38 protein-coding genes (1 of these 38 running past the window's edge) are annotated in these 43,672 nt (G+C 62.0%); 21 read left to right on the top strand and 17 right to left on the bottom strand.

Translation table 11 applies throughout. The annotated features are described in order from the left end of the window. The 7 genes from K1X71_07640 to K1X71_07610 form a co-directional block, all read right to left on the bottom strand. A partial coding sequence (locus K1X71_07640) for a class II aldolase/adducin family protein (protein MBX7073007.1) occupies nt 1-694 on the bottom strand: 694 nt, incomplete at its 3' end. 77 nt (nt 695-771) lie between these two features. Then, on the bottom strand, nt 772-1,089 hold the full coding sequence (locus K1X71_07635) for a EutN/CcmL family microcompartment protein (protein MBX7073006.1): 318 nt from the start codon (nt 1,087-1,089) through the stop codon (nt 772-774). A 13-nt stretch (nt 1,090-1,102) separates the two neighbouring features. Beyond that, nucleotides 1,103-2,287 carry an acetate/propionate family kinase gene (locus tag K1X71_07630; protein MBX7073005.1) on the bottom strand — a complete coding sequence of 395 codons (1,185 nt, stop codon included), beginning with the start codon at nt 2,285-2,287 and terminating at the stop codon, nt 1,103-1,105. Nucleotides 2,288-2,320: 33 nt separating this feature from the next. Continuing rightward, nucleotides 2,321-2,590, bottom strand: a complete 270-nt coding sequence (locus tag K1X71_07625; protein ID MBX7073004.1) for a BMC domain-containing protein — start codon at nt 2,588-2,590, stop codon at nt 2,321-2,323. A gap of 63 nt (nt 2,591-2,653) precedes the next feature. Beyond that, nucleotides 2,654-2,959, bottom strand: coding sequence for a BMC domain-containing protein (locus K1X71_07620; GenBank protein MBX7073003.1), 306 nt, complete (start codon nt 2,957-2,959; stop codon nt 2,654-2,656). A 65-nt stretch (nt 2,960-3,024) separates the two neighbouring features. Further along, nucleotides 3,025-3,702: a phosphate propanoyltransferase gene (locus K1X71_07615; protein ID MBX7073002.1), complete on the bottom strand. Its 678-nt coding sequence runs from the start codon at nt 3,700-3,702 to the stop codon at nt 3,025-3,027. Further along, a complete protein-coding gene (locus K1X71_07610; protein ID MBX7073001.1) occupies nt 3,702-4,514 on the bottom strand; it encodes a DeoR/GlpR family DNA-binding transcription regulator in 813 nt (270 codons plus the stop codon). The genes K1X71_07615 and K1X71_07610 overlap by 1 nt, the downstream gene beginning before the upstream one ends. A gap of 531 nt (nt 4,515-5,045) precedes the next feature. On the opposite strand from K1X71_07610, the gene K1X71_07605 reads away from it, so the two are divergent. From K1X71_07605 to K1X71_07575, 7 genes are all read left to right on the top strand, one after another. After that, entirely contained in the window at nt 5,046-5,732 is a 687-nt protein-coding gene (locus K1X71_07605) for an ABC transporter ATP-binding protein (GenBank protein ID MBX7073000.1), read from the top strand. Nucleotides 5,733-5,773: 41 nt separating this feature from the next. Next, nucleotides 5,774-7,096, top strand: coding sequence for an ABC transporter permease (locus K1X71_07600; protein MBX7072999.1), 1,323 nt, complete (start codon nt 5,774-5,776; stop codon nt 7,094-7,096). 118 nt (nt 7,097-7,214) lie between these two features. After that, nucleotides 7,215-8,819 carry a hypothetical protein gene (locus tag K1X71_07595; protein MBX7072998.1) on the top strand — a complete coding sequence of 535 codons (1,605 nt, stop codon included), beginning with the start codon at nt 7,215-7,217 and terminating at the stop codon, nt 8,817-8,819. A 27-nt stretch (nt 8,820-8,846) separates the two neighbouring features. Beyond that, the gene (locus K1X71_07590; GenBank protein MBX7072997.1) at nt 8,847-9,524 is read left to right on the top strand and encodes a DUF4190 domain-containing protein; all 678 of its coding nucleotides are present in this window, start codon (nt 8,847-8,849) and stop codon (nt 9,522-9,524) included. Continuing rightward, the gene (locus K1X71_07585) at nt 9,521-10,147 is read left to right on the top strand and encodes a DUF3299 domain-containing protein (protein ID MBX7072996.1); all 627 of its coding nucleotides are present in this window, start codon (nt 9,521-9,523) and stop codon (nt 10,145-10,147) included. Before K1X71_07590 ends, K1X71_07585 begins: the two co-directional genes overlap by 4 nt. A 31-nt stretch (nt 10,148-10,178) precedes the next feature. Next, a complete protein-coding gene (locus K1X71_07580) occupies nt 10,179-11,324 on the top strand; it encodes a hypothetical protein (GenBank protein ID MBX7072995.1) in 1,146 nt (381 codons plus the stop codon). A gap of 36 nt (nt 11,325-11,360) precedes the next feature. Beyond that, nucleotides 11,361-12,119 carry an SMC-Scp complex subunit ScpB gene (locus K1X71_07575; protein MBX7072994.1) on the top strand — a complete coding sequence of 253 codons (759 nt, stop codon included), beginning with the start codon at nt 11,361-11,363 and terminating at the stop codon, nt 12,117-12,119. Here the strand turns inward: K1X71_07575 and K1X71_07570 are convergent. The 5 genes from K1X71_07570 to rpe form a co-directional block, all read right to left on the bottom strand. Continuing rightward, nucleotides 12,116-13,291 carry an aminotransferase class V-fold PLP-dependent enzyme gene (locus tag K1X71_07570; protein ID MBX7072993.1) on the bottom strand — a complete coding sequence of 392 codons (1,176 nt, stop codon included), beginning with the start codon at nt 13,289-13,291 and terminating at the stop codon, nt 12,116-12,118. The two genes, K1X71_07575 and K1X71_07570, sit on opposite strands and share 4 nt — an antisense overlap. Before the next feature lie 12 nt (nt 13,292-13,303). Beyond that, nucleotides 13,304-14,179: a serine/threonine protein kinase gene (locus tag K1X71_07565; GenBank protein MBX7072992.1), complete on the bottom strand. Its 876-nt coding sequence runs from the start codon at nt 14,177-14,179 to the stop codon at nt 13,304-13,306. A gap of 70 nt (nt 14,180-14,249) precedes the next feature. Beyond that, the gene (gene accD, locus K1X71_07560) at nt 14,250-15,095 is read right to left on the bottom strand and encodes an acetyl-CoA carboxylase, carboxyltransferase subunit beta (GenBank protein MBX7072991.1); all 846 of its coding nucleotides are present in this window, start codon (nt 15,093-15,095) and stop codon (nt 14,250-14,252) included. Between the two features lie 90 nt (nt 15,096-15,185). Next, nucleotides 15,186-15,767, bottom strand: coding sequence for a histidine phosphatase family protein (locus tag K1X71_07555; GenBank protein ID MBX7072990.1), 582 nt, complete (start codon nt 15,765-15,767; stop codon nt 15,186-15,188). A 25-nt stretch (nt 15,768-15,792) separates the two neighbouring features. After that, the gene (gene rpe, locus K1X71_07550) at nt 15,793-16,413 is read right to left on the bottom strand and encodes a ribulose-phosphate 3-epimerase (GenBank protein MBX7072989.1); all 621 of its coding nucleotides are present in this window, start codon (nt 16,411-16,413) and stop codon (nt 15,793-15,795) included. A 496-nt stretch (nt 16,414-16,909) separates the two neighbouring features. On the opposite strand from rpe, the gene K1X71_07545 reads away from it, so the two are divergent. Continuing rightward, nucleotides 16,910-18,229, top strand: coding sequence for a tetratricopeptide repeat protein (locus K1X71_07545; protein MBX7072988.1), 1,320 nt, complete (start codon nt 16,910-16,912; stop codon nt 18,227-18,229). A 64-nt stretch (nt 18,230-18,293) separates the two neighbouring features. Here K1X71_07545 and K1X71_07540 read toward each other — a convergent pair whose 3' ends face one another. Then, entirely contained in the window at nt 18,294-19,337 is a 1,044-nt protein-coding gene (locus K1X71_07540) for a hypothetical protein (protein ID MBX7072987.1), read from the bottom strand. Nucleotides 19,338-19,676: 339 nt separating this feature from the next. Here K1X71_07540 and K1X71_07535 point away from each other — a divergent pair, with 339 nt between their 5' ends. From K1X71_07535 to K1X71_07490, 10 genes are all read left to right on the top strand, one after another. Next, nucleotides 19,677-22,427, top strand: a complete 2,751-nt coding sequence (locus tag K1X71_07535; protein MBX7072986.1) for a PSD1 and planctomycete cytochrome C domain-containing protein — start codon at nt 19,677-19,679, stop codon at nt 22,425-22,427. Nucleotides 22,428-22,854: 427 nt separating this feature from the next. Then, on the top strand, nt 22,855-24,267 hold the full coding sequence (locus K1X71_07530) for a DUF1501 domain-containing protein (protein MBX7072985.1): 1,413 nt from the start codon (nt 22,855-22,857) through the stop codon (nt 24,265-24,267). A gap of 444 nt (nt 24,268-24,711) precedes the next feature. Then, nucleotides 24,712-25,011 (top strand): hypothetical protein, encoded by a 300-nt coding sequence (locus K1X71_07525; protein ID MBX7072984.1) that lies wholly within the window; start codon nt 24,712-24,714, stop codon nt 25,009-25,011. A gap of 133 nt (nt 25,012-25,144) precedes the next feature. Then, nucleotides 25,145-26,794 carry an alkaline phosphatase family protein gene (locus tag K1X71_07520; protein MBX7072983.1) on the top strand — a complete coding sequence of 550 codons (1,650 nt, stop codon included), beginning with the start codon at nt 25,145-25,147 and terminating at the stop codon, nt 26,792-26,794. A gap of 256 nt (nt 26,795-27,050) precedes the next feature. Continuing rightward, a complete protein-coding gene (locus K1X71_07515; protein ID MBX7072982.1) occupies nt 27,051-28,106 on the top strand; it encodes a phosphate ABC transporter substrate-binding protein in 1,056 nt (351 codons plus the stop codon). A 52-nt stretch (nt 28,107-28,158) separates the two neighbouring features. Beyond that, nucleotides 28,159-30,741, top strand: coding sequence for an ABC transporter permease subunit (locus K1X71_07510; GenBank protein ID MBX7072981.1), 2,583 nt, complete (start codon nt 28,159-28,161; stop codon nt 30,739-30,741). Then, entirely contained in the window at nt 30,738-32,264 is a 1,527-nt protein-coding gene (gene pstA / locus K1X71_07505) for a phosphate ABC transporter permease PstA (protein MBX7072980.1), read from the top strand. The genes K1X71_07510 and pstA overlap by 4 nt, the downstream gene beginning before the upstream one ends. 139 nt (nt 32,265-32,403) lie before the next feature. Continuing rightward, nucleotides 32,404-33,192, top strand: a complete 789-nt coding sequence (gene pstB, locus K1X71_07500; protein MBX7072979.1) for a phosphate ABC transporter ATP-binding protein PstB — start codon at nt 32,404-32,406, stop codon at nt 33,190-33,192. Nucleotides 33,193-33,282: 90 nt separating this feature from the next. After that, on the top strand, nt 33,283-34,305 hold the full coding sequence (locus tag K1X71_07495) for a sugar nucleotide-binding protein (protein MBX7072978.1): 1,023 nt from the start codon (nt 33,283-33,285) through the stop codon (nt 34,303-34,305). A 113-nt stretch (nt 34,306-34,418) separates the two neighbouring features. Then, entirely contained in the window at nt 34,419-34,598 is a 180-nt protein-coding gene (locus K1X71_07490) for a Flp family type IVb pilin (protein ID MBX7072977.1), read from the top strand. Nucleotides 34,599-34,615: 17 nt separating this feature from the next. On the opposite strand, the gene K1X71_07485 is transcribed toward K1X71_07490, so the two are convergent. Next, nucleotides 34,616-35,152 carry an NUDIX hydrolase gene (locus K1X71_07485; GenBank protein ID MBX7072976.1) on the bottom strand — a complete coding sequence of 179 codons (537 nt, stop codon included), beginning with the start codon at nt 35,150-35,152 and terminating at the stop codon, nt 34,616-34,618. A gap of 96 nt (nt 35,153-35,248) precedes the next feature. On the opposite strand from K1X71_07485, the gene K1X71_07480 reads away from it, so the two are divergent. Together K1X71_07480 and K1X71_07475 are read left to right on the top strand one after the other, a co-directional pair. Continuing rightward, nucleotides 35,249-36,262, top strand: a complete 1,014-nt coding sequence (locus tag K1X71_07480; GenBank protein ID MBX7072975.1) for a hypothetical protein — start codon at nt 35,249-35,251, stop codon at nt 36,260-36,262. Nucleotides 36,263-36,292: 30 nt separating this feature from the next. Beyond that, complete coding sequence (locus K1X71_07475; protein MBX7072974.1) at nt 36,293-36,778, top strand: hypothetical protein; 486 nt, start codon at nt 36,293-36,295, stop codon at nt 36,776-36,778. A 14-nt stretch (nt 36,779-36,792) separates the two neighbouring features. Here the strand turns inward: K1X71_07475 and infC are convergent, their stop codons facing one another. From infC to K1X71_07460, 3 genes are all read right to left on the bottom strand, one after another. After that, a complete protein-coding gene (gene infC, locus K1X71_07470; GenBank protein ID MBX7072973.1) occupies nt 36,793-37,344 on the bottom strand; it encodes a translation initiation factor IF-3 in 552 nt (183 codons plus the stop codon). Nucleotides 37,345-37,467: 123 nt separating this feature from the next. Then, nucleotides 37,468-39,477 (bottom strand): threonine--tRNA ligase, encoded by a 2,010-nt coding sequence (gene thrS / locus K1X71_07465; GenBank protein MBX7072972.1) that lies wholly within the window; start codon nt 39,475-39,477, stop codon nt 37,468-37,470. Between the two features lie 155 nt (nt 39,478-39,632). Beyond that, the gene (locus K1X71_07460) at nt 39,633-42,662 is read right to left on the bottom strand and encodes a redoxin domain-containing protein (GenBank protein ID MBX7072971.1); all 3,030 of its coding nucleotides are present in this window, start codon (nt 42,660-42,662) and stop codon (nt 39,633-39,635) included. A gap of 321 nt (nt 42,663-42,983) precedes the next feature. On the opposite strand from K1X71_07460, the gene K1X71_07455 reads away from it, so the two are divergent. Continuing rightward, nucleotides 42,984-43,672: the 5' portion of a DegT/DnrJ/EryC1/StrS family aminotransferase gene (locus K1X71_07455; protein ID MBX7072970.1), read on the top strand. 547 nt of this gene lie beyond the right edge of the window; only the first 689 of its 1,236 coding nucleotides appear in the window; the start codon lies at nt 42,984-42,986; its stop codon lies off the right edge, out of view.

The raw sequence follows: 43,672 nt of genomic DNA, 5'->3' as shown, positions 1-43,672 counted from the left end.
AGATGTCGCAATCTTTCATCTCGGGATCGAGTCGCGGGTCGGAAAAGCCCAGCCGCGATTTCAGTCCCAATAGCTCTTGCGCCTCGCGCTCGTTGAAGTAGTTCAGCCCACCTACCTGCTTGGCGAGGATCAGGATGCGGCAATACGCGTCGAGAATCTCCGTCCACCAATACGCCTTCTCCAGCGTCTCGCCAAAGCTCACCACGCCGTGGTTGGTCAGAATGATCACGTTCGACTTCTTGGCGAACGGCAGCACCGTGTCGGCGAATTTCTGGTCGCCCGGCGTCGCGTACTGCGCCAGCGGCACTTCGCCCAGAAACACCTCAACTTCCGGCAGCACGCATTGCGGAATCGGCTCGCGCGCCACCGCAAACGCCGTGGCATGCGGCGGGTGGCAATGCACCACCGCCTTCACGTCGGGCCGCTCCTTCATGATCGTCAGGTGCAACAGCACTTCGCTCGTCCGCTTCTTCTTGCCCGAGACCTGCTTGCCGTTCATGTCGACGCTGCAAATATCGTCGGGCTGCATGAAGCCCTTGCAGATCATCGTGGGCGAGCAGAGCACCTCGTTTTCGCTGATGCGATAGCTGATGTTGCCGTCGTTGGCGGCGGCAAAGCCCTTGGCGTACACCCGCCGCCCGATCTCGCAGATTTCTTTTTTGATCTGCAGGATGTTCACGTGCTGGTTTCTCATCTCGTTCTCGCTGATCCTTTCGAGTCTGTCGCCGGCGATCGTTCAGCCGGCGCGAATATCTTGGTGGTCGCCGGCCGCTATGCGGGGCGCTGCCGGTCGTAAACCGCGTCTCCCTCCACATGCACCGTGTCGACGATGCCAATCACCACGGCGTCGACCGGCAAGGTCTTGGTCTCCGGCGTCAGCCGCGCGCTCGAGCCTTGAGTGATGAGCACATAGTCCCCCACGCCGGCCCCCAGCCCATCCACCGTCACAAAGGTCCGTCCGGTGCTCTTCAGCCGGCTGCGATCTTCTGGATCAACGCGGTATGGCTCCACGATCAGCAACTTGTTGCCGACCATCGAGTCCACCTTTTGCGTGCTCACCACGCTGCCGGTCACGCGGGCGATAAACATGGCACAAAATCCTCTACAGGGTTTGCAGACAGTCGCGCGTTTGGCGGGCGACGATCAACTCTTCGTTGGCGGGCACCACCCACACGGCAATGCGGCTGGCAGCGGCGCTCACACGGCACTCTCCCTGGGCGGCCGCGTTGCGCTCGGCGTCGAGTTCAATCCCCAGCTCACCCAGTCCGTCGCAAACCGCCGTGCGCGTCCGCGCGCCGTTCTCGCCAATGCCGCCGGTGAACACAATCGCGTCGGCGCCTCCTAGCTCCACCAGGTAGGCCCCCAAATAGCGCCGCACATCGCCAACGAACACCGCGAGCGCCAATCGCGCGCGCTGGTCTCCAGCGTCGGCCGCCTGCTCCAGGTCGCGCACGTCGCCACTGGCGCCGCTCAGTCCCAGCAGGCCGCCGCGGCGCGCCAGGTCGTCGAGCAGTTCCGTCAGCGATTTGCCGGTCGCCTTCATCAGCGCCGGCAGCGCGAAGGGGTCAAAGTCTCCCACGCGGTTGTTGTGCAGCACGCCAGATTGCGGGCTCATCCCTAAGCTGGTGGCCATGCTCTTGCCGTCCCGGATGGCGCACAGCGAACTGGAGCCGCCCAGGTGGCAAGAAATGATCCGCCGTCCCGCGCCCAACAACTCGGCCATGCGCGTGGCGATAAAGCGATGACTCGCGCCGTGGAAGCCATAGCGACGAATGTGGTGCTCGGTCGACCACTCCAGTGGCGCGCCGTAGTAGCGATTGCGATCCGGAATCGTCTGATGAAAGCCGGTCTCAAACGCCGCCACCAGCGGAATCTCGGGCAGTCGCTCGCTCAGCAGGCGCATCGCCGCCACATACGGCGGGTTGTGCGCCGGCGCGGCTTCGTTCATCGCCTCCATGGCGGCCAACACCTCGCTCGTCACGCGGACCACCGCCGCGTCCGATCCGGGATGCACCGCCTTGAAGCCAATGGCCGCCACCTCGCTCGCGTCGCGAAGGCAACCCATCTCTGGATCGGTGAGTTGCTCCAGGCAACGCCTCACCGCCATCGCATGGTCGGCCACCTTGCCGTGCTCTTCCTTCGCGCGACCGCCAATTTCGACGAACGAACGACCTTCTCCCTGACCGACCCGCTCGATGCCGCCGCGCGCCAGTTGACGCTCGTCGGCCATGTCGAACAGCCGGTACTTGAAGCTCGTCGAACCGAGATTGGCGACCAAAATCTTCATCGCTGCGTTGCCACTTCCTGTGGAAAGAACTTCCTAGCTGAGGTACGCGGCGCGCAATCCGTCGGCCGGACGCGAAATCACATGGCTGCCGACCAGTTCGCCCAATTGCGAGGCCGCCGCGGCGCCCGCCTCGACCGCCGCCCGCACGCTGCCCACATCGCCTTTGACGATGGTGGTGACGTAGGCGCCGCCGATTTGCACCTGCTTCAAGATCTGCACGTTCGCGGCCTTGGCCATGGCATCGGTCGCTTCGACCAGCGCCACCAGACCCTTGGTTTCGATCAATCCGATCGCGTCTTGCATGGGAATCAGCCTTTATTGATTAGTGGTTCAAATTGATGTGAGAAAGCGACTTGCTCGACAGCGTCAATTGAGCGCCGCGGCCTTTTGCGCGCCCATCGGCAGCACGCCCAGCATGTCGTCGTGCGGACGAGGAATGACCTGCACGGCGATCACTTCGCCAATGCGACTCGCCGCCGCCGCGCCGGCGTCGGTTGCGGCCTTCACCGCCGCCACATCGCCCGTGACAAACGCGGTGCATAACCCGCTGCCAATTTTCTGCCAGCCGAGAAACTCGACGTTGGCCGCCTTCATCATCGCGTCGCTCGCCTCGACCAGGGTGATGAACCCCTTGGTCTCGATCATGCCGAGCGCTTCCATCGTTCGTGCCATGGAAATCTCTCCAAGTAAACAAGAAACAACATTCCCGGTCGCCCGGGCATGAAATCCACAATGCTCTATTGCCGCACCAGCTCGACGCTGGCCGCGTGATCCAGATCGATCGCGTTCCCTTCGTCGGTGTCGAGATGCACCTCCAGCTTGCTGGTGGCGTCGGCGCGCACCAGCAGATCGTGCAGCGTGGCGCCGCACGACGATTGAATCCGCAAACTCATCCGTTCGCCGTTCCTCACGCCGTAACGCGCGGCGTCGGCCAGGTTCATGTGCACGTGCCGCTCGGCGCGGATCACCCCTTGCCGCAGCTCCACCACGCCCTTCGGTCCCACCAGCACGCAGCCGGGCGTGCCTTCGATCTTGCCGCTGGCCCGCACCGGCGCTTCGATGCCCAGCGAAATCGCATCGGTGAACGCCAGTTCGACCTGGCTCTGCGGCCGGGTCGGTCCCAGCACGCGCACCTGCGGCAACATCCGCCGCCGCGGGCCGACCACCATCACCGTCTCTTCCGCCGCGTAAAAGCCGTCTTGATACAGTTCCTTCATGGGCGTCAGTTTCGCGCCCGCGCCAAACAAGATCTCGACGTGCTCGTCGGTCAAATGGCAATGCCGCGCGGAGATGCTCACGATCAGTTTGCCAGGCTGGTCGGCGCGCGGCGCGGCGTCAAAGCTCCATTGTCGCGCGACCACGTCGCGCACAATCCGCTCGATCGTGCTTCGATCCAAGGCGGCGCTGGCGTTCATCAAGAAGTTTTCCGCGCTACGTTGTTTTCGTTGTTGGTTGGCGTCGCCGGCGCGGCTTCCGCGATGAGCAGTTTGGCGCCCGCTCGCTCAAACTGCTGCCGACACTCAGCGCTGATGTCGGCATCCACCACCAGATGATCCACCTGGTTCAACTCGCACAAAAAGGCGATGCTCTGATGCCCAAACTTGCTGGAATCGGCGACCACAATCACCTCGTCGGCGGCGCGCATCATGGCGCGTTCGGTTTCGACCAACAGCACGTTGTTGTTGTAAAAGCCTCGTTCCGTGACGCCCCCCGCGCTGAGCACCGTGCGCCGCACGCTGACCTCGGCCAGCATGCGATCGGCGTGCGGACCCAACGCCACCCCGGTGCGCGGGTAAATGTAGCCACCCACGAACATCAGGTCGGTCGTTGGATCAGACGCGAACAAATTCGCCACGGGCAGCGAATTTGTCACCACTTGCAGGGCACGTCCCACGAGCAGGCGGGCGACCTCGTAGGTGGTTGTGCCGCCATCCAGAAGCACCGTGTCTCCCGGCTGGATCAGCTCAACCGCGCGGCGGGCAATCGACTTCTTCTTGTCCCATTGCTGGGGTTGGCGCTCGTCGAAGTGGGGCAGCTTGGGGGTCTGTCCGGTATAGAACACCCCCCCATGCGTCCGCTTCGCCGTGCCCAATTCTTCCAACAAGTCTAGGTCACGCCGAATCGTCGATTCGCTTACCTGTAGCTGTTCGGCCAAGTCGGGCAGGGCCGCAAAACCGCGTGTGCGAATCAGCTCGACCAGCCGGTTTCGACGCTGCTCGGCGATCATCGCGCGATATCCTTCGCTCCAGCGTGTTGCCGTGGCACTCATCGTCCTCCTGATTGTGCGCATGTGGATGAATGGATTCAATCATAATCTATCATTAAATATGCACAATGGTCGCCGAATCATGCCATTGGTTGGCAGGGTATCGCCATCATTTCGGGGCATTTCGCCCCATCTGAATTCGGAGACCGATTCCGAAAACTCCGATTTCGATTGACCCGGAAATGTTGCGTAGCTGTGTTCTTTAGTCGCTTTTGTAAAACGACTTATGTCATAATTGTCGCAATCATGACAGGCACGCAGCGGATATGTTTTCGGAGAACACCCCCCCCTGTTAGCCGAATTGCAGTCTTCACCCGAGGCAAGTGACAGAATTCGCGCAGCGGATCGCCACCAGCGAACCCTCCCGCCCGCGCCGCGTAGTAACGACTACGCTCGCTTGCGCGCGCACCGCCGCCTGCGACTTGGCTTACTGCCTCTGCCGCAAACTGATAAGTTTTCTGCTTCTCCCGCACGGAATGGGCGCCTCCACCAATGCTGCAAATCGCCGACCTCAAAAAGTCGTTTGTCGAGCCTTCCGGCGAGCGACTGCCCATCTTGGAAATCCCCGCTTTTGAGGTCGCCGCTGGCGAACAGATTGCCCTGGTCGGCCGCTCAGGCTGCGGCAAGACCACGCTCTTGCACCTGATTGCCGGGATCAGCCGGCCCGACTCGGGTGCCATCCATATCGCCGGCATGGAGATTACCCGCCTGGGCGAAGCGGCGATGGATCGTTTTCGCGCGGCCAACATTGGCTATGTCTTTCAAACCTTCAATCTGCTCCCCGCCTTCACCGCGCTAGAAAACGTGCTGCTCGGCATGTCGTTCGCGCGGGGCCGCGCCGATCGGGATCGCGCGCTCCGGCTATTGCAGCGCGTTGGCCTGAGTCATCGCTTGACCCACAAGCCCAACATGCTTTCGGTTGGAGAACAGCAGCGCGTGGCGGTCGCCCGAGCGCTGGCCAATCGGCCGAAGCTGATGCTGGCCGACGAGCCGACCGCGAATGTCGACGCCATGCACCAGCAGCAAATCGTCGATCTGGTCCGCGACACTTGCCGCGAGGAAGGCATCTCGCTGGTGTTGGTCACCCACGCCTCGGAAGTCGCCCATCAGTTCGATCGCCTCGAGCATCTCGAACAAATCAATCTGGCAGTGCCCGCCGCGGCGCAGCACGTCGCCTAGCGCGACGCCCCCCTGAACCATCCGATCCGATTGGCCACCGCATGAGTCTTTGGAAGATCGCCCTGCGTAGCATTCAGCAGCGGCTGTTGGCTTCGAGCCTCACCGCCTTGTCGATGGCGCTGGGCGTGGCGCTGGTGATCGCCGTGCTCGTCATCCTGGGCGTGGTGCGGCAATCGTTTTCGCAGGCGGCGCACGGCTACAACATCATCGTCGGCGCCAAGGGGGGCAAGCTGCAGCTAGTTCTCAATACGGTGTATCACCTCAGCACGCCGATCGAGAACATCCCTTGGACCTACTACAAGGAATTCACCGAAGGCAAGTACGCCCCCTATGTCGCCGTGGCGATTCCGTATTGCCTGGGGGACAACTACGAGGGCTTTCGCGTCGTTGGCACCACGCAAGACCTGTTCACCAAGTTGGAATACGGTCCCGGCAAGCCGTATCGCTTCACCGCGGGGAACGTCTTCAAACGTCGCGATTATTTTGGCGCGGTCATCGGCGCCGTGGTCGCCCGCCGCACCGGCCTCAAACTCGGCGACACCTTTGAGCCCACGCACGGCGTCACCGAGGAGGGAGACGGCCACAAGCATGAACCGTTCAAAGTCGTCGGCATCCTGGCGCCCACTGGCACGCCCAACGACCGCGCGCTGTTCATCAACATCGAAGGCTTCTATCTGCTGGAGGGGCACGCCAAGGAACATGAAAAGCCAGCCGGGGAAGCAAGCGCCGCTGGCGAATCCCATGCCCACCACCATCACGATCACCACGGTCATGACCACGATCACCATCACCACGAACCGCTGCCAGAAGATCAGCGCGAGGTGACCGCCATCCTGATTCGCACCTCAACCCCGATAGCCGGCATGGGCCTGCCGCGTTCGATCAACAAAGAGCCGGTCGCGCAGGCGGTGCTGCCGATTCGCGAGGTCGAAATGTTGTTCGAAGGCATCGTGGGCAATTTGCAGTGGATCCTGCTGGTGCTTGCCAGTCTGGTCGTCGTCGTGGCCGGCATTGGCATTCTGGTCGGTATTTACAACTCGATGAACGACCGTCGCCACGATATCGCTGTCATGCGCGCGCTTGGCGCCCGCCGCGGCACCGTGATGTCGATCATCTTGCTGGAGTCGATTCTCCTGGCGCTGGGCGGAGGATTAGCCGGCCTGGCGCTAGGGCATGGTTTGATCAAACTGTTGGATCCCGTTGTCGAGTCGCACACCGGCGTTTCGATTGGCCTGTTGCAATTTGAACGCGCCGAATTGATCCTGATCCCGGCGCTGGTCATCCTCGCCGCGCTGGCCGGTTTTTTGCCCAGCCTGGCCGCATATCGCACCGACGTGGCCAAAGCCTTGTCGGATCGGCCTTAACGGTTTGTACAAATCCGTGCCTTGTCCTATCCACAAGGCTGACCGAAAATATAGAGACCGCGAATTGGCGCCGCCGCACGCGCCTTGCCTCGACCGACCGCTATTTCAGGACATACCCATGCACGCATCTCCCGCCATCCGCCGTTGTCTCGCGCTCTTGCTCCTTGCGGCGATTGGCCTGGGTCCGCAACTCGCCCGCGCGTGCCCCTTTTGCAGCGCGGTGTCGGTCACGTTCGGCGAGGAGATGAAAGGCGCCAGTGCCGCCGTCGTCGCCCACCTGAAAGCGCTGCCAGCGGCCGCCCCCGCGGCCGAACCGGGGCAACCACCGGTCATTACCGACAGCAAAGCCAAGTTCGAAATCGTCACCGTCCTCAAAGGACAAGACCTGATCGGCGACAAGAAAGAAATTGAAGTCACCTACTTTGGTCAGGACGAGTTGGGCAAGCCGTTTCTCATCATGGGCGTCGACAGCCCAGAAGTTGTTTGGAACGTGCCGGTCGCCCTCACCGACGCCGCCGTCGACTATGTGGCCAAGCTCCCCGGTTTGCCCGAGAGCGGCCCCGACCGGCTCGCCTTCTTTCTGCAATTTCTGGAAAACTCGGAAGAGATGCTGGCCCGCGACGCCTACGACGAGTTCGCCAAAGCGCCTTATGCCGAGGTGAAGGCCCTGCGCGAGCGAATGGACCACGACAAGTTGGTGAGCTTCATCAACAAGCCGGAAGTGCCTCCCAGCCGGCGCGGGTTGTACCTCACCATGCTCGGCGTTTGCGGCGGCAAGGACGACCTGCCGATGCTCGAGGAAATTATCAAGTCCGACAATCGCGACGCCAAGTCGGCGCTCAACGCCGTGATTGCCTGCTACCTCACGCTAGCCGGCGCCGACGGCCTGCCGCTCATCGAAGATCAATTCCTCAAGAACGCCAAGAGCGAATACACCGACACCTATGCCGCGATCATGGCGATTCGCTTTCATGGGCAAGAGGAAAGCGCCATTCCCAAGGAGCGATTAGTCGAAGCGCTCGAGTACATGCTCGACCGTCCTGAACTGGCCGATCTCGTCATCCCCGACCTGGCCCGCTGGGAAGATTGGAAAGCTACCGATCGATTGGTCGCGCTATTCAAAAACGCCAACGAAGACACCAGTTGGGTGCGTGTGCCAGTGGTGAACTTCCTCAAGGCCTCGCCACTGCCAGAGGCCAAGACGCATCTGGAAGAACTGGCCAAGATCGATCCCGAGGCGGTGAAGCGGGCGAGTTCCGCGTTCCCGTTCGCCGGTTCGGTGCCGACCCCGGTGCCCCCGCCGGACGGCGCTGGCGATTCGACCAACGACAGCCAACCGGTGGAAGCAGCGCCGGCCGCCGATGAACAACTGGCCGACACAGCCACCAGCGAAACACCATCCGAATCAGAAGCGCCTGCCGATGTCGTGGCGATGGACGAAGCGGAAGAAGACCCCGCCGCCGCGTCGCCCGTCGCCGTTGCTGATACTGCTGACCCAGCGGAGCCGAGCGACGACGCCGGCGAATCCAAGTTGGCGCAATCCCCCGACGAAGTCGAGGCTGCCCGCGTGTCGGCCGCCGCTAGCGATCCCTTGGTCGATCCACCGCGCTTCGCCTCCACCCCACGCTGGCTCGTGGTCATCGTGCCGCTCGCGGCGGGCGTGTTGCTGTTGGGAATCTTCTTAGTGGTGCTTCGCGGCGGAAGTCGCGAGTCGAACGCGTAACTTGAGCGGCCTGCGAGCTATTTCCGTATGTCACTAGCCATCGACAAGTCAGTCACTGCCGGCGACCTGGCCAGCCAAGATGACTATCGCGCTCTGTCGTCGGCGGCCGTCGCCAGCCTGGTGGCCGGAGCGCTGTCGTTCTTGTGCTTCTTTAGCTTCTATTTCGGGCTGATCGCTGTATTTGGCGTTGCGCTGGGCGTAGTGGCGCTGCATCGCATTCGAACAGCCCCTACCGAATTCACCGGTCGCAAGCTGGCCGTGGCCGGCATGTTTCTGTCGATCGCCTTTTGGGGCGCGGGTTCGGCATTTCTGGTCTACGTTTATTTCACCGAAGTGCCCGAGGGTTACCAGCGTATTTCGTATTCGCAGTTGCAACCCGAAGACGGCGCCTCCAGAGACGCCGTGCCAGCGGCGGCGCGTCTGCTGGATGGCAAGCGCGTCTTCATCAAGGGCTTCATGTATCCCGGCGTGCAGAAGACCGAGATTCGCGACTTTGTGCTCTGTCGCGATCGCGGCACCTGCTGCTTTGGCGGTCCCACGCCCAAGCTCACCGACATGATCCAGGTGCGTCTCAAAGAGCCGCTGTCGCTCGATTATTCACTGGCGGTGCGCGGCCTCGCCGGCACGTTTCGCGTGCGTCCCGATCAAGCCTCCGACAATCTCGGCGGCGTGCTCTATCATCTCGAAGCGGACTATGCGAAATGAAGCATGTCGCCGTGGCTCAATGTCTGCTGGTCCTGCTTACGGCGATTCTCGCCGGCTGCGACCAGACCACCGAGCGCGTTGAAACGCAGCGCCCTGTGATGGCGGATGCTGTGGCGCCTGACGCGGCGAGCGACTCGCCCGCCGCCGCCCTGCCGACGACCAAAATTCCGACGCATGGCGAGCCTCGGCCAGTGGCGAGCGATCGGCTGGCCGACATCAAACCGCCGCCGGCCAAGCCCGCCGCCAATCAGAAGCCGCGCGACATCGACTTCGACGCCATCAAGTTCGACATCGTCAAGGGCGATCCGTTCTATCGCAAGATGCTCACGCCCGAGATCGAAAAGCTGGTGGACTCGAAGATCAAGATTCGCGGTTTCATCCTCCCCAGCTTTCAGCAAACCGGCATCAAGCAGTTTGTGTTGGTCCGCGACAACATGGAGTGTTGTTTTGGTCCCGGCGCCGCGCTCTACGACTGCATTGTGGTCGATATGAAGCCCGGCAAAACCGCGGAGTATTCGATTCGTCCGGTCACGGTGACGGGCGAATTTGCGGTGCGCGAGCTATTCGATCCCGACGGCAAGCATTTGGCCATCTACCATTTGGAAGCCGATGCGGTGCAATGATCGATCGCCGCTTCGCTTTGTTCGGCTCGCCGTGCTTGCGGCAGTTGCCGTATCGTGTGGCGCGAAAGCGGCGGTCGCCTGCCCGTTCTGCACACCGGTCGGTCCTAGCCTGACACAGCGAATCGACGAGGCAGATCGCGCGCTGGTGGCCGAGTGTGTCGCCGCGCAGGCGCCGCAGGTAACACTCGAACCGCGCCGCGATCTCAAAGACAAATCCAGCACTGATCCGTTGATGCTGGACGCCGCGGTGTTAGGTTCGGCCTCGGCGCCGGTCGGTTCGCTCTGGTTGCTGCTGGGCGAAAATGGCGACGATGAGCAATTGCGGTGGCAGGCCACACCGCTCAACGAAACCAGCTTTGCGTATCTCGCGCGTGCGCCGCGACTCCGCGTGCCAGAACCCGAACGACTGCGCTACTTTGCCGCCTATCTGCAACATGCCGATCCGCTGCTGGCCGAAGACGCTTATCTGGAGTTTGCCCGCGCCCCGTTCGACGCGGTGGCCGCCGCCGCTGCGTCAATCGACATGCCTAGGGTGCGCCACTGGCTCGCCAGCCGCGATGTGCCCGATGCGCGCAAGGGTCTATATGGCCTCATGCTTGGTCTGGCGATCGACGACCAGGCGCGGGCCGCCAATCGCGCGCTATTGCTGGAAACGATCGATCGCGCCGCGCGAGAACAAACCACCGCCAGCGGTGGCGATTTTCGGCCCGGCTTCGACGGCGTGTTGGGCGGACTGATCGCGCTCGATCAGGTTGCCGCGCTCGACCTGATCGATCAGCAATTTCTCGACAACCCCAGCGCCGCCGAGGGCCATCTGCGGCATGCCGTCACTGCCTTGCGCTTCGCCTGGCAATGTCTGCCTAATGTGCCGCGCGAGCGATTGTCGCAATCGATGCGCCGCTTGCTCGATCGCCCCAGTTTTGCGGCCAGCGCTATTGTCGATCTGGCCCGCTGGCGCGATCTGGCGGCCCGCGACGCCATTGTGCGACTCTACGATCAACCGGGCGAGTATCAGGCCGCCATGCGCCGCGCGGTGGTTGGCTACCTGCTGGCCTGCGGCGATCCCCCTTCGCTCGCGGCGCTTGAGCAACTGCGCGCGGCCGATCCCGATGGCGTGGCCGCAGCGGCGGCGCACTTTGAAAAGTACGGCCGCCTCGGCATCGCCGCCGGGCAATGATCACTCAATGAGGCGCCACTCGGCACGGATGTCACGATGAGCGAAAAACCGAAATCCGAGTCTCAGTCCGCCGGGCTCGATCTATCGGCGTTTCAACAAGCTCCCGATCAAGGCGGGCTGTCGCTCGATCAATTGAACGCGGCCTTTGCCCAGATGTTGGGACAAGGCGTCGATCCCTATGTGCCGCCGCCAGTGGCCGATCCGCTGGCGCCCGAGGCGCTGCTGGCCGACCCGCGCGAAGTGGCCAACGACGCTCCCGCGAGCGACGCCCCCCTCACGCCGCGCGGCATTGTGGAGGCCTTGCTCTTTGTCGGCGCGCCAGACAACGCGCCTCTCACCGCCGAAACGGTGGCGGCGCAGATGCGTGGCGTGCGCGCGGCCGAGGTCGACGCGCTGGTCCGCGAACTGGCGGCAGAATATCGCGCCAATGGGTGTCCCTACGCGGTGATCACCAGCGGCGCCGGCTATCGACTGGAACTGCGGCGCGAGTTCTGCGCGGTTCGCGACCGCTGTTTTCAGAAGTCGCGCCGCGTGCGACTGTCGGCCGCCGCGACCGAGGTGTTGTCGATCGTCGCCTACAATCAGCCCGCCACCAAGGATCAAATCGATCGCCTGCGCGGCAAATCGAGCGCCGCGCTGTTGCGGCAACTTGTGCATCGACAATTATTGGAGGTGGAGCGCGACCCCGATGCCCCTCGCATCCAGCGCTATCAAACGACCGATCGCTTCTTGGATCTCTACAATCTCGCAGGCTTGCACGAATTGCCCAAGAACGACGACATCGAACGACGTTAGGTTGGCCGCGACAACAGTTCCGTGATGCGCCGCGCTACAACCACTTCTTCGCCGTCGCCGAGGCAGTAGGGATCGATCTCCACGATGCCGCGCTCGACCTGGCCCTGTCCAACAAAGATCGGCGGCGCGCCAGTTTCCAGCGCGCGAATCAGCCTAATCGCGTGGTCGGCGACCGTGAGCTTCAATTCCAAGCGCGGGCGGCATGGCTGACGTTGATCGATCTCGACCGCGGCAAGACATTCGACGGCCGCGGCAATGTGCCGCGCCATCGCGAGAAGCCGCGCGGCCTCCGCCGCTTCGTCCATGCGCACAAATCGCTCCAGCGCCGCCCACAACCCCACGATCTCCTCGCGACCCACCTTCATCGCGCGACCAACGCCGTGATTCGGCACGCCGCGACCGGTCCACTCGGGCGGGATCAATGTTGGCGGTGGATTCCAAAGATCTTCATTCCAGTCCATATCCAGCATCTGCAGCGCGGCCGACGCGATCAGTTCTCGCCGGCCACATAGGATGCCCGATGCCTGGGGGCCGCGCAGTCCCTTGCCGCCCGAGTAAGCCACCAGATCGGCGCCGGCGGTGGTGAACGCTGTTAGCTGGGCGATCGGCGGCAACGTGGCCGAGGCGTCGACAATCACCGGCAGCGCGCGCCGATGCGCGACCTCAACAACCATCTCCAGCGGCAACTCCGAAAAGCCCGCGCAGTACGCGACCGCCACCGTGTTTTGCGTGATCGCGGCCTCCATCTCCCACGCCTGCGGATCGCGATTGCGTTCCGCCACACCCACTTCGACCAGCCGCGCCCCCGCCGCGCGCACCGCATGGTCATAGCCATTGCGGTGCGAACGTGGCACGATGATCTCCGCCGCCAGTCCCGTCGTGTCGGGCAGCCGATCCATCTTGGAAAAATCATTGCCCGCGATCGCGGCGGCCGCGGCCAAGGTCAAACCTGCGGCGGCGCCGCTGGTGACAATCGCCGCCTCGCTCGCCGTCAACTCAGCAATGCGCCGCCCCACGGCCGCTTGCAACTCGTCGATGCGAACGTGGCTCCGCACGGCAGCGCGCATCGCCTCGGCCACTTCCGCCGGCAGCGCGCAGCCTGATAGCCGCGTCAACGTCCCGGCCGCGTTGATCGCCGGCCGCAGTCCCAGAGCGTCGTAAACATCCGCCATGACGCGCCGCGCCTATTTCACGAACTCGCGATCGACGCGCTTGATCTGGTTCAGAAAATGGTCCAGCGAAGCTGGCCTCCGAGCCGGATTCTGCTCGATACAGTCGCTGATCGCCTTGGCCAGCACTGGATGCACGTGCGGATTGCGATCCAAAATCGGATACGGCGGACGCGTGGCGTGCCCCATCGCGCCGCGACCGTCGGCGCAGCGTTCCCACGGCAAGTCAAAAGTGCATAGCTCGTAGGCCGTGATGCCAAAGCTGAAGATATCCAACCGGTGATCGGTCTTTTGCCGGCGCACCAACTCGGGCGCCATGTAGTTGGGCGTGCCGGTGCGGTTGCCGGGTTGCATGAACGCCTCGGTCGCCGGCACCGTCAGGCCAAAGTCGATCAACTTCAGCGACTTGGCGTCGGGCGTGCAGACAAAATTGCGCGGGCAAACGTCGCGGTGGATGTAACCCGCAGCGTGCAACGCGCCCAGCGCCTCGGCCGCCTGGCGAATGAGCGTCACCCGGTTGCCATCCAGCAGCGGGTCGCGGGCAATAATCAGCGAGTTGAGCCCCGGCCCGTCGAGAAACTCCATCACCAGATACTGCTGGCCAGTTGTCGTCGTGCCATGCTCGAGCGTCTTGACGATCCGTGGATGGTCGAACTCGCTGGCGATCTTGCCTTCGCTTGGTTTCTTGAGGCCTTTGAACCGCGACTCGAACTCCGAGGTCTTCTTGGCGTCCAAGACCTTCAGCCCCACGATCTTGCCGGTCTTGCGATCGCGAGCCATGTGAAACTCCGACATGGTGCCGGAGATCGCCTCGCGCATCAGTTCGAAGCGCGTGCGCACATCGCACTTGCCGCCAGAAAGGATCGTCTTGAAGCTGTCGAGCAAACTCATGGCGCGCCGTCTAAAAACAAAGGGCCTATCACCAATCTAGGCACGCGCGCCGCGGCGAACAAGCAGACCGCTACTTGCCGCAGTAGTCGATGGTGCGCGCGATTTCGCTGGTCAGATCCGAGCGGCGCACGATGCGGTCGATGAAGCCGTGTTCGAGCAAGAACTCGCTGGTCTGAAATCCCGGTGGCAACTCAATGCGGATCGTGGCCTTGATCGTGCGCGGGCCAGCGAAACCGATCAGCGCCTTCGGCTCGGCGAACACCACGTCGCCCAGCGAGGCGAAACTGGCCGCCACGCCCCCCATGGTGGGGTTGGTCAGCACTGAGATGAACAAACCGCCCGCCTCGTGATAACGAGCAAGCGCCGCCGTCACCTTGGCCATCTGCATCAGCGACAAGATGCCTTCGTGCATCCGCGCGCCGCCGCCCGAACCGCTCACAATGATCAGCGGCAATTTTTGCTCGGTGGCTCGTTCGACCAGGCGCGTCAGCCGCTCGCCGACCACTGAACCCATGCTGCCCATGATGAACGCCGAATCGGTGACGCCAAACGCCACGCGCCGGGCGCGGATCATGCCGCAACCGGTGATCGCGGCGTCCTTCAAACCGGTCCGCTGCTGTTCTTCTTTAATGCGGTCGGCATACGCCTTGCGATCGGCGAAGCCGAGTGGATCGGTCGGCTCCAACTGCGCGTCCCACTCCTCGAAAGTCCCTTCGTCGAGCAGTTGCCGAATGCGCTCCGCCGCGTCCACATACCAGTGGTAGTCGCACTCCGGGCAAACCCCCAGTCGGCGCTCCGCCTCTTTGCGGAAGATCGTCTGCTGGCAGCCCGGACAGCGACGCCAAAGGCCCTCGGGCACGCCCCGTTTTGGGCGTTTGCCGCCGGAACCGCGTTGTTCTAAATCGCCTGCTGCCATCAAAAGGTGGGACGTGAAAGGAGGTGGGCTGAATGCGGACTCGTTATACCACGCGCGGCAAAATCGTCCCAGGTCGACCGGCGCCAGCAACTAGCCAGCCACCAAGGCGTCTTGCGGTTCGACGACCACCGTCTCCCAGTTGCCGTGGTCGGCGGTCAGCTTCCAAATATCGCCAATTTGGCCGTGGTCCAACACGCCGCGCACGATCGACGCCAATGGCTCTGGCAGCACCAGTCCCACCACGCCGGCGCGGTGCTTCTTGAGCAAACGCTTCAGGCAAGCCACGGCTCGGGCTTGCGCGTCGGAGAGCATCTCGCCGCCGGGCGGGCACACGGTCTCGGGCTGATCTTGCCATTGCCGATACACGCGCGGATGCTTGCGCTTGATCTCGTCGGCCAGCATGCCTTGCCACAGTCCAAGGTCCAGGTTGTGCATCCCTTCCAACCGCTTGAGCCGCAGGCCGAGCGCGCTGGCGATTGCCTCCGCTGTGGGCGCGGCCGGCTCAGAATCGGAGGTGTAGATCAGCTCCAATCCGCGATCGCGCAGTTGCTCAATCTCGCGGTCCACCTCGCGGCGCCCATCGGCGTTGAGCGGAATATCGAGGGTGCCTTGGATGCGACCATTCTTGTCGTAGTCAGTCGCGCCCGGTCGAATCAGTATGATCTCTAACATCAATGTTGTCCGCAGACGTAAATGATCAGATCGCGTTCGCCAATTGCGTCAGCCGTCGAAGACTGGCGGCCGGATCGGGCTGGCGAAATATCGCCGAGCCCACCACGCACAAATCAGCGCCCGCCGCGACACACGCCGCGATGGTTGTTTCGTTCACGCCGCCGTCCACTTCGAGCGTTAGCTCGGGTCGCAGGCGTCGTAGTTGAGTCAATTTCTCGAGCGCCACCGGCTCAAAGGCTTGTCCGCCAAAGCCTGGGTGCACGCTCATCACTAGTACCTGATGGCACAGGTCAAGGTTGGCTTCGATCGCCGACACCGGCGTCTCTGGGTTGATCACCAGTCCCGCCGCCACCCCGTGCGAGCGAATCTGCTCCAAGGTTCGCCGCGGCGCGTCGGTCGCCTCGACTTGGATCAAAATCAAATCGGCCCCCGCCTTGGCAAAGTCGTCTACAAAGCGCTCGGGCTTGGCGATCATCAAATGCGCTTCAAGCGGCAATTCGGTATGACGCCGCACCGCCTCGACAATCGGCATACCGTAGGTCAAGTTCGGGACGAATTGGCCATCCATACAGTCAAAATGCAATCGGGTGGCGCCCGCCGCCTCCAGCTTGCGCACTTCGCCGGCCAAGTCTGCGAAGTCGCACATCAATAGCGACGGCGCAATTTGCCGCTCTCCCCGGTGGGCGGCTAATCGCTGAAATGCGCGTGTTGGCGAACTAGTCGACGAATCAACCAAAGCCGTGAGCCGCTCTCAATCGCGGACGCCGAGAGTAATGTGCCGGGCGGCAAGCAGTCCGCCAAGCGGGCCAGAAATTGGCCTACGCGCCGCGCAAGATTCGGCGCCATCCAGATTATTTGTGGTCATCGTAAACGCCGCCGATCCTTGTTGTGCAGATCAGCGCCGCGAATTCCAAAGTTCGAGTCGCCCTGACTGGGCTCCCCAGTTCATAGTCTATCACCCGCGGGCGAAAAATCTCCCCCCGCTTTGGCGGAATCTATAAGCTGCCAACTCGCTTGCGCTTACGCTCCAAGTCCTCTGCCGCTGTAAACGACACAAGCGTCAAAGAGACGCCCGCCGGCAGTCTTCTCAAGCCGAAAGACTAAACTGTAGGCAGTTTGCCGCTGGCCGCCACGGATACCACATGTCGCTCGCCTCTCAGGTCACCTCGCACAATTCTGCCCCGGCGACGCGGGTTTCTGGAACCGGCATGTTATGGCTGCTGCTTCTCCTAGGCATGTCCGTGGCCGGCAGTTTGCTGCCGGCGATTGCCGATATTGCGGGCCATGAGTTTTTCGCCACCTGGCTCACGCACGAAGATGGCCCGTACGAAGCCGCGGGCGCGCTGGCCTGCCTGGCAGCCGCGATCCTGTTGACCTGGATCAACTTGCAGCGGCGGCGCAACGGCCAAGGCGCCAATTGGCTGCTACTACTGCTCGCCGCCGCATTGTTGTTGATGTTTCTCGAAGAGATCAGTTGGGGCCAACGGCTGTTCGCGATTTCGGCGCCGCAGTGGCTGGCGCGCGCTAACATTCAAGAAGAAATCAACTTGCACAATTTGCGGATCTTTCATCCGCATCTGGAAAACAACTGGCTGAAGCGACTCTGGCTCAACGCGTCGCTCTTCTATTTAGGCCTGCTTCCGCTTCTGACCTTGGCGCTGCCGCCGCTTCGGCGACTTGCCTTGCGCTGCGGCCTTCCGTGGGCAAGTTGGCAATTGGCGCTCTCGGTTTGCGTGACCTATGGCATCTACTTGCTGCTCATTATCACCACCGTGACTCGCGGCGATCTTTACGCCGCCCACGACGCCGGCGAGGCGGTGGAGGCCGTCATCGAGTTCGCTTATCTGGTGCTGGCGATCGAAACGCTTTGGCTGCTGCGAGGTAGTTCTGTACCGCTGCGCTGGCGTTCGCTTTTACTTGCGCTGATCGTGCTGGTTGGACCGCCACTGGCGATCATGGCCTGGGGATCGGCCAAGGCCATCGCCGCGACCGATTCGCACTTGTCGGCGATTGCCGCCCTGCGACAAGGAAACAAACTGTTGGCCGCGGGTAAGCCGTCCGCGGCCATTGACCGTTATCTGGAGTCGGCCCGGCTCTGGCCCGAGAAGCTTGAAACTCGATTTCGTCTGGCCGGCGCCGCGGAGCAAGTTGGCGATGTCGCCCTTGCCGGTCAACAGTATCAAGCGGTGCTAGCCGCCGATCCGCAAAACGCCGACGCGCACAATGGCCTGGGACTGCTCATGTTCAAGTCCCGGCGTTTCGATGCTGCCGCGAGCGAGTTTCGCCAAGCGCTGGAAATCGCCGAATCCGCCGAGATACAGAACAATCTCGGCGCCGCGCTAGCTCAATCGGGGCAATGGAACGACGCGCGGCGCGCCTTTGAAGCCGCGCTGCGACTCGATCCTGCCAATCAACGCGCCAAGGAGAACTTGGAACTACTCGACCGGCGGGCGCCACGCTAAAAGAGCAAAGCCCTGAGAGCTTGGCTCTCAGGGCTTTGCGTGGTTCACAGTCTGCAAGCAAAGACTACTTGTCGCCTTCGCTGCCTTCCTTGTCCGCGTTGTCGCCGTCTGAGGTGTCTCCCTCCGCGGCGTCGTCCTTCGGCGCTTCGTCGGCGGGCAAGTTCTCGCTGGTGCCGGCGGCAAGCTGCAGCACCATGTTGATTTCCTGCGCGAACTCGTTGCCTTGGAAATCGCCTTCCAGCACCAGGTCTTGCTCCGTCTTGGCGGAGATGGCCCGACCGGCGGCGGCATCGAACAGCACGCTGCCCTTGCCTTCCTGCTCGGTGATCTCCATCGCCACGTCGGCGTCGCCCCCTTCGGCCGCTTCAAAGGAGATTTCGGTCTTGGCGTCGATCTTTTCCAGATCTTTGCCGTCCTTGTTTTCTTGGCCAGCATACGTGTACGTGACCGCGATCTTCTGGGTGCCGATCGGACCCATCTTGTTTTCCAGCTCGCGACTCCAGGTCACGCCCTCGCCGGCGGGCTCTTCCGGCAACGGCGTCACCGCCTGCTCGATCGTCTGTCGAATCGTGCTCTCGGTGAACATGCCGCCCCCCATCATCATCTGTCCGCCGCCACCGCCTCGCTGTTCGCCCAGCGCTTCGGTCAGCGCTTCCGGCAGCGTCACGTCCGAGACTTTGCCCGTGGGGCTGATCTTCAACGTGAATTCGCCGTCCAACATGGCTTCGATCGGCTTGCCCATCCGGTCCCACAATTCGGGCGGCGGCACCTTGTCGGGCTGCTTCGAGTCGTAGGAAACCTCGCCCGTGAAGGGCGTGTTCATCAGCAACTGAACGCGTTCCACCTTTTGGCTGATCTCCGCCGTGCCGTCGGAGGCCACCGACTTGACGGTCCAGACCACGTCCATGATCTGCTTGATCTTCACGTCGATCTCGATGCCGTTGGCGTCGATCAAGATCGTGGCCGTTTGCGACATCGCGTACGGCAGCTTATCCCCTTCCTTGAACTTCCAACGCAGTTCTTTGGCGGCGCGGGCCTCGGCGGCCACCAGCAGCAGCGCGGCCAGCGTCATGCAGACCCGCAAGCGGGTAGATCGCAACAACGACATGAGAAAGCCTTTCTGTGTTAAGAGTGTCTCGCATTCGGATAGCGCGGTTCGGACCAACCGATCGGCTCAGTCAAATCGTCCGCCCGCTATCCGTTGCAACCAGTTTCTGCGGTTATCAGTCGCCTAACAGAATAGTGCTCGCCTACCGGCGCCACAATGAGCCGGCGCGCCGGCTGCTCCGCCGATCAGCTACTATCTTGCCGGCGAACGCCGCGACGGGGACGCAAGCAAGGGCCCAAATGATTGACCACCCGTTGCCGCGTGGGTTAGCCTCGTAGCGTAAGTCACGCGCAAGATTCTCAATTTGGTTTCATCCTCATGCGGCAAATCCTGCTGTTCATGGTTCTGCTGCTTCCGACGCCGGCATTGGCCGATGACCCCGCGAGCGTCGACTACGCTCGCGATATTCAGCCCGTATTAACGGCGCGCTGTTACGCCTGCCACGGCCCCCTCAAGCAGGAGCAAGGTTTGCGACTCGACACGGTGGCAGCCATCCGCAAAGGGGGGGATAGCGGGCCGGCCGTCGAAGCCCATCACCCCGATGCGAGCCTTTTGCTACGTGTGGTTACTGGCGCCGACGGCTGGCAAATGCCCCCCGAGGGAGAGCCCCTCACGCCAGAGCAAATCGCCAAGATCAAAGCCTGGATCGACGCGGGCGCGGCGGGGCCCGCCAACGAGCAACCCGCCATCGACCCGGCGAAGCATTGGGCCTTTCAACCCCCGGTGCGCGCCGCGCTGCCAGCATCGGCATCGTCCGATCCGACAACAAACCCGATCGACGCCTTTCTGGCTGCCGAGCGCGAGCGACACGGCCTCAAACCGCGCCCGCAAGCCTCCAAAGAGGCGCTCATTCGACGCGTCTATCTCGACTTGATCGGCATGCCTCCCACCCCGGTGGAACTGCGCGAGTTCTTGGCCGATGAGTCGGCCGGCGCCTACGAACGGGTGGTCGACCGCTTGTTGTCCGATCCGGCGCACGCCGAACGATGGGCGCGCCACTGGATGGACATTTGGCGCTACAGCGACTGGTACGGCTATGCCGCGGAGATCCGCAACAGCCAACCGCACATCTGGCGCTGGCGCGATTGGATTGTCGATTCGCTCGCGGCCGACAAGGGCTACGATCAGATGGTCGTCGAGATGCTCGCCGGCGACGAACTGGCGCCCTTGGATCGCGACACCTTGCGCGCCACTGGTTACCTGGTGCGCAACTGGAACAGGTACAACCGCAATTTATGGCTTCACGACATTGTGGAGCACACCGGCAAGGCGTTTTTAGGCCTGACATTCAATTGTGCGCAGTGCCACGACCATAAATACGATCCAATCGCGCAGAGCGACTTCTATCGCCTCCGTGCCTTCTTCGAACCGCACGACATTCGCACCGACGTGGTTGCCGGGCAACCGCTCACCGAAAAGGACGGCTTGGTACGTGCGTACGACGCGCATCACGGCACGCCGACCTATTTGTTCACTCGGGGAGACGAACGCGATCCCGACAAGTCGCAAGAGTTGACCCCTGGCCTGCCAGCGGTCTTTGGCGATGTGGCGTTGGAGATTCAGCCGGTCCAGTTGCCGCTAGCGGCCTGGTATCCCAGCCTCGACCCGGTGGTGCAGGAAACGGTCACCAAGCACCTCACGAGCGAAGTGACAGCCGCCAAGCAGATATTCGACGAAATCACCGCCAAGTTGGCGGCAGCCCGCGAGCGGCACAAGCAACTGGTGGCTGCCGCAGCAGCGCCCGCCGCCGATCCAGCCTCCGCGCCAGCGGCCAACGAGCCAACCACTCCAGAGGCTGAAATCAAGCATCTCGAAGCCGAACAAGCGCTGGCCGCCCGGCGGGTAGCCAAGGCCGAGGCCGATCTGGTTTCGTTCGCCATGCGAACGGCCGCCGGCCGTGCTAAGACCGCTCAGCCACCCGGCGAAGACGCGCCCGCCCTGGCGCTGGCTGCGGGACTTGCCGAGCGATCCGCCAAGGTGGCCGATGCCGAATTGAAACTGCTCGCGGCCGAGCAAGCGTTGGTCCAGGCTCAAGGCAAGCTCAATCCCAACGACGAGGCAACCAAGAAGCCTGTCGCCGCCGCCGAGGCCAAACTGGCCGAAGCCAAGAAGGCGGTTGACGACGCCCGCGCGGCGCAACTCGCCCCCTCCGACTTCACTCCTTACCTGCCCGAATATCCTGCCACCAGCACCGGCAGGCGCTTGGCGCTGGCTCGCTGGATCGTCGCGCGCGACAACCCACTCACCGCTCGAGTCGCAGTCAACCATATTTGGATGCGGCATTTTGGCCAGCCGCTGGTTTCCACGGTCTTCGACTTTGGGCTGAACGGTCGCGAGCCGACGCACCCGGCGCTGCTCGACTGGCTGGCCGTGGAACTGATGGAAAATGGCTGGAGCATGAAGCGACTCCATCGGATGATCGTGACTTCGGCCGCCTACAAAATGGAGTCGACCCCCGGTGGGCCCGACGATCCGAATTACAAAGTCGACCCCGACAACAGCTATGTCTGGCGGATGAACTCGCGGCGCATGGACGCCGAAGCGGTGCGCGACTCGCTGCTAAGCATTGCCGGCGCGCTCGATCGTTCTCGCGGCGGCCCCGAATTGGAACAGGTCGCCGCAGACGACACCAACCGACGCAGCCTGTATTACCGCCAGGCCAATGAGAAGCGGGTGGTGTTCCTGCAATTGTTCGATCAACCAAATGTTGAGGAAGGCTACCGCCGTACAGAAAGCATAGTGCCGCAGCAGGCGTTGGCGCTGCTCAATAGCCAATTTGCCATGCGGAATTCTGGAGTGCTGGCCGACAAGCTCTGGAGCGAGGCCGCGGCCGCGATGACCAGCGAAGAGCGGCAGATTCGCTTTGTGTCTCTGGCATACGAGGCGATTCTCAGCCGTCAGCCAACCGACGTTGAACGAGACGCCTGCATGGCCTTTATGGCTAACCAATCTCAACTGCTTGCCAAGCCAGATCAATTAGCGCCGTTTGGCGCCGAGCAGCCGTCTGCTGGCGCCGATCCAGAATCGCGCGCCCGCGCCGGACTGGTGCATGTGCTGATTAACCACAACGACTTTGTTTCGATTCGGTGACGCGCCGCGGGTATTCGGAGAGCCGCCAAACCTTGTCGCAAGCGATTTCCGAAAACTCCGAAAACCGAGGCGGCCGCGGTTCCGATATGCCGTCGACACAAATCATTACTGCGCAACAGGTGTCGACGCGTTTGCTACCTTGGAGTCGGCGCTTGGAAGACGGAGTTGTCGGAGACTACCCCCCTGTTCTTCCGAAAACCTGGCAGTGCGAATTGGCCAGACATAGCCGTGCGGAATGTACAAAAACCAATGCTTCGGCGGCGTCCCCCCGCGCGATACAATGCGGCACGCGCTCCCTCGGTGACCCTTGCGCCCGCGTGCAGTTCAGGACCGGAGGTTACTTGCGTTGACCTACTCCCGCGAAAGTGAACAGTCGTGGCCCCACCGTGGCGGAGTGCATCGCCGCGCCTTCCTGTCGGATGTCGGTATGGGGCTGACGGGGCTGGCCCTTGGTTCGCTGTTGGCGCGCGACGGCATTGCGCGCGCCGGCGAGGCCATTGTGTCCTCACCGGCCATTGCCCAAGTTGCGCCCAAGGCCAAGAGCGTGATCTGGCTCTTCATGATTGGCGGCACGAGCCACATGGAGAGCTTCGACCCCAAGCCCGCGCTGAACCAATACGCCGGCAAGACGATCGAAGAATCACCGTACAAGCAGACGCTCGATTCCCCGTTTCTCAAGAAGAACCTGCGCGAGGTGATCGCTGGTCTGCACACGGTGCATCCCAAGATCTATCCCCTGCAGGTCGGCTACGGCAAGCGGGGGCAAAGTGGCATCGAGATGAGCGATTGGTGGCCCTGCCTCGGCGAGGTGGTCGACGATCTGGCCATCGTTCGCTCGATGTGGACCACCGACAATAATCACGGCGCCCAACTGCAATTCCATACCGGCCGTCACTCGCTGGAAGGGCAATTTCCGACCATTGGCTCCTGGATTCACTACGGACTTGGCTCGCTCAATGACGAGTTGCCGCAGTTCGTGGTCCTGGGCACGCCCTTGGCCGACTGCTGCGGCGGTAAGGGAGGACATGGCTCGAACTATCTCGGGCCCGAACATGCCGGCGTGCAACTCAAGACCGATCCCGCCAATCCGCTTCCCTATGCCAAGCCCGGCGCCAGCCAGTACCGCGAAGAACAAGAGGGCGAGCTTGCGCTGCTCAATCAACTGAACGGCCTGACCGCGGTCGAGTATCCCAACGACGCCGCGCTGCGCGCGCGCATCAAGTCGTACGAGCTCGCCTTTCGCATGCAGATGGCGGTCCCCGAGGTGTTGCGCTTCGAAGACGAGACGCTAAGCACGCACGCGCTGTACGGCCTGGATCAGGACGCGACCCGCGAGTTCGGTCAACAATGCCTGGCGGCGCGCCGACTGGTCGAGCGCGGCGTGCGCTTTGTGCAGCTTTATCACGGCTCCAATGGCGGCGCCGGCGCTTGGGACGCCCATGGCGGCCTCAAGGCAGGGCACACCAAGCTCTGCGGCGAAGTCGATCGCCCCATCGCCGGGCTCATCAAAGATCTCAAGCGGCGCGGGCTCTTGGACGAAACGCTCGTAGTTTGGGGCACCGAGTTCGGCCGCACGCCGGGCGCTCAAGGCAGCGACGGCCGCGATCATCACCCCTACGGCTTTTCGATCTGGTTGGCCGGCGGCGGCATCAAGGGTGGCGTTGTGCATGGCGCCACCGATGAGCTGGGTTTCCACGCCGTCGAAGAGCGCCACTACGTCACCGATTTGCACGCCACCGTGATGCACCAACTCGGGCTGGACCCCCGCAAGCTGGAGATTCCCGGCCGCAAGCGTCTGGAAATCGACTACGGGCAGCCCATTTACGAGATCATCGCGTAGCCGGCAAGCTTTGCCGGATGCGAAAGCTTTGTCGCTGGCGCCGCGGTAAGGCCGGCAATTTCTGTCGATTGCGCGCCGGCCGGCAAAATCGTTGGGTCCGCTGCGACCGACCTAAACCGTTAGTCATTGAATTGACTGACCAATGAGGTTGCGATCATGGCACGTGTTGCGGCGGTCTTCGTTTCTCTTGCCGCTTTGGTTTCCGCGTCCGCTAGCGCTGGCGACCACTGCGATCGCTGTGGCGGCTGTTGCAATTTGCGCAAGGTCTGTCGGCCTGAGCCTTCGTTCCGAGAGGTCGTCAAGGTTTGCTGGGATGTGAAATGCGAAGACTTTTGCGTCCCCAAGTGCGGCCATAAGTGTGGGGTAGCGCGCGGATGCGACGAGTGTGGCGCCTGGTGCGCCGACATATGGAAGTCGAACTGTGCGCAAGTTCGCACTCGCCGCGTGCCGGTCAAGACTGAGGTGGTCCGCAAGATCCCCACTACAAAGTGGGTGGTCGAGACGCTGTGCGCCGATTGCTGCTCGTGCCGCGCCGCCCAGCAAGACTCGGGACCACCGCCGCAACTGGTGGCCGCCGACGCGATGGACGTGCGGCCGATCGATGCGCCGATCGCGCCAGTGTCGTTTGCAGAGCCGGCGGAAACGGCCGCATCGGCTGCGCCCGTGGGCCGCGCCACCGAGCCACGCGCAGCTACGATGGCCGACCGAATTCAATCGGCAATCTCCGGCCTGCTTGCGAAATAGTAATTTAGACCATCGGGCAAGCGGCCGTGCATTGGCGCCGCCGAGTCTCGCCATCCGCCATTTTCCGCCCGCAATTCGCCGGCGATTCTCGTATAATGGCGGCTTTGAGCCTGCCACCCAGGAGACTCCGCCGATGCTCTTTGCAGTTCGCCGCTTGCTGCTTGCGCTAGTGTGCTGCTTCGCCACATCCACGGGCTTGGTGGCCGCCGAGATGCCGCGACTGGTGGTGGTCGTTAGCGTCGATCAATTCCCCGCCCGCTACCTGTCGTTGTTCCGCGATCAGTGGCAGCTCGACGGCGCGTTTCAGCAATTCGATCAAAAAGGCGCCTGGTTCATCAACTGCCATCACCGGCACGCGGTGACCATCACGGCCCCCGGTCATGCCTGCATGCTCACCGGCGCCGATCCCAATCGGCACGGCATTATTGCCAACTCCTGGTACGACCGCGAAACCGGCAAGAACGTCAATTGCGTTGAAGATTCGAGCAGCCCGGCCGTCGGCAGCACCTCCCCCGGCGAGGCCGTGTCACCGCGCAACCTGCTCGCGCCCACCTTGGGGGACAACATCAAGCTGTCGACCGAAGGCAAAGGCAAGGTATTTGGCGTGTCATGGAAGGATCGCGCCGGCGTGCTCATGAGCGGCCACGCGGCCGACGCCTCGTATTGGTTCGACGGATCAACGGGCGGCTGGATCACCAGTCAGTACTACCGCAAAGACTTGCCGGGCTACATTCGCAACTACAACGAAGAAGGCGCCGCGCAGGCCTTTGGCGGCAAGGCTTGGGAGTTGTCGCTCGACCCCGCGAAGTACCACCTCTATGTGCCGGACGACAATCCGTATGAGATGAATCCGCCGGTGTTCGGCAACAAGTTTCCGCACCAGTTGCCGCCGGCCACGCACCCCAAGTATTACGACGCGCTGAGCATCACCCCGTTCGCCAACCAGCTTACGATCGGCGCCGCGCAGCGCTTGATTGAATTCGAAAAGCTAGGGCAAGACGAATATCCCGACTTGATCTGCATTGGCCTCTCGGCCAATGACTATGTGGGCCACGCGTTTGGGCCGCACAGCTTGGAAGTGCAAGAGATCACCATCCAGACCGACCGCCAACTGGCGGAACTTTTTCGCTTTATCGACGAGCAGCTTAAGGGGGCGCCTTGGACGTTCGCGCTCTCGTCGGATCATGGCGTGGCGCCAATCCCCGAACTCGCCGTCAAGTTCAAGCTGCCGGGCTCGCGCAATCCGCTCGGCAATCTGGCTTCGCTCAAGCCGCGGCTGGAGGAGCGATTGCAACGCGAGTTGGGTGCGCCGGCCGAAGGTCGCAGCTATGTCGACCGTGTGGAGCCGGGCATCGTCTATCTCAATGTCAGCATCCCCGAACTGGCGGCCGACCGCTGCGCGCAAGCGCAACAAATCGTGCGCGCGGCCCTCTTGGAAATGCCATCCATCGCCGCGGCGCATACCCGCGCCGAACTGCTGGCCGCTAACTCTGGCAACGGCTTGTTCGAACAGTTTCGACTCATGTTGCACCCGCGCCGCTCGGGCGAGGTGCTTTGGGTGCTCGCGCCATACGCCATTCTCGGCAGCAGCACCGCCACGCACGGCAGCCCCTGGCAATACGATTCTCACGTGCCGCTGGTGTTCATGGGGGCCGGCATCAAGCCGGGCAAATATTCCGCTCGCGTCAGTCCCGCTCATATGGGCCCCACGCTGGCCCGTGTGTTAGGCGTCGATCCGCCGGCGGCGGCCACCGTGGACCCCGCGGCCGAGGCGATCGAATGACCAAACGATGAACGCCGGCGACGTAATCGGCGCAAATCCTTTTGCGCCGGTCGCTTGTTCCGCGTGGCGCGCCGCGCTTCATCGATTCTTCACAATTCCTTTGCCGAGCTTTCACGCTTCGCTCCGACAATACTGGCATCGCAGGGACATGGATCGGCCACCGCGTAAGCTGGAAACATCGTGTCAAAATCACGCTTGGTGGATTGGGCAGCATTCCACACGGCGCGCTGCGAAGTGAGCGAACTTCGGGAGCGTCATGGCTGATTGCCAACATCGCTTCGCAATCATCTTGTGTGTGCTGCTGGTCGCCGGCTGCGGCGTGAATGTCGCGCCCCCCATTCCCTTGGCGGCCGACGACGATGCGCCCTCTTCCGGCGCCAATCCGAGCGGCGACTTGGTCGAACTCGACCCGCTCTTGCCTGGTTATCAACCAGTTTCGCAACAGCTTACGGGGCGCATCACCAGTGTCGGCTCCGACACCATGAACAACATCATGGCGCTCTGGGTGCAAGGCTTTCGCGCCTACTATCCCATGGTCGAAGTCGAAGTCGAAGGCAAGGGGTCGTCTACCGCAGTTCCGGCGCTTGTCGAAGGACAAGCCACCTTTGGGCCAATGAGCCGCGATCCCAAGCCGACCGAGGTCGACCAGTTCAAGGAAGAATTCGGCTACCCACCGACGCAACTAGCCGTCGGCATGGACATGCTGGCGGTCTATGTCAACAAAGACAATCCCATCGAGTCGCTGACCTTGCCACAGGTCGATGCGATCTTTTCCAAGACGCGCAAACTTGGCTACAGCAAAGACATCTCGACGTGGGGCGATCTGGGGCTGACCGATGGTTGGCAATCTCGCGCCATCGAGCTGTATGGCCGCAACGCCGCTTCGGGCACCTACGGCTACTTCAAGGACCACGCGCTGGGAGGGGGCGACTTCAAGGATTCTGTCAAAGAACAACCGGGTAGTTCATCGGTCGTGCAAGGAGTCGGCAGCGATCCCAGCGCGATCGGCTACAGCGGAATTGGCTATCGCAGCGCCGATGTGCGGGCGTTGCCGCTCGCCGAAGAATCTGGCCAGTCCGCCGTCGCGGCCGAACCCAAGTACGCCTACTCCGGGGAGTATCCGCTTGCTCGCTATTTGTGGCTGACGATCAATTACCAGCCCGGCGCCAAACTCGACCCATTGCGGCGCGAGTTCATCAAGTACATTCTCAGCCGCCAGGGACAAGAGCATGTTCAAAAAGATGGTTATCTGCCCATCAAGGCGGAGAAGGCCCGGCAAACGTTAGCATCGCTCGGCATCGCCAGTCCGTAATAGCTCCGTAGCAAGACGCCAAACCCACACAAACACAATCGCACATTGATCCATGGACCATCCGAGTAGAACAGCCCGCCGCAGTCCGCGACGAGTCACTCGGCCGTACGTCAAATTCACCGACGCTTTGGCTCGGTGGATCATCACCATTGGCGGCGCCGGCTCGATTGCCGCGGTGCTGGGGGTATGCGCCTTTTTGATTTACGTGGTTTGGCCGCTGTTTCTGCCGCCGCGCATCGCCGGCGCGCGCACGGTGAGCGTCAAATGGCAAGCGCCGCCCCCCGCTCGAATTGGCGTGGACGACAACGGGCTGATCGGCTGGGCCGTCGAACCGTCCGGCACATTGCGGGTGTTCAGGTTGAGCGACGGCGCGACGCTCGCGCGACAACCATTGGCGGATGGCGCGGAGTTGACGGCAATATCACCGTCTCGCGCCGGCGAAAACATCTTGGCGCTTGGTTTTGCTGACGGCGCGATTCGTGTTCTTGAAATCGAGTTCACCACTCAAGTTCTCTCCGCAATGGAGGCCGACAAGCTGTTGGTCGACCGTCGGCAATCGGCGTACACATTCCCTTATCTGGATGGCCTGGCCGAGCGCATCGACGAGCGCCAGGCGCGCGTGCATCGTGTTCGCGCGGCGACGAAAGTTGTTGTGCCAGCGCCAATGTCCGCCAGCCCAGTTCGCGTGCTCGATTTGGCCGCCGCGCCGCGCGGTTATCGCCTGGCGTCGCTTGACGATGATGGCGTCTTGCGACATTCGCAACTGAACATCGATGTCAGTGCGGCGAAAAATGACACGCCCGTAGTCAGTCTGGCAGTCAACTATCGCGAGGTTCGCGACGCGCCGCCTGATTTTCTGCTGCTGTCAGACGCCAATCTCTACGCGGTCTGGTCCGACGGCGATTTTGCCCGTTATCACGCTCGGCGCGATACAGCGCGGCTGTTGGAAACAGGCGACCTGGTTGCCGATCGTCAGGCTAGCTTGACGGCGATCAACACGCTCGCCGGCCGTGGAACGCTGATCGTTGGCGACTCGCAAGGCACGCTCTCTGCCTGGTTCTTGACCCGTCCAGAGGGCGGAGGCGCGCTCGACGACGCCAAGCTCACGCTGGCTCGCCAATTTTCGTCTCGCACGCAAGCGGTCACCGCACTTGCAGCCTCACCGCGCAGCCGTCTGTTCAGCGCCGGTTATCAAGATGGCTACGTGCAAGTCATTCAAGCCACCAGCGGCCAGACGCTGGCCGGCGCGGCGCTCGAGAGCGATGCCGCCATTGCCAGCCTGGATATCGGCCCGCAAGAAGATGTGCTGATCGCCTCCACCGCCTCTGGCATTGCTTTGGCCGAACTGGAGCTACATCACCCGGAGGCCACCTTCGCCACCTTGTTTACCCCCGTTTGGTATCAAGATTACGCCGGCCCCGAACAGGTGTGGCAATCGACCGGCGGCAGCCAATCGAACGAACCCAAGTTTGGCGTTATGCCGCTCCTGTTCGGAACAGTCAAAGCCACGGTTTATTCGCTGCTGTTTGGCGTGCCGATCGCCATACTCGCCGCGATCTACACCAGCGAGTTCCTCTCGCGCAAGGCGCGCGCGCGCGTCAAGCCGGCGGTGGAAGTGATGGCGAGCCTGCCCAGCGTGGTGCTCGGCTATCTGGCCGCGTTTGTCATCGCGCCTTTCGTCGCCCGGTTTGTGCCGGAAATCATCGCCAGCGTCATGACGATCCCGTTCGCCTTTCTCACCGCCGGCTATCTCGGCCAACTGCTGCCCGAAAGGTCGTGGTTGTGGTTGCGTCAGTACCGCTTTTTCTTTGTGGTCTTGGTCCTTCCGCTGGGAGTGGCGCTTTCCTGGCTTGTTGGCAAGCCATTGGAGCAACTGCTCTTTGATGGCGACATGCACCGCTGGCTCGATGGCGGTGAAGGATCGACCGTGGGCGGTTGGTTGATTCTCTTGGCGCCGCTCTCGGCGATCGGCGTGGGCTACGTTGTGGCCCGCGAGATAACTCCCCGACTGCGCCGGCTTTCGGCCCACTGGTCGCGCCTGCGTTGCGCCGTCGTCGATCTGGCCAAGTTCATCGGCGGCGTCGTGGTCACGCTGCTAGTCGCGTTTGCATTGGCCCAACTCTTCGATTGGCTGCAATTCGACCCGCGCAACCTCTATCTCGGTTCCTACATTCAGCGCAACGCGATGATCGTCGGCTTCGCCATGGGCTTTGCCATCATTCCCATCATCTACACCATTGCCGACGACGCCTTGGGCAGCGTGCCCGATCATCTGCGCAGCGCCTCGCTCGGCGCTGGCGCCACCCCGCTGCAAACGACGGTGCGGATTGTCATTCCCACCGCGATGAGCGGGCTGTTTTCCGCCGTGATGATCGGTCTGGGACGGGCTGTTGGCGAGACGATGATCGTGCTGATGGCCGCCGGCAACACGCCGATCATGGATTGGAACATCTTCAACGGTTTTCGCACGCTGTCGGCCAATCTGGCGGTTGAACTGCCCGAGGCCGATCAAGGCAGCACGCATTTCCGCGTGTTGTTCCTCACGGCGCTCGCGCTCTTTGCCATGACTTTTGTCGTGAACACCGTGGCCGAAGGCGTGCGGCAGCGGTTTCGCCGGAGGGCTTATCAGCTATGAGCTTTCCGAGCACCAGCGCCACGCCGCTTGCGCCAGAACCGCCGCGACGCGAGCGCTTGTCCGTGCCGCGGCCGCGACGCGGCCGCGCGCAAACCTCGCTATTGGCGCATGGCGAGCCGTTGGTTTGGCTCACCGGTGGCGCGCTGGCCGTGGCCCTGGCGATGATCGCCGGCATGCTGCTGTTGATAGTGGTGGCTGGCATCGCCACCTTTTGGCCGCGTCCTGTCTTCGAGTTGACCATGTCCGACGGCCGGCGGTATCTCGGCGAACTGGTCGAAGCCGAAACAATGGAACTCACGCCGACTGCTTTGGAAAAACTGAATCTCGGCGCCAAGGCGCGCGCGGCGCTGGTGACGCGCGATCGAAAGACAACGCGCACACGCATTCGCACCGGAAACTCATTTGCCTGGATCGAAGATTACCGCTTGAAGCAGGTTTCGCAGCCCAGCTCGGCTTTGGTGATCGAGCGGCTAGCTGGCGGGCGACTATATGGACAACTGACCGCGGCCACCGTGGATGGCAAGGCCGTCGCCACCGGGCCAATCGAAGCCTGGAACTGGTACAGCGAGCGGTCGCACGCTGCCGCTAGCGCGCTCACGCTTGCCACACCGGCGGGCGAGGTCTCCGTGCCCACCAGCCAGATCGTGCGCGCCTATCCTGCCAACCGCTTGAGTCTGGGCAACAAAGTCGGCATCTACTTGTCGCGCTGGTGGGAATTTATCTCCACCGGCCCGCGCGAGGCGAATACCGAGGGGGGCGTGTTCCCCGCCATTGTTGGCACGTTCGTGATGACCGTGTTCATGTCGTTGGCCGTGGTGCCGTTTGGCGTCATGGCGGCGCTCTATATTCGCGAATATGCTCGCGCCGGCTTCGTGGTCAGCCTTGTTCGCATCGCCGTCAACAATTTGGCCGGAGTCCCCAGCATTGTCTTTGGCGTATTTGGTCTCGGGTTCTTTTGCTACATGATGGGCAGCAGCATCGACCAGTTGTTGTTTGCCGATCGCTTGCCGGCTCAGCCAACGTTTGGCAAGGGGGGCCTGCTGTGGGCTTCGTTCACCTTGGCTTTGCTCACCCTGCCGGTGGTCATTGTGGCCACCGAAGAAGCCTTGGCTGCGGTCCCCCGCTCGATGCGCGAAGGCTCCTACGCCTGCGGCGCGAGCAAGTGGCAAACGATCCGCCGGATCGTGTTGCCGAAGGCGATGCCGGGCATCATGACCGGGCTGATCCTGGCCATGGCGCGCGGAGCGGGCGAAGTCGCCCCGTTGATGCTCGTGGGCGTGACCAATCTGGCGTTCGAACTGCCGGTCGATTTCGATTTTCCGTTTGTGCATCTGGACCGCAAATTCATGCACTTGGGCTTTCATATTTACAGCCTTGGTTTTCAGAGCCCCAATAGCGAGGCGGCTCGCCCTTTGGTGTTCACGACTACCTTGTTGTTGATCACGCTTATCGGCTGCCTCAACCTGATCGCGGTCTGGCTGCGCAGTCGGCTGCGCAAGCGTTATGCTCTAGGACAGTTTTAGGAACCCTGCCGTGTCCATCGCGACTGCCGCCGTGTCAGCCACGCAATCCAACTCAGACGACGTCCGCTCCAAGCCGCCAGTCGGCTCGCCGCGACCGCGCGACGGCAATCGCCTGGAAGCGATTTTGCGTGGCGAGAGCGTGCCGACCGAAACGCATGCGGCCGTCGCCAAAGAAGACCCGGTCGTCGAAACCGAGCGGTTCTCGTTGTGGTATGGGCAGAAGCAAGCGCTCTTTGACATCAACCTGATCATTCCGCGCGGCAAAGTCACTGCGCTGATCGGCCCCTCTGGGTGCGGCAAGAGCACGTTGTTGCGCAGCGCGAATCGCATGAACGATTTGATCGACAATGTGCGCATCGCTGGCAAGATGCGGCTCAATGGCGATTCGATTTACGAGCGCAGCGTTGATGTGATTGAACTGCGCAAACGGACGGGCATGGTCTTTCAAAAGCCGAATCCGTTTCCGATGAGCATCTTTGAAAATGTCATTTATCCGCTGCGCATCGACGGCGAGCGGCGGCGTTCGGTGCTCGAAGACGTCTGCGAACAAAGCCTTCGCGGCGCGGCGCTTTGGGACGAGGTCAAGGATCGACTGCAAGAGAGCGCGCTCAGCCTCTCGGGCGGGCAGCAGCAACGATTGTGCATCGCCCGCGCCATTGCCGCCGAGCCCGAGGTGCTGCTGCTCGACGAGCCTTGCTCGGCCTTGGATCCGATCGCCACTGGCAAAGTCGAGGATCTGATCAGCGAACTTCGCGGCGCCTATAGCGTCCTAATCGTGACGCACAACATGCAGCAAGCGTCGCGCACCAGCGACTTCACCGCGTTCATGTATCTGGGCCGGGTGATTGAATACGGCCTCACGCCGGACCTGTTCACTAATCCTCATTTGAAGGAAACCGAGGATTACGTCACCGGACGTTTTGGCTAACAGCGGCGCGGCATTATCTGCTGAAAGCCGCGTTCGACTTCGCTAGAATGCGCGTCTCCATTTCCAACATGAGTCCCCGCCCCGACTGTGATGCGAGCCTCCGTGCTGTCAGAACCTCTGCGTTTGCCGCTGCTGCTAACGGGCATTTCTGGAGTGGCTGGCTATAACGCGCTGCATTACTTTCGGCAGTTGTTTCCCGGGCAAGTCGTTGGCATTCGCCAGCGCAACAACTGGCGTTTGCAGGGCGAAGGCATCGAGATCTGCGATGCCGAGGATGACGACCGGCTAAAAGAACTGTTTCGTCGACATCGCTTTGGCAGCGTGCTCAATTGCGCCGGCAATTGCGCGCTCAAGTCGTGCGAACTCGATCCCGTCATGGCCCGCCGCATCAATGTTGAAGGGCTCGAAAAGCTCTTGCCGTTGGTTGCCGACGCCGACGCGCGCTTTGTGCACCTCTCCATCGACCTGGTCTTTTCCGGCACGCGCGGAGGGGATCATCTCGAACACGACGCGACCGACCCGGTCACCGTGTATGGCAGCACCATGGTCGAAGCCGAAAACCTGCTGCTGCGCTCGTTTCCAGCCGCCTGCGCGCTACGCATCTCGCTGCCGATGGGTGTCAGCTTTAACGGTCATGCCGGCGCGATCGATTGGATTCAGTCGCGCTTCAAGCATGGCCGGCCCGCCACGCTCTATTACGACGAGATCCGCACCCCCACCTACACCGATTGCCTGAACGAGTTGTTTCAACTCGCGCTGGCGCGGCACGACCTGACCGGCCTGTATCATGCCGGCGGTCCCCGCAAACTGAGCCTTTATCAAATCGCTCAGATTGTGAACCGCGTCGGCGGCTATGATCCCGACTGTTTGCGCGGCTGCTCGCGGATCGACGCCGGGCCCCTGCCGCCGCGCGCTGGCGATGTGACCATGGATTCGTCGCGCTTGACCGCGGCGCTGGGGTTCGCCCCCTTCGATCCTTGGCCCGCGCACGACGAGTTGGTCCCCGATCATCAGCAATGGCACTACGATCGGCCCACGGGCGAAATTGGGTCGCCGGCGCGCCTGGCGGAGGTGTTGTATCGCAATCCGCGCCGCGGACATTGCGCCGCTTGATGTGAGTTGCGAGCCAGTTTGACTCCCTACGGATCGTGACCTACGTTTTCATTGCAGCAAAATGACACTCGTTCGCGCAATAAGCGCGGCGTGTTTAGCAATAGGTTACTGCCATGAAAGCGTTCAAAAAGTTCGCGTCGGAAACCGACGCCGCCACCGCGGTCGAATACTCGGTGATGCTGGCGCTGATATTGATGGCCGTTTTCGGAACGGTCGCCACCATGGGTCAGCAACACGCCAGTACCTGGGGAACGATCGTCAATAGCCTCACGGCGAATGGCGTCGGCAGCTAGCAGCTTGTCGACGCGGTCTACGTGCTGTCTGCCTGCGACTTTCCAAACGTCGCGTAGTAGAGCAGCGCCACCAGCGTCTTGGCGTCTTGAATTCGCCCGTCGCGCGTCATCGTCATCGCATCGTCCAGAGTCGCGATGATCGGTTCAATCCGCTCGCCGACATCCAGCGTCTGATCTCCCGGCGAAAGCTCTGTCGCCAGATACAAGTGCATTCGCTCCTTGAGAATCCCCGGCGACATCCAAAACTCGTGCAGCTTGGTCATCTGCCCCGCCCGGTAGCCAGTTTCTTCCCGCAATTCCCGCCGGGCCGTGACGTCGGCAGATTCGCCGGGCTCCAGGGTTCCGGCTGGCAGTTCGACTAGCACCTGATTGACAGCGGCACGGTGATTGCGAATCAGGCAAACTCGGTTCCCTTCCAGCAATGGCAGAATGCAGACGGCGCCCGGATGCTCGATGATCGCCCGCGAGTGCTCCCCCCCTCCAACGCGATATGTTCTTTCGAACACGTTGAATCGCGGCGTGGACAGGAGCAGTCGATCTGGAGCCATGTCCAATTCCTTGGTTTGCTTAGCCGCGCGGTGGTTGGTAATATAGCGCGCAGGTCTAATCCGCCGGAACTCCCGAAGACACATTCCTTTCCACTTCGGGTTATGCGTGACGTTTCAAGCTGGAATATCTATCTTCATCGCATCGCGGGCGTCAGGATTCGGCTGCATGCCTTCTTCCTGCTGCTGATCGTGTTGTGCGTTGCCGCGCGCGAGTGGATACCGTTGTGGTACAGCTTTAGCGCGGTCGGGGTGCTTTTCTTCAGCGTGGTCTGGCACGAGCTGGCGCGCTGCTTTGCCGCCTACAAGAGCGGCTTGGCCGCCGAGCAGGTGTTGCTTTGGCCATTGGGTGGCCTGACGGCCGTCGCGGCGCCGGTCGCCGATCCGCGCCAGGAATGGCCGACAGCCGTCGCTGGGATTCTGGCCAACCTGGCAGTCTGCGCCGTCCTGCTGCCCGTCTTCCTGATGCTCGGATTGACCTCTTGGCTGCAACTGAATCCGTTGACGTTGCCAGTCCGGGGTGACCAACTCAACTGGCAGACCGCCGCGGCGCTCGTGTTTTGGGTCAATTGGGGGCTGGTGCTGGCGAATCTACTGCCGGCCTACCCCTTCGACGGCTCGCGAATGCTCCGCGCAGCGCTTTGGCCGCGACTGGGATATCGCTCGGCCGTATTGCAGGTGGCGCGCGCCACGCGGGCCACGGCCTTGCTGTTATTGTTGTTGGGATTGGCTGTCAGCGAGCGCTATCCCGTGGCGCTGGTGGCGCTGGCGCTGTTGTCTTTGTTTCTGTTCTTTGGCGCGCGTAACGAGGTCGATCGGCTGCAAGAGCCCGAGCTTGACGACGGTGTGTTTGGCTACGACTTTTCCCAGGGGTATACGAGCCTCGAACACGCGGCCAGCGCCGCCAACCCCAAGCTAGGCGCGCTGCGGCGTTGGCTGGCGCAGCGGCGCGAAAACCGCCTGCGCCGCCGCCGCGAACAAGAAGAGCTCGAAGAACTGCGCATGGACGAAGTGCTCGCCCGATTGCACGAACTGGGCTACGAGCGGCTGTCGATCGAAGATCGCCATCTTTTGCAACGCGTGAGCAGCCGCTATCGCAATCGGCACCGCTTGCCATAACGGCCCACGCCTGCGCCCGGGATTGTCGACTTGGCCCGCATCGAACAACGCCGCGAAGATCTGTTCGCCGAAGCGACCGCTTACGAGGTGCGCGCCGAGCTTTCCTTGCCGGACTTTGCGGAAATGGTATTCGTCGGTTTTCGGGCCGACGGCGCCGGCAGTCTCTATTTCGGCGAATCGCCGGTTTACCATTTCAACCGGCATGGCGAACTTCGGCGGGCTTTTGCCGACGGCCGCCTGTGGAAGGCGGATCACGGGCGCATCGCCTCGCTCACGCGCAATCGGTCCAACGCCGCCAGCGAGTTGGCGCGGCATGACCTGACGGAGCCGGAGCAAACAGAGTTTCTCACGCGCTGCGAGAGCAGTTTGAAAGTGTTGTTTCAACAGCTCGCTGCTGGGAATGCGCGTGTGGCGAGGCAGTATCCACTCAACGTGGATTTGCTCACAAAGATCGCGAACTGGCTGCAGCGGCTTACGCCGGTCCGTGTGGCCGCTGCGCCGCATGTCACCAGATAATCGCCGCGCCACGCCTACTTGGGCGCCAGGATGGTCGTGATGCGACGCCCTTGCTGATTGGGTGGCGCCTCCACGCGACCAACGTCCTGCAGGCGATCGATGATTTGCCGCACTACGCGTTGGCCTTCCTCGATGTGCGCCATCTCGCGACCACGAAACACCACGGACACAATCACCTTGTCCTTGTGCGACAGGAACTCGCGCGCCCGATTCACCTTGACCTCGATGTCGTGCTCGTCGGTCTTGGGCCGAACGCGAATTTCCTTGATCTTGCTCTGGTGAGAGTGCCCCTTGTGCTGGCGCTTCTTCTGCTGGTACTTGAATTTTCCGAAGTCCATGATGCGGCAAACGGGTGGGCGCTCGTTGGGAGCGACTTCCACCAAATCCGAATCCGCCTCGCGGGCCAACCGCATCGCTTCGTCGGTCGTCAAGATTCCGAGTTGCTCGCCCGTGGCGCCGATGACGCGCACCGGCGAAATGCGGATTTGCTCATTGATTCGTTGGCTGCGTTCGATTGCTGCGTTCCTCCAAGAGACTTCTGATGGGTCGAAACGGGCGTTCCGCATTGTTTGCGGAACCTGTCCGTTCGACGTCCCAGCGACGTGCAGTTCAACGCGAAATATTTACCCACAATGCCTTGCGCGTCAACTACTTCACTCTACGCTGCTCTAAGGGCCCAAGCTGGCGACCTAGTACTCGGCGGCGGCTTCGCCCCCCGCGTGGCCCGGCGTAAAACTCGATTTTACCACTTGCCGCACGGTCTTTTCCGCGATTTCCTGCTGGAATTTCTCAATCGCCGCCTCGACGCCAAGCTGCCCCAAATCCCCGGTGATTCGGTCGCGCACCGCCACGGCGCCCTGCTCCATTTCGCGACCGCCGATCACCAGCATGTACGGGACTAGCCGCAACTGCGCATCGCGAATCTTGGAGCCAATCTTCTCGGCGCGATAGTCGCCTGTCACGCGCAGGCCGGCCATTCGCAGTCGCTGTTCAACGCCGCGCGCGTACTCTTCGAACTTCTCGCTCACCGACAGCACGCGGACCTGCTCGGGCGCCAGCCACAGAGGGAAGGCCCCCGCGTAGTGCTCAATAAGCACCCCAATAAAGCGCTCCATCGATCCGAGCGGCGCTCGATGTATCATCACCGGGCGATGCGGCGTATTATCGGCGCCCACATACTCCAGGTCGAAACGCTCGGCGCTAGGTAACTGATAGTCGAGTTGCACGGTGCCCAACTGCCATTCGCGTCCCAGGCAGTCGGTGACGACGAAGTCGGCCTTGGGACCATAAAACGCCGCCTCCCCTCGCTCGACATCCAAATGAGGCAGATTCATCGAACGGCAAACCGACTCCAGCGACGCTTCGGCGCGCTGCCAGGCCTCGGCGCTGCCCACGTATTTGTCGCTCGCCGGGTCGCGAAAGCCGAGTCGCACGCGATAGTCGTCCAGTCCCAGGCACTTGAGCACAAATTGAGTCATTTCCAGGCAACCGCGAAATTCGTCGGCCACCTGATCCTCGGTGCAGAACAAGTGCGCGTCGTCTTGCGTGAAACCGCGCACGCGCGTCATGCCCCCCAGCTCGCCCGATTGTTCGTAACGGTACACCGTGCCAAATTCAGCCAACCGCAGCGGCAAATCGCGATAGCTCCGCGGCCGTGATTTGTAAATCATGATGTGATGCGGACAGTTCATCGGCTTGAGCAAATAGCTCTCGTCGTCGCTCATCACGATCGGCCGAAACTGGCTATCGGCGTAGTACGGAAAGTGTCCGGAAGTCTTGTACAGCTCGATGCGGCCGATATGCGGGGTGTACACCGGTTCGTAGCCGCGTTTGATCAGCTCTTGCCGCACGAAGTTTTCCAGCTCGCCGCGGATCACGGCGCCGCGTGGCAGCCAGAGAATCAAGCCCGACCCCACCAGCGGGTTGACCGAAAACAACTCAAGCTGCTTGCCGAGCACGCGATGGTCGCGACGCTTCGCTTCTTCCAAGCGTTCGAGATGCGCCTGCAACTCTTCCTTGCTGTGCCAGGCGGTGGCGTACAGCCTCTGCAATTGCTGTCGAGACGAATCCCCTTTCCAATACGCGCCGGCGACCGATAGTAGCTTGTAGGCGCCGATCCGTCCGGCACTTGGCACATGCGGTCCGCGGCACAAATCGATGAATTCCCCCTGCCGATAAAACGACAGAGTGGAATCGTTCGCCAAACCGGTCTGGATGTGCTCCACCTTCAAACTTTGGCCCAAATCTTCACATAGCGCCGTTGCCTTTTCTCGCGGCTCCACCAGTCGCTCGAAGGGCTCATCGGCTTTGACGATCTTGGCCATTTCCGACTCGATGGCCGGAAAATCCTCCTCGGTGAGCGGATGCTCCAATTGAAAGTCGTAATAGAACCCGTGATCGATCGCCGGTCCAAACGCCAACTGAGTTCCTGGGAAGAGTCGCATCACGGCCCGCGCCATCACATGCGCGCATGAGTGCCGCATTACAGCCAACGATTCGGCGTCCTTTTTGGTCAAGAGCCGCAGCCGCACGTCGCCCGACTCGGGCAGCCAACTGTCGGCGCCAACGATTCGGTCATCGACCATCGCGGCCAGCGTGTCTTTGGCCAGCCTCGGCCCAATTTCGGCGGCTACATCGATCGGCCGCACGGGTTGTTGATATTTACGAGTCGAACCATCGGGCAATTGGACGCTGAGCATAACTCCTCGAAGACGCACGATGCGATTCAGCTAGCGGCCGCCGCCGTCTGCGTCGAATACAAACCGACGCCAAGACCGGTGCTCATCTGCCGAACGCGCGGGACTTTTGCAAAGATACGGAATTTCTGCCCGTTGCGGCAAGAGCAGCGGCACAGTTAGCGCCGGTAGGGTTCGGATTGCTCATATTGGCGCTGCCGCTGCTCGATCTGAGCCGCCAATGCCGTATTGCCGGCGGCGCGGGCAAGTTCCGCCGCTTGGCGGGCGGCGCGTGCCGCGTCTTCGAATCGGCCACTGGCCGCCAGCGCCGCCGCTAGCGTATCCATCCGGGCCGGGTTTTTGTTCGCTGCCGCGAGCGACGTCTCGGCTAGGCGTACCGGATCGTCGCTCGCGCGCACTACCTCGTTGGTGGTCGTGGCCAGCAACCAAGCCAGATCGTTCGCCACTTCGGCGTTTCCTGGCTCGATCCGCATCACCTCGCGGTAGTGCCGCGCCGCATCCTCATCGCGCTTCATCTTCATTTGTTGTCGAGCGATGGCCAAATGCGCTGCGGCATGATCGGGGTGCAACTCGATTGCCTTTTCAAGCTCTGCGAGCCCATCTTCTGGTCGCTGTTGTTCGATTCGAACCAGTCCCAAAAAGAAATGCCCCTGCGCGTGCTGCTCCTCCGGGCCGTCGATCAGCATCTGAAATTGCTTGACGGCGGAGTCGTAAGCTTGCATGCGAACATAATAGGGGCCGAGTCGACGCACCGCTTCAACTCGCCGAGTGGGCTCGCGTTCAATGCACCATTCGAACTCCCGCTCAGCCTCAGCGGGGCGATCGAGAGCCAATAGCACTTTGGCCCGCTCCCACCGCGCGGGAATGAATCCGGGACTTATCTCGTCGATCAAATAATCCAGATCGGCAAGGGCTCCCGCCTCGTCGCGCAGGGCGCGCCGCAAGCCGCTCCGCCAGTAGTAGCCCCAGGCATTGCGAGGGTCAGCAGCAATCGCGGCGCTAAAATCGGCAAGCGCTTCGCGTGGCCGATTCTGCGCGGCTTGAACTCTACCGCGCTCGGTCAGCGCGGCGGAATGGCTCGGACGCAGCGACAGCGTCAGTTGCAGATCGGCCATGGCGCCCGCGAGGTTGCCCAGGTCGCGGCGCGCGATCGCCCGTTCATAATAGGCGTCCACAAAAACGCCGTTCTCTTGGATCGCGGCGTCGAAATCGGCAAGCGCCCCAGGCAAGTCTCCCTTGAGCTTGCGATAAAGCGCGCGCTGGTAGTAATAGTAGTGACGCTTCTCGGGCGCCACCTGTTCGATCTTGGTGTAGTTGGCCAGAATATCGACCGCGGCGCCATCCGCAGTGGGCGTTTCCCCCAGTTCTGCTGGTGTTGCGTCGCGAATCATGCCCAGCGTGCCAGCCATCATTTCGTCCCAAGTCTGATGGCCATAGGTCACAATTTTTTCCGCGTCTGGATTGCGCAGATTCTCGGTCGAGTTGTCGAACGTCGCCAGGCAATGCAACCGCGTGCCGAGCGGCATTCGCTTCGGTTGCTTGAAAATGTAGATCGTTTGCCAATCGAAATCGTAGCGCGGAATGTCGAGCAGAATCTCACGCTCGCCATTGGGATAATGCGCCTCGAACCGAAAGCTCTTGCCGCGCAAATGCATGTGGGCATTGAGCCACTGCATTTCGCTGTCTTGCTCCACAGTGTGCCAGGCTTCGATTGGCCAGTCCGATGCGGCTGCCGGAATCGCGAACTCGGTGTTGGTCGCCAGGGCGTTGCCCCAGCGCCGTCGTGATTTTGATTCCGCCGGTTTGTCCGCGGCAAACCGTAGCGCGATGCCGCTGCGATCGTGCTGCTTTACGCCGCCCGGAGTGTAGTGCATTTCGAACACCAATTCCCAGCCAGCGGGCGCCAGGATCGCCGCTTCGTCTTCTGGCTGTTCATTAGCCTCGCTGTGCCCTACGGACGGTTGCTCTGCCTCTGCCGCCTGCTCATCCGCCGCCAAGAATCCCGATATATGCGCGCCAGGCACGTAGCCGCCGATCTCGGTCACCTTGCCTTGCGTCCGCAGACTAAAGAAGTCGCCGGGCGGCTTTAAAAAGACCGCCATGTGATGCACCACGCGGCGGGCGTTCGGCCGCGCTTCGGTGGCCACAATCCATTTGTCCTCAGTCCAGCCCGGGTTGACGACAAAGTATTGATAGTCCAGGTAACCTTCGGAGGGGATCTCGAATGGCTCTTCTCGAATGTAGACCACTTGGTCTGGATCGGTCATTTGCCAGCCCTCGGGAAAGTCCACCGGAGGCGGCGCCTCGCTCGGATCACCCTCGGGGCAACTAGCGGCCACCCAGTCGTTGATTTGCTTCTTTTCCGTTTCTGTCAGGCGAACATCGTTCACGAACTCGCCGTATTTCGGGCTGGCGTGCCAGGGCGGCATGCGATTCTGATTCACGACTTCGCGAATCATTCCCCCCCAGCCCAGTGTGTCTTCGTAGGTCAACAATGGAAATGGCCCGATCTGATTGGGCCGGTGACATTCCTGGCAGCGGCGCTGAAAGATGCGCGCAATGTGCTTCGACCATGTCGTCTCGCCCTCCTCCTCGGCCGCGGTGATCCGGCCAATGATGCAGCCCGATGGTTCGGAACGCGGCGCGCTGACTACCTTGCCGGTAAGCGCTTCCTGAACCGCGATCCGCAGATCTTGGCGATTAGGGCTGGGCCGCTGAAAGTTCACGCCGCGTTCGATGCCAAACTGGTCGTCAATGCGCCCCGAGTAGCAAACGCGGCGGGCATCATCGAGTAGGAACACTTCGGGAGTGCGCTTGGCGCCTAGCTGATCGGCGACCAAGTTCCCGGCGTCGCGCAAGATGGGAAACGGCGGCGCATGCGCGGAGACGAACTCGGCTATGTCTTCCGGCGTGTCTTGTTGGTTCGAATCCACACCGATCAGCGCCACTCCTTGCGGCGCGAACTCCTCCGCCAGACGCTTCAATCGCGGCATGTACAACCCGACCAAAGGGCATTCGGTTCCCACGAATACGACGGCGACCAGTCTGCGATCGCTCACATCGGCGAGTGACCACTTCTTGCCGTCGGGACCAAGCAAGGTGAAATCGGCGATCTGCTTGCTGGCAGTCGGCGCGCGGGTCGCGTCCGGCTCGGCTTGAGCCGCTATGGGCTTCGCGCTCGCAAGCAATGTTTGCTCTTCGGCTTCGTCGCAGCCGGCTAGCAAGAAGCAAGCGAGAAGTGGCAGGCAAAATCTCATTGCTAGCAAAAATGAGGCAAAGACAGTGTGCTATCAGGAAACTGCGAACCATTCGAGTCTAAGAGGCCGAATCGCTGCCGGCAATTGTCAGCGATCCGGCATAAATCCGCTTGGCTGAACTTCCTATTTTCGCCGAATTACGGTGGCCTCAGCCCATATTGACGCAAAAGGACGTGCGACCTAATGTTCGCGACCGATATCGGCGTCAGGACTTGATGGGTCCACGCGCCATCCAAGACTAAGGGAATAGTCATGAATTCGCAGCATTCGTCGGCCGGTTCAGCAGCGGTGCCTTTGTTCGATCTGCAACGTCAACACACCGCGCTGCGCGACGAGATTCGGGCGGCCGTGATGCAAGTCTGCGATTCCACTCGCTTTATCTTTGGACCCGAATGCCAGCAACTCGAAGAGCAGGTGGCCTCCTATTCGCAGGCCCGATATGGCGTGGCTTGCGCCTCGGGCAGCGACGCCTTGCTCTTGGCGCTAATGGCCTGCGACATCGGCCCTGGTGACGACGTGCTGGTGCCCAGTTACACCTTCTTCGCCACCGCCAGCGCCGTCTGGCGCTTGGGCGCGCGGCCTGTCTTTGTCGATATTGACCCCGATACCTACAACATCGATCCCCAGTGCGTAGCCGCCGCCGTCACGCCACGCGCCAAAGCGATCATTCCGGTCCACTTGTTTGGTCAATGCGCCGATATGGACGCCATTTTAGCTGCGGGGCGCAACTATGGCCTCACTGTCATTGAGGACGCCGCCCAGGCCATCGGCGCCGAGTATCAAGGCCGACGTGCGGGATCGATGGGGCACATGAGTTGCTTCAGCTTCTATCCCACCAAGAATCTCGGCGGCGCCGGCGACGGCGGCATGCTGACCACCAACGACGAAATCCTGGCGGCCAAACTGCGTCTACTTCGGGGGCATGGCATGGAGCCGCGCTA

The organism is Pirellulales bacterium (assembly GCA_019694455.1).
Lineage (GTDB): Bacteria > Planctomycetota > Planctomycetia > Pirellulales > JAEUIK01 > JAIBBY01.
The sequence above is the reverse complement of the archived record's forward strand: the minus strand, read 5'-3'. Positions and strand labels throughout refer to the sequence as shown.

Excerpts from the sequence above, each read along its gene's own strand:
- K1X71_07635 (MBX7073006.1), bottom strand. The coding sequence starts at position 1,089 with ATGTTTATCGCCCGCGTGACCGGCAGCGTGGTGAGCACGCAAAAGGTG.
- K1X71_07630 (MBX7073005.1), bottom strand. The coding sequence starts at position 2,287 with ATGAAGATTTTGGTCGCCAATCTCGGTTCGACGAGCTTCAAGTACCGG.
- K1X71_07625 (MBX7073004.1), bottom strand. The coding sequence starts at position 2,590 with ATGCAAGACGCGATCGGATTGATCGAAACCAAGGGTCTGGTGGCGCTG.
- K1X71_07620 (MBX7073003.1), bottom strand. The coding sequence starts at position 2,959 with ATGGCACGAACGATGGAAGCGCTCGGCATGATCGAGACCAAGGGGTTC.
- K1X71_07615 (MBX7073002.1), bottom strand. The coding sequence starts at position 3,702 with ATGAACGCCAGCGCCGCCTTGGATCGAAGCACGATCGAGCGGATTGTG.
- K1X71_07610 (MBX7073001.1), bottom strand. The coding sequence starts at position 4,514 with ATGATCGCCGAGCAGCGTCGAAACCGGCTGGTCGAGCTGATTCGCACA.
- K1X71_07605 (MBX7073000.1), top strand. The coding sequence starts at position 5,046 with ATGCTGCAAATCGCCGACCTCAAAAAGTCGTTTGTCGAGCCTTCCGGC.
- K1X71_07600 (MBX7072999.1), top strand. The coding sequence starts at position 5,774 with ATGAGTCTTTGGAAGATCGCCCTGCGTAGCATTCAGCAGCGGCTGTTG.
- K1X71_07595 (MBX7072998.1), top strand. The coding sequence starts at position 7,215 with ATGCACGCATCTCCCGCCATCCGCCGTTGTCTCGCGCTCTTGCTCCTT.
- K1X71_07590 (MBX7072997.1), top strand. The coding sequence starts at position 8,847 with ATGTCACTAGCCATCGACAAGTCAGTCACTGCCGGCGACCTGGCCAGC.
- K1X71_07585 (MBX7072996.1), top strand. The coding sequence starts at position 9,521 with ATGAAGCATGTCGCCGTGGCTCAATGTCTGCTGGTCCTGCTTACGGCG.
- K1X71_07575 (MBX7072994.1), top strand. The coding sequence starts at position 11,361 with ATGAGCGAAAAACCGAAATCCGAGTCTCAGTCCGCCGGGCTCGATCTA.
- K1X71_07570 (MBX7072993.1), bottom strand. The coding sequence starts at position 13,291 with ATGGCGGATGTTTACGACGCTCTGGGACTGCGGCCGGCGATCAACGCG.
- K1X71_07565 (MBX7072992.1), bottom strand. The coding sequence starts at position 14,179 with ATGAGTTTGCTCGACAGCTTCAAGACGATCCTTTCTGGCGGCAAGTGC.
- accD (MBX7072991.1), bottom strand. The coding sequence starts at position 15,095 with ATGGCAGCAGGCGATTTAGAACAACGCGGTTCCGGCGGCAAACGCCCA.
- K1X71_07555 (MBX7072990.1), bottom strand. The coding sequence starts at position 15,767 with ATGTTAGAGATCATACTGATTCGACCGGGCGCGACTGACTACGACAAG.
- rpe (MBX7072989.1), bottom strand. The coding sequence starts at position 16,413 with ATGTGCGACTTCGCAGACTTGGCCGGCGAAGTGCGCAAGCTGGAGGCG.
- K1X71_07545 (MBX7072988.1), top strand. The coding sequence starts at position 16,910 with ATGTCGCTCGCCTCTCAGGTCACCTCGCACAATTCTGCCCCGGCGACG.
- K1X71_07540 (MBX7072987.1), bottom strand. The coding sequence starts at position 19,337 with ATGTCGTTGTTGCGATCTACCCGCTTGCGGGTCTGCATGACGCTGGCC.
- K1X71_07535 (MBX7072986.1), top strand. The coding sequence starts at position 19,677 with ATGGTTCTGCTGCTTCCGACGCCGGCATTGGCCGATGACCCCGCGAGC.
- K1X71_07530 (MBX7072985.1), top strand. The coding sequence starts at position 22,855 with ATGGGGCTGACGGGGCTGGCCCTTGGTTCGCTGTTGGCGCGCGACGGC.
- K1X71_07520 (MBX7072983.1), top strand. The coding sequence starts at position 25,145 with ATGCTCTTTGCAGTTCGCCGCTTGCTGCTTGCGCTAGTGTGCTGCTTC.
- K1X71_07515 (MBX7072982.1), top strand. The coding sequence starts at position 27,051 with ATGGCTGATTGCCAACATCGCTTCGCAATCATCTTGTGTGTGCTGCTG.
- K1X71_07510 (MBX7072981.1), top strand. The coding sequence starts at position 28,159 with ATGGACCATCCGAGTAGAACAGCCCGCCGCAGTCCGCGACGAGTCACT.
- pstA (MBX7072980.1), top strand. The coding sequence starts at position 30,738 with ATGAGCTTTCCGAGCACCAGCGCCACGCCGCTTGCGCCAGAACCGCCG.
- K1X71_07495 (MBX7072978.1), top strand. The coding sequence starts at position 33,283 with ATGCGAGCCTCCGTGCTGTCAGAACCTCTGCGTTTGCCGCTGCTGCTA.
- K1X71_07490 (MBX7072977.1), top strand. The coding sequence starts at position 34,419 with ATGAAAGCGTTCAAAAAGTTCGCGTCGGAAACCGACGCCGCCACCGCG.
- K1X71_07480 (MBX7072975.1), top strand. The coding sequence starts at position 35,249 with ATGCGTGACGTTTCAAGCTGGAATATCTATCTTCATCGCATCGCGGGC.
- infC (MBX7072973.1), bottom strand. The coding sequence starts at position 37,344 with ATGCGGAACGCCCGTTTCGACCCATCAGAAGTCTCTTGGAGGAACGCA.
- thrS (MBX7072972.1), bottom strand. The coding sequence starts at position 39,477 with ATGCTCAGCGTCCAATTGCCCGATGGTTCGACTCGTAAATATCAACAA.